The organism is Mycolicibacterium peregrinum (genome assembly GCF_001665625.1).
Taxonomy (GTDB): Bacteria; Actinomycetota; Actinomycetes; order Mycobacteriales; family Mycobacteriaceae; genus Mycobacterium; species Mycobacterium peregrinum_B.
The window spans coordinates 1-57,671 of record NZ_LZSY01000021.1 but is presented as its reverse complement, the minus strand read 5'-3'; the positions used below and the strand labels follow the sequence as shown (position 1 = coordinate 57,671).

The 57,671-nt window shown below is 66.2% G+C and carries 51 protein-coding genes and 1 tRNA gene (1 of these 52 running past the window's edge); 21 read left to right on the top strand and 31 right to left on the bottom strand.

All coding sequences use genetic code 11. The features are described from left to right. The 3 genes in view from A5779_RS03300 to A5779_RS03290 are tightly spaced (at most 57 nt apart) and all read left to right on the top strand, a layout consistent with a single transcriptional unit that may run on beyond the window. A protein-coding gene (locus A5779_RS03300) for an NADH-quinone oxidoreductase subunit M (protein ID WP_064878905.1) crosses the window boundary here: on the top strand, positions 1-1,512 show its 3' portion. It extends 78 nt beyond the left edge of the window; the window shows 1,512 of its 1,590 coding nt (coding positions 79-1,590); its start codon lies off the left edge, out of view; the stop codon is at positions 1,510-1,512. Positions 1,513-1,514: 2 nt separating this feature from the next. Next, positions 1,515-3,080 carry an NADH-quinone oxidoreductase subunit NuoN gene (gene nuoN, locus A5779_RS03295; RefSeq protein ID WP_064878903.1) on the top strand — a complete coding sequence of 522 codons (1,566 nt, stop codon included), beginning with the start codon at positions 1,515-1,517 and terminating at the stop codon, positions 3,078-3,080. 57 nt (positions 3,081-3,137) lie between these two features. Further along, positions 3,138-3,914, top strand: a complete 777-nt coding sequence (locus tag A5779_RS03290; RefSeq protein ID WP_064878901.1) for an enoyl-CoA hydratase — start codon at positions 3,138-3,140, stop codon at positions 3,912-3,914. Here the strand turns inward: A5779_RS03290 and A5779_RS03285 are convergent. The 6 genes from A5779_RS03285 to A5779_RS03260 form a co-directional block, all read right to left on the bottom strand. Continuing rightward, positions 3,911-4,957, bottom strand: coding sequence for a zinc-dependent alcohol dehydrogenase family protein (locus A5779_RS03285; RefSeq protein ID WP_064878899.1), 1,047 nt, complete (start codon positions 4,955-4,957; stop codon positions 3,911-3,913). The genes A5779_RS03290 and A5779_RS03285 overlap by 4 nt on opposite strands. A 31-nt stretch (positions 4,958-4,988) precedes the next feature. After that, positions 4,989-5,663, bottom strand: a complete 675-nt coding sequence (locus A5779_RS03280; protein WP_064878897.1) for a PIG-L deacetylase family protein — start codon at positions 5,661-5,663, stop codon at positions 4,989-4,991. A gap of 2 nt (positions 5,664-5,665) precedes the next feature. Further along, a complete protein-coding gene (locus A5779_RS03275; RefSeq protein WP_064878895.1) occupies positions 5,666-6,064 on the bottom strand; it encodes an SgcJ/EcaC family oxidoreductase in 399 nt (132 codons plus the stop codon). A gap of 41 nt (positions 6,065-6,105) precedes the next feature. Then, on the bottom strand, positions 6,106-7,470 hold the full coding sequence (locus A5779_RS03270; RefSeq protein WP_064878893.1) for an LLM class flavin-dependent oxidoreductase: 1,365 nt from the start codon (positions 7,468-7,470) through the stop codon (positions 6,106-6,108). After that, positions 7,467-8,759: an MFS transporter gene (locus A5779_RS03265; protein ID WP_413784890.1), complete on the bottom strand. Its 1,293-nt coding sequence runs from the start codon at positions 8,757-8,759 to the stop codon at positions 7,467-7,469. The genes A5779_RS03270 and A5779_RS03265 overlap by 4 nt, the downstream gene beginning before the upstream one ends. Positions 8,760-8,855: 96 nt before the next feature. After that, complete coding sequence (locus tag A5779_RS03260) at positions 8,856-9,464, bottom strand: TetR/AcrR family transcriptional regulator (protein ID WP_064878888.1); 609 nt, start codon at positions 9,462-9,464, stop codon at positions 8,856-8,858. Positions 9,465-9,509: 45 nt separating this feature from the next. Here A5779_RS03260 and A5779_RS03255 point away from each other — a divergent pair, with 45 nt between their 5' ends. Further along, the gene (locus A5779_RS03255; RefSeq protein WP_064878886.1) at positions 9,510-10,655 is read left to right on the top strand and encodes a phosphotransferase family protein; all 1,146 of its coding nucleotides are present in this window, start codon (positions 9,510-9,512) and stop codon (positions 10,653-10,655) included. Next, entirely contained in the window at positions 10,656-11,771 is a 1,116-nt protein-coding gene (locus tag A5779_RS03250; RefSeq protein ID WP_064878885.1) for an Rv3169 family protein, read from the top strand. A 183-nt stretch (positions 11,772-11,954) separates the two neighbouring features. Here the strand turns inward: A5779_RS03250 and A5779_RS03245 are convergent, their stop codons facing one another. After that, positions 11,955-12,320 carry a DUF4345 domain-containing protein gene (locus A5779_RS03245; protein WP_236734630.1) on the bottom strand — a complete coding sequence of 122 codons (366 nt, stop codon included), beginning with the start codon at positions 12,318-12,320 and terminating at the stop codon, positions 11,955-11,957. Positions 12,321-12,354: 34 nt separating this feature from the next. Between A5779_RS03245 and A5779_RS03240 the strand changes: the two genes are divergently transcribed. After that, the gene (locus A5779_RS03240) at positions 12,355-13,110 is read left to right on the top strand and encodes an AraC family transcriptional regulator (RefSeq protein ID WP_064878883.1); all 756 of its coding nucleotides are present in this window, start codon (positions 12,355-12,357) and stop codon (positions 13,108-13,110) included. Positions 13,111-13,146: 36 nt separating this feature from the next. On the opposite strand, the gene A5779_RS03235 is transcribed toward A5779_RS03240, so the two are convergent. The 4 genes from A5779_RS03235 to A5779_RS03220 form a co-directional block, all read right to left on the bottom strand. Next, positions 13,147-13,512: a DoxX family protein gene (locus tag A5779_RS03235; RefSeq protein ID WP_061264125.1), complete on the bottom strand. Its 366-nt coding sequence runs from the start codon at positions 13,510-13,512 to the stop codon at positions 13,147-13,149. Beyond that, the gene (locus tag A5779_RS03230; protein ID WP_236734629.1) at positions 13,509-14,183 is read right to left on the bottom strand and encodes a TetR/AcrR family transcriptional regulator; all 675 of its coding nucleotides are present in this window, start codon (positions 14,181-14,183) and stop codon (positions 13,509-13,511) included. Before A5779_RS03230 ends, A5779_RS03235 begins: the two co-directional genes overlap by 4 nt. 128 nt (positions 14,184-14,311) lie before the next feature. Beyond that, complete coding sequence (locus A5779_RS03225) at positions 14,312-15,805, bottom strand: flavin-containing monooxygenase (protein ID WP_064878879.1); 1,494 nt, start codon at positions 15,803-15,805, stop codon at positions 14,312-14,314. 45 nt (positions 15,806-15,850) lie between these two features. Next, positions 15,851-16,822 (bottom strand): TIGR03617 family F420-dependent LLM class oxidoreductase, encoded by a 972-nt coding sequence (locus tag A5779_RS03220; RefSeq protein WP_064879137.1) that lies wholly within the window; start codon positions 16,820-16,822, stop codon positions 15,851-15,853. A gap of 27 nt (positions 16,823-16,849) precedes the next feature. Here A5779_RS03220 and A5779_RS03215 point away from each other — a divergent pair, with 27 nt between their 5' ends. After that, entirely contained in the window at positions 16,850-18,211 is a 1,362-nt protein-coding gene (locus A5779_RS03215) for a flavin monoamine oxidase family protein (protein WP_064878877.1), read from the top strand. Here A5779_RS03215 and A5779_RS03210 read toward each other — a convergent pair. Then, positions 18,201-19,127: an alpha/beta fold hydrolase gene (locus A5779_RS03210; RefSeq protein ID WP_064878876.1), complete on the bottom strand. Its 927-nt coding sequence runs from the start codon at positions 19,125-19,127 to the stop codon at positions 18,201-18,203. The two genes, A5779_RS03215 and A5779_RS03210, sit on opposite strands and share 11 nt — an antisense overlap. A 43-nt stretch (positions 19,128-19,170) precedes the next feature. Continuing rightward, complete coding sequence (locus tag A5779_RS03205) at positions 19,171-20,268, bottom strand: NAD(P)-dependent alcohol dehydrogenase (protein ID WP_064878874.1); 1,098 nt, start codon at positions 20,266-20,268, stop codon at positions 19,171-19,173. Positions 20,269-20,337: 69 nt separating this feature from the next. On the opposite strand from A5779_RS03205, the gene A5779_RS03200 reads away from it, so the two are divergent. Both A5779_RS03200 and A5779_RS03195 read left to right on the top strand, forming a co-directional pair. Further along, complete coding sequence (locus A5779_RS03200) at positions 20,338-21,318, top strand: NADPH:quinone oxidoreductase family protein (protein ID WP_064878872.1); 981 nt, start codon at positions 20,338-20,340, stop codon at positions 21,316-21,318. Positions 21,319-21,357: 39 nt separating this feature from the next. Further along, complete coding sequence (locus A5779_RS03195; RefSeq protein WP_064878870.1) at positions 21,358-21,780, top strand: nitroreductase family deazaflavin-dependent oxidoreductase; 423 nt, start codon at positions 21,358-21,360, stop codon at positions 21,778-21,780. 3 nt (positions 21,781-21,783) lie between these two features. Here the strand turns inward: A5779_RS03195 and A5779_RS03190 are convergent, their stop codons facing one another. Further along, positions 21,784-23,853, bottom strand: a complete 2,070-nt coding sequence (locus A5779_RS03190) for an acyltransferase family protein (RefSeq protein ID WP_064878868.1) — start codon at positions 23,851-23,853, stop codon at positions 21,784-21,786. Between the two features lie 208 nt (positions 23,854-24,061). Between A5779_RS03190 and A5779_RS03185 the strand changes: the two genes are divergently transcribed. Genes A5779_RS03185 through A5779_RS03175 form a run of 3 tightly spaced genes read left to right on the top strand, consistent with a single transcriptional unit; the run spans position 24,062 to position 27,887 of the window. Then, positions 24,062-25,267: an acyl-CoA dehydrogenase family protein gene (locus A5779_RS03185; protein ID WP_064878866.1), complete on the top strand. Its 1,206-nt coding sequence runs from the start codon at positions 24,062-24,064 to the stop codon at positions 25,265-25,267. After that, a complete protein-coding gene (locus A5779_RS03180; protein WP_207549019.1) occupies positions 25,264-26,727 on the top strand; it encodes an aldehyde dehydrogenase family protein in 1,464 nt (487 codons plus the stop codon). The genes A5779_RS03185 and A5779_RS03180 overlap by 4 nt, the downstream gene beginning before the upstream one ends. After that, complete coding sequence (locus tag A5779_RS03175; RefSeq protein ID WP_413784888.1) at positions 26,724-27,887, top strand: CaiB/BaiF CoA transferase family protein; 1,164 nt, start codon at positions 26,724-26,726, stop codon at positions 27,885-27,887. Before A5779_RS03180 ends, A5779_RS03175 begins: the two co-directional genes overlap by 4 nt. Here A5779_RS03175 and A5779_RS03170 read toward each other — a convergent pair. Continuing rightward, complete coding sequence (locus A5779_RS03170) at positions 27,847-29,343, bottom strand: PucR family transcriptional regulator (RefSeq protein WP_064878860.1); 1,497 nt, start codon at positions 29,341-29,343, stop codon at positions 27,847-27,849. The genes A5779_RS03175 and A5779_RS03170 overlap by 41 nt on opposite strands. A 243-nt stretch (positions 29,344-29,586) precedes the next feature. Between A5779_RS03170 and A5779_RS33400 the strand changes: the two genes are divergently transcribed. Continuing rightward, a complete protein-coding gene (locus A5779_RS33400) occupies positions 29,587-29,736 on the top strand; it encodes a hypothetical protein (RefSeq protein WP_088304596.1) in 150 nt (49 codons plus the stop codon). 99 nt (positions 29,737-29,835) lie between these two features. Here A5779_RS33400 and A5779_RS03165 read toward each other — a convergent pair whose 3' ends face one another. Together A5779_RS03165 and A5779_RS03160 are read right to left on the bottom strand one after the other, a co-directional pair. Next, positions 29,836-30,573 carry an SDR family oxidoreductase gene (locus A5779_RS03165; protein ID WP_064878858.1) on the bottom strand — a complete coding sequence of 246 codons (738 nt, stop codon included), beginning with the start codon at positions 30,571-30,573 and terminating at the stop codon, positions 29,836-29,838. Positions 30,574-30,611: 38 nt separating this feature from the next. Further along, the gene (locus tag A5779_RS03160) at positions 30,612-32,054 is read right to left on the bottom strand and encodes a DHA2 family efflux MFS transporter permease subunit (protein ID WP_064878856.1); all 1,443 of its coding nucleotides are present in this window, start codon (positions 32,052-32,054) and stop codon (positions 30,612-30,614) included. Positions 32,055-32,420: 366 nt separating this feature from the next. Here A5779_RS03160 and A5779_RS03155 point away from each other — a divergent pair, with 366 nt between their 5' ends. Continuing rightward, the gene (locus A5779_RS03155) at positions 32,421-33,851 is read left to right on the top strand and encodes a TIGR00366 family protein (protein ID WP_064878854.1); all 1,431 of its coding nucleotides are present in this window, start codon (positions 32,421-32,423) and stop codon (positions 33,849-33,851) included. A gap of 240 nt (positions 33,852-34,091) precedes the next feature. Continuing rightward, on the top strand, positions 34,092-34,577 hold the full coding sequence (locus tag A5779_RS03150; protein ID WP_082941508.1) for a GNAT family N-acetyltransferase: 486 nt from the start codon (positions 34,092-34,094) through the stop codon (positions 34,575-34,577). Between the two features lie 48 nt (positions 34,578-34,625). Here A5779_RS03150 and A5779_RS03145 read toward each other — a convergent pair whose 3' ends face one another. The 8 genes from A5779_RS03145 to A5779_RS03110 form a co-directional block, all read right to left on the bottom strand. Further along, positions 34,626-36,212, bottom strand: a complete 1,587-nt coding sequence (locus A5779_RS03145; protein ID WP_131811561.1) for a DUF5677 domain-containing protein — start codon at positions 36,210-36,212, stop codon at positions 34,626-34,628. Between the two features lie 1,249 nt (positions 36,213-37,461). Continuing rightward, positions 37,462-37,538 (bottom strand) — tRNA-Met (locus tag A5779_RS03140). Between the two features lie 84 nt (positions 37,539-37,622). Beyond that, positions 37,623-39,017: an FAD-binding oxidoreductase gene (locus A5779_RS03135; RefSeq protein WP_064878850.1), complete on the bottom strand. Its 1,395-nt coding sequence runs from the start codon at positions 39,015-39,017 to the stop codon at positions 37,623-37,625. Positions 39,018-39,147: 130 nt separating this feature from the next. Then, positions 39,148-39,678 (bottom strand): hypothetical protein, encoded by a 531-nt coding sequence (locus A5779_RS03130; RefSeq protein WP_064878848.1) that lies wholly within the window; start codon positions 39,676-39,678, stop codon positions 39,148-39,150. After that, a complete protein-coding gene (locus tag A5779_RS03125) occupies positions 39,675-40,850 on the bottom strand; it encodes a type VII secretion target (RefSeq protein WP_064878846.1) in 1,176 nt (391 codons plus the stop codon). The genes A5779_RS03130 and A5779_RS03125 overlap by 4 nt, the downstream gene beginning before the upstream one ends. Before the next feature lie 25 nt (positions 40,851-40,875). Continuing rightward, a complete protein-coding gene (locus A5779_RS03120) occupies positions 40,876-41,397 on the bottom strand; it encodes a WXG100 family type VII secretion target (protein ID WP_064878844.1) in 522 nt (173 codons plus the stop codon). Positions 41,398-41,567: 170 nt separating this feature from the next. Beyond that, positions 41,568-44,576 carry a UPF0182 family protein gene (locus A5779_RS03115; protein WP_064878842.1) on the bottom strand — a complete coding sequence of 1,003 codons (3,009 nt, stop codon included), beginning with the start codon at positions 44,574-44,576 and terminating at the stop codon, positions 41,568-41,570. Positions 44,577-44,674: 98 nt separating this feature from the next. Further along, positions 44,675-45,703, bottom strand: coding sequence for a YlbL family protein (locus tag A5779_RS03110; RefSeq protein ID WP_064878840.1), 1,029 nt, complete (start codon positions 45,701-45,703; stop codon positions 44,675-44,677). Positions 45,704-45,794: 91 nt separating this feature from the next. Between A5779_RS03110 and A5779_RS03105 the strand changes: the two genes are divergently transcribed. The 3 genes from A5779_RS03105 (at position 45,795) to A5779_RS03095 (ending at position 49,533) form a co-directional block, all read left to right on the top strand. Then, a complete protein-coding gene (locus A5779_RS03105) occupies positions 45,795-47,243 on the top strand; it encodes a zinc-dependent metalloprotease (protein ID WP_064878838.1) in 1,449 nt (482 codons plus the stop codon). A gap of 61 nt (positions 47,244-47,304) precedes the next feature. Next, positions 47,305-48,156 carry a bacteriocin biosynthesis cyclodehydratase domain-containing protein gene (locus A5779_RS03100; RefSeq protein WP_064878837.1) on the top strand — a complete coding sequence of 284 codons (852 nt, stop codon included), beginning with the start codon at positions 47,305-47,307 and terminating at the stop codon, positions 48,154-48,156. A gap of 42 nt (positions 48,157-48,198) precedes the next feature. Next, a complete protein-coding gene (locus A5779_RS03095) occupies positions 48,199-49,533 on the top strand; it encodes a macrolide-binding ATPase MABP-1 (RefSeq protein ID WP_064878835.1) in 1,335 nt (444 codons plus the stop codon). 79 nt (positions 49,534-49,612) lie between these two features. Here the strand turns inward: A5779_RS03095 and A5779_RS03090 are convergent, their stop codons facing one another. The 3 genes from A5779_RS03090 to A5779_RS03080 all read right to left on the bottom strand — a co-directional run bounded on the left by A5779_RS03090 (position 49,613) and on the right by A5779_RS03080 (position 53,335). Then, positions 49,613-49,924, bottom strand: a complete 312-nt coding sequence (locus tag A5779_RS03090; RefSeq protein WP_082941506.1) for a WhiB family transcriptional regulator — start codon at positions 49,922-49,924, stop codon at positions 49,613-49,615. A 485-nt stretch (positions 49,925-50,409) separates the two neighbouring features. Then, a complete protein-coding gene (locus A5779_RS03085; RefSeq protein ID WP_064878833.1) occupies positions 50,410-52,554 on the bottom strand; it encodes an ATP-dependent DNA helicase UvrD2 in 2,145 nt (714 codons plus the stop codon). A 25-nt stretch (positions 52,555-52,579) separates the two neighbouring features. Then, the gene (locus A5779_RS03080; protein ID WP_064878831.1) at positions 52,580-53,335 is read right to left on the bottom strand and encodes an SDR family oxidoreductase; all 756 of its coding nucleotides are present in this window, start codon (positions 53,333-53,335) and stop codon (positions 52,580-52,582) included. A gap of 72 nt (positions 53,336-53,407) precedes the next feature. Here A5779_RS03080 and A5779_RS03075 point away from each other — a divergent pair, with 72 nt between their 5' ends. After that, a complete protein-coding gene (locus A5779_RS03075) occupies positions 53,408-53,884 on the top strand; it encodes an RrF2 family transcriptional regulator (RefSeq protein ID WP_064878828.1) in 477 nt (158 codons plus the stop codon). 25 nt (positions 53,885-53,909) lie between these two features. Here A5779_RS03075 and A5779_RS03070 read toward each other — a convergent pair whose 3' ends face one another. The 3 genes from A5779_RS03070 to A5779_RS03060 are packed head-to-tail and all read right to left on the bottom strand — an operon-like array spanning position 53,910 to position 56,086. Beyond that, a complete protein-coding gene (locus A5779_RS03070; RefSeq protein ID WP_064878826.1) occupies positions 53,910-54,350 on the bottom strand; it encodes a hypothetical protein in 441 nt (146 codons plus the stop codon). Between the two features lie 11 nt (positions 54,351-54,361). After that, the gene (locus tag A5779_RS03065) at positions 54,362-55,246 is read right to left on the bottom strand and encodes a dihydrodipicolinate synthase family protein (protein ID WP_064878824.1); all 885 of its coding nucleotides are present in this window, start codon (positions 55,244-55,246) and stop codon (positions 54,362-54,364) included. A gap of 54 nt (positions 55,247-55,300) precedes the next feature. Then, entirely contained in the window at positions 55,301-56,086 is a 786-nt protein-coding gene (locus A5779_RS03060) for an aldolase (RefSeq protein WP_064878822.1), read from the bottom strand. A 153-nt stretch (positions 56,087-56,239) separates the two neighbouring features. Here A5779_RS03060 and A5779_RS03055 point away from each other — a divergent pair, with 153 nt between their 5' ends. Beyond that, positions 56,240-57,178 carry a carbon-nitrogen hydrolase family protein gene (locus tag A5779_RS03055; protein WP_064878820.1) on the top strand — a complete coding sequence of 313 codons (939 nt, stop codon included), beginning with the start codon at positions 56,240-56,242 and terminating at the stop codon, positions 57,176-57,178. 144 nt (positions 57,179-57,322) lie between these two features. Then, a complete protein-coding gene (locus A5779_RS03050; protein WP_064878818.1) occupies positions 57,323-57,634 on the top strand; it encodes a hypothetical protein in 312 nt (103 codons plus the stop codon). The last annotated feature ends 37 nt before the right edge of the window (positions 57,635-57,671 follow it).

Sequence of the window (57,671 nt, the reverse complement as noted above, 5' to 3'; positions counted from 1 at the left end):
GCGGCGCAGCGGACACTGGCCAAATGGTTCGCGCTGGTGGTCTCGCTGGCCGCGCTGGGTCTGGCCGCCGTGCTCGCCGTCGGCTTCGCTCCCGCCGGTGAGCAGTATCAGTTCGTCGAATCACACCGCTGGATCCCGTCGTTCGGCACCGGCTACATCCTCGGGGTCGACGGAATCGCTCTGGCCCTGGTGGTCCTCACCGCGGTGCTGCTGCCGCTGCTCATCGTCGCGGGCTGGAATGACGCCACCCACCAGACCGGGCTGGGCGGCCGCGGCGTCCAGGCCTACCTGGCGCTGACGCTGGCCGTCGAGGGCATGGTGTTCATGTCCCTGGTGGCCCTGGACATCTTGCTGTTCTACGTGTTCTTCGAGGCCATGCTGATCCCGATGTACTTCTTGATCGGCGGGTTCGGCGGGGAGCACAGATCTAAAGCGGCGGTGAAGTTCCTGCTGTACAACCTGTTCGGCGGCCTGGTCATGCTGGCCGCGGTGATCGGGCTCTACGTGGTCACCGCGGGCAGCGATGCCTTCGATTCGGGCACGTTCGACTTCCGCGCGATCGTCGCCGCGGTCTCGTCCGGTGAGCTCGTGATCAACCCGATGGTGGCGAACTTCCTGTTCCTCGGTTTCATGTTCGCATTCGCCGTCAAGGCGCCGCTGTGGCCTTTCCACCGCTGGCTGCCCGATGCCGCGGTTCAGGCCACCCCCGCGAGCGCGGTGCTGATGATGGCCATCATGGACAAGGTCGGCACGTTCGGCATGCTGCGCTACTGCCTACCGTTGTTCCCCGATGCGTCAACGTATTTCCGGCCCCTGGTCATCACTCTCGCGGTGATCGGCATCGTCTACGGCGCCGTCCTGGCGATCGGCCAGACCGATGTGATGCGGTTGATCGCCTACACCTCGATCTCGCATTTCGGTTTCATCATCCTGGGCATCTTCGTGATGACCAGTCAGGGTCAGGCCGGGTCGACCCTGTACATGATCAACCACGGGATCTCCACGGCCGCACTGTTCCTGATCGCCGGATTCCTGGTCTCGCGCCATGGTTCCCGGTTGATCGATTCCTACGGCGGCGTGCAGAAGGTGGCCCCGGTCCTTGCCGGAACGTTCCTGGTGGCCGGCCTGGCCACGTTGTCCTTGCCGGGCCTGGCGCCGTTCGTCAGTGAATTCCTGGTTCTCATCGGCACATTCACGCGTTACCCGGTGGTCGCGGTGTTCGCCGCCACCGCACTGGTGCTGTCCGCCGTGTACATCCTGTGGATGTACCAACGGATGATGACCGGCCCGCTCCCCGAGGGGCTCGCCGGCGACGGACACCGGATCCGGGACCTGGTTCCTCGCGAGCTCGCCGTGGTGGTCCCCCTGATCGCGCTGCTGCTGGTGTTGGGCATCTATCCCAAACCCGCTCTGGACGTGATCAATCCGGCCGTCCAGCACACGTTGACCACCATCGGACAGAACGATCCGCCACCGCAGGTGTTGCCCAAGCTGGCAGAGGGGGTCCGCTGATCATGGTGACGCCGAGCATCGAATACGGCCTGCTGTCCCCCATGCTGATCGTGTTCGGGGTGGGAGTGGCCGGTGTACTGGTCGAGGCTTTCCTGCCCCGACCGGCCCGCTACCGCGTACAGGTCGCCCTTGCACTGGGCGGACTGCTCGCCGCCGTCGTGGCTGTCGTCCTTTTGGCCCGGGACCTTCACGGCACCCCCGGCCGACCCGCGGTCTTGGGCTCGGTGGTCCTCGATGCACCCGCATTGTTCCTGCAGGGCACCATCGCCGTCGTCGGTGCACTGGGGATCCTGTTGATCGCCGAACGGCAACCCAGAACTGCTACGCAAGACGGCATCGCCGGTCTGGACGGCTTCACGCCACAGGCCTCGGCGGTGCCGGGAAGCGTGGCCGAGAAGATGGCCACCAAGTCAGGGGTGATGCAGACCGAGGTCTTCCCGCTGACCATGTTCGCCATCGGCGGCATGCTCCTGTTCCCGGCCGCCGATGATCTGCTGACCATGTTCATCGCGCTGGAAGTCCTGTCGCTTCCGCTCTACCTGCTGTGCGGGCTGGCCCGACACCGGCGGCTGCTGTCGCAGGAAGCGTCGATGAAATACTTTCTGCTGGGCGCGTTCTCGTCGGCCTTCTTCCTCTACGGCGCGGCCATGCTGTACGGCTACGCCGGCACCCTGGATCTGGCCGGAATCGCCACCGCCGTGGACACCAAGGCACCCAACACTCCGCTGGCACTGATCGGTGTTGCCCTCTTGCTGGTCGGCGTGTTGTTCAAAGTCGGTGCCGTTCCGTTCCATTCGTGGATCCCCGACGTGTACCAGGGCGCCCCGACCGCGATCACCGCATTCATGGCCGCAGGAACCAAGATCGCCGCGTTCGGCGCCATGCTGCGCATCTTCTACGTGGCGCTGCCGCAGTTGCGTGACGACTGGCGGCCCGTGCTGTGGGCGATCGCGATCCTGACCATGGTGGTCGGCACCATCACCGCCGTCACCCAGACGGACGTCAAACGCATGCTCGCCTACTCCGCGGTGGCCCACTCGGGTTTCATCCTCACCGGCGTGATCGCCGCCAACCCGGCCGGTGTGTCCTCCACGCTGTTCTACCTGTTCGCCTACGGATTCAGCACGCTGGGCGCGTTCGCGGTTGTCGGTCTGGTTCGCAACGCCGCCGACGAGGAGGAGACGTCGATGGCGCAGTGGGCCGGTCTGGGCCGGCGATATCCCATTGTCGGCGTGGTGTTTTCGTTGTTCCTACTGGCATTCGCCGGAATTCCGCTGACCAGCGGATTCGTCAGCAAGTTCGCGGTGTTCAAGGCCGCAGGTGAGGGCGGGGCCATCCCGCTGGTCATCATCGGCGTCATCGCCAGTGCCGTGGCGGCCTATTTCTACGTGCGGGTGATCGTGCTCATGTTCTTCACCGACCCGCCCGAGCGGGCCCCCGAAGTGGTCGTTCCGAGCGGGCTCACCACCGCCGTCATCACCGTCACCGCAGCCGTCACCTTCGCGCTCGGCGCCCTGCCGCAACCGCTGCTGGACCTGGCCAACAATGCCGAGACCTTCCTGCGCTGATTTCTCACCGCGAGCAGACGCAAACTCGCACAAATATGCGGCGTAGCATGCGATTTTATGTCTGCTCGCGATGTTGTCCTTACCACTGACCACCGCGCTGTCCGGGTCCTCACCCTGCATCGTCCACAGTCGCGGAACGCGCTGGGACGCGAGCTGATCGAGGAGCTGTACAGCGCCCTGGACGAGGCCGACACCGACCCGGCCGTACGGACGATCGTGCTCACCGGGACCGACCCCGCGTTCTGCGCCGGCGTCGACCTCAAAGAGGCGCAGACCCTCGGCATGGACTACTTCGAGAAGTTCCGGTCACACAACTGCATCACCAAGACCGGCGAGTTGAGCACCCCCATCATCGGGGCGATCAACGGGGCGACATTCACCGGCGGGCTGGAGATGGCGCTTGGCTGCGACTTCCTGATCGCCTCCGAGCGGGCGGTGTTCGCCGACACCCACGCCCGGGTCGGCATCCTGCCCGGCGGCGGGATGACGGCACGGCTGCCTCACGTGGTCGGTGCGGCCATGGCGCGGCGGCTGTCGATGACCGGTGAGGTCATCGATGCCGCCCGCGCCGAACACCTCGGCCTGGTCACCGAGGTGGTGCCGCACGAGCGGCTACTGGAGCGGGCACTGGAACTGGCCGGTCAGATCGCCGAGGTACCGGGACCGACCATGGCAGGCCTCAAAGAGATCTACACCCGCGGCAGCCAGCCGATCGTCGGTCCCGCACTCGCCGCCGAGCAGGAGATCGCCGGCGCGCAGGCCCGGGATTTCGACGGTCTGGGTGACCGCTACCAGGCGGTGGCCCAACGTAACCGGGGCCAGATCGACAGCTAGCCCATCGAGGCCGGCTCGATGATCGTGATCCCCGGCCCGGTGGGCGTGTCCATGGCGGCCATCGCCGCGGCCGCCTGATCGAGCCCCACCCGCCGGGTTACCAACAACTCCGGTTGCAGTGCACCCGACGCGAGAAGACCCAGCATCGCCGGGTAGTCGACGGCAGGCATACCGTGCGACCCGAGGATCGCGAGTTCCTGGGCGATCACCCGGTCCATCGGGAGCGCGGTCTGTGCCGCATCACCCAGCAGGAGCCCCACCTGGATATGCCGACCGCGCCGCCGCAACGAGGACACGGAGGCCGCCGCGACCGCCGGATGTCCGATCGCGTCGACCCCGATGTGTGCACCGCCGCCGGTCCGTTGCACGACTTCGGCTGCGGTGTCGGGGATCTCGGTGGCATTGATCAGCTCATCGGCTCCGAGACGGTTCGCGACGTCCAGCGCCTGAGCGCTGCGGTCCACGGCAACGACCTTGGCGCCGAAGGCTTTCGCGATCATCACCGCCGACAGGCCTACCCCGCCACACCCGTGGACCGCGGCCCACTGGCCGGGCTGTACCTCACCGTGGACGACCAGGGCTCGGTACGAGGTCGCGAACCGGCACCCCAGCGAAGCCGCCGCCACGAACGAGACCGCGTCAGGCAGACGGACAAGGTTGGCCTGCGCCCGCGGGACCGCGACCCGCTGTGCGAAGGAGCCGGGCAGAGTGAAACCCGGCTGGAGCTGATCGGGGCACACCTGGGCGTTCCCGGACAAGCAGAACTCGCAGCGACCGCAACCCAGGACGAACGGCGCGGTCACCCGATCGCCCACCTGCCAACCCGACACGTCGGCACCCAACGCCACAACGGTCCCGGCGAATTCGTGACCGGGAATGATCGGCAAGGCCACCGGATCGTGGCCCCGCCACGCGTGCCAGTCGGACCGGCACACGCCGGTGGCCGCCACCTCGACGACCACCCCGTCGTCGGGACATTCGGGATCGGCCACGTCGACCACGACGGGCCGCACGCCCACCTCGGAATAGACCACTGCACGCACAGCTGCGATGGTAGGCCGATTCCTGCCCGGTTCAGCGATGCCGCTTCAGAATGAAGCCGACGGTTCGCCCGCCGAATCCCGGCAGGGCGGGCGTCGACATCTCCACCTGTTGCCGGGCCTGTTCGACGACGGGAGTCTTCGGGTCGAGCACCGACAGGTAAACCTCATGGGCGGCAAGAGATCTCACCGCCATATCGGTATAGCCGTCGACAACCTCGCAGTGCGACGGGTCCGGCCCGTTCTCGAAGAGCCAGGCCGGCGGATCGGTCAAGCTGTCGTACGCCGCCGCGACGGCGTGGGCGAATTCGATGTGGTCACGCTGATTGGGTGCGCCGGGCGCCCAGCTGGGCCCGCTGTAGAGGGTGACGACGACGTCGGGACGCACCGCCGCGATGGTCTCGGCGATCTTCGCCCGCAGTTCGGGAGTGTCGCGGATGTTGCTGTCCGGAAAGTCCCAGAAGGACACGTCATCGACCCCGACGATGGCCGCCGACCGCCGCTGCTCCCCCTCCCGCAGCGGCCCGGCCTGTTCGGGCGGCATACCGGCGATACCGACCTCGCCGCGCGAGGCCAGCGCGTACTGCACGGACTTGCCCTCGTCGGTCCACTTGGCGACGGCGGCCCCGACGCCGTACTCGGGATCATCCGGGTGCGCCACCAACACCAGCGCGGTCTGCCAATCGGCGGGAAACGGTTGTACGGCCATCGCTAACTCACTCGGGTGTTGTGGGCGGAGCGGATCAGCCAGCGTCCGTCGTTCTCGACGAGGACGTAGCTGATGATGCCGCTGCGGTCCTGCGCCTGCGCGCCCGGCTGGACGTGGTCGGGCCAGTCCCACCGGGTGTGCACCAGCGCCACCCCCGGTGCGATCTCATCGATGGACTCGACCTGCTGGGTGTAGTTGCACTTCTGCCGGACAACGGATTCCGGAACATCGCGGTGCCCTTCGACATTCGATTGACGCGATGTCCACCACAATCCGCTGTGCGCGACGAAGTCGGCATCCTCGGTGAAATACCGGCCCCAGCCATCCATGTCGTGCGCTACCCACAGGTCGGTGGTAGCGGCCATGACGGCCCTGATGTCCTGCCGCTCCTTCAGGTTCATTCCACCAGTGTCGGACCTCAACCGTGGTTCATGTCAATGCCTCAGGCCCAGTCCGGCGGCCGGTGGGTGGCACCGGGATGGTCCGGTGAGAGCAACGGTCCGGCCCCTCCCAGATGCTCACGGAGTGTCACCCGCTCACCGTGGTCGGGCACTCGGCCGCGACGACGAAGTTCGGGCACGACATGGCGGGCGAAGTCGACGAAGGTGCCCGGTGTGGTGACGTAGGCCAGGTTGAACCCGTCGACGTCGGCCTCGTCGGCCCAGCGTTCGAGTTCGTCGGCGACCTCCGTCGGTGAGCCCACCACCACCGGGCCACGCCCGCCCAGACCGACCTCGTCGGCCAGCTCCCCCGCCGTCCAGTTCCGGTCCGGCGTGGTAAACGACGCCAGCGCCGAACGATTGGCCTCGGTCTGGACGTATCTCAGCGGTTCGTCGGCCCCGAGTTCGGCCAGATCGACCCCGGTCCAGCCACCGAACAGCGCCAGCGCACCTTCGGTGCTGACGTACTGCCGGTAGTCGTCCAGCTTGGCCATGGCCGCCTCATGGGTCTCTGCGACGACCGGGGTCAGCATCGTGAAAACCTTGATGGACCGGGGATCTCGGCCGTGCTCAGCGGCAGCGGCGCGCAGCGCCTTGACCGGCTTGGCCACGATTTCGGGCGTCGGGCCGGAAACGAACACCGCCTCGGCATGCGCCGCGGCGAACCGGACCCCTCGCGGCGAGGCACCCGCCTGAAACAGCACAGGGGTGCGCTGCGGAGACGGTTCACACAGGAACGGCCCTGGGACGCTGAAGTAGCGCCCCTTGTGCTCGATGTCATGGACTTTCGCCGGGTCGGTGAACACGCCCCGCTCCCGGTCACGGACGACCGCGCCGGGTTCCCACGATGCCTCCCACAGCTTGTAGCAGACCTCGAGGTATTCCTCGGCGATCTCGTACCGCTCGTCATGTGGAATCTGGGTGTCCAGCCCCAGATTGCGTGCGGCACTGTCGAGATAGGAGGTGACGATGTTCCAGGCCACCCGACCGCCCGTCAGGTGATCCAGGGTGGAGAATCGACGCGCCAAGGCGTAGGGCTGCTCATAGGTCAACGACGCCGTGACACCGAATCCCAGGGTTTCGGTGACCGCTGCCATGGCCGAAACCGCCAGCGTCGGGTCGTTGACGGGAACCTGTGCGGCATCGGCCACCGCCGCATCCCGTGAACCGCCGTAGACGTCGTAGACGCCGAGCACGTCGGCGAGAAACAGCGCGTCGAAGCCACCGGCCTCCAGCGTGCGGGCCAGCTCCGTCCAGTACCCGAGTTCGCGGTACCGGTAGCCCTGATCTTCGGGATGACGCCACAACCCCGGGGACTGGTGCCCGACACAGGCCATGTCGAAGGCGTTGAGGTAGATCCTGGTCATCGTGCGTCCCCGATCTCGTCCAGATGTGTTTCCCGCGCGAAATAGGCGGCCGTGAAGGTGATCGCCGTCAGCACCGCGAAATACCCCACGATCAGCCAGGGGCTGCCGCCGCCGGCGACCAGCAGCGCCGCGGCGATCAGCGGTGCGAAGCCACCCGAGAGCACCGCACCGATCTGATAACCCAGCGAAGCACCGCTGTAGCGCAGCCGCGTATCAAACAGTTCGGAGAACCAGGCGGCCTGTGGCCCGTACATGGCGTCGTGGGCGACGTTGACACCGAACACGATCGACAACACGATCGCGATGTGCGATCCGGTTCCCGCGGCGACGAAGAACAGGATCAGGGCCAGCACTCCGGCCACCGCACCGAACAGATACGGGGGCCGCCTACCGATCCGGTCGGACAGCACGGCCCAGGCCGGCGTGCTGATCAGGCCGACGGCAGACGCGATCAGGACGGCTGTCAACCCGACCTGACTGCCCGCTGACGACGAATCTTGCAGGTACGTCAACGAATACGTGGTCAACAGGACAAACAGCGCGATCTGCGAGAACCGCAGTGCCGTGGTGATCAACACATTGCGCGGCTGCGTGCGCAGTACCTCCAGCACCGGCAGCCGGGCCACCTCGCCGCGATCACGGACCTGGGTGAACATCTCGGCATCGGTGAGCCTCAGCCTGATCACCAGACCGACTACGACCAGGACGGCACTGAGCAGGAAGGGGATTCGCCAACCATAGGCCAGGAAGGTGTCAGGTCCGGTGATCGTCCTGGTGAGGTAGAAGACCGCCGTCGACAACAACATGCCCGCCGGCGAACCCAATTGGGTGAAGCTGCCGAACAAGCCGCGACGGCCTGGCGGCGCGTGCTCCACCGAAAGTAGTGCCGCACCACCCCATTCGGCCCCCACCGCCAGACCCTGGAGCAACCGCAGGACCACCAGCAGCACGGGTGCGATCAGCCCGACCTGGGCGTAGGTCGGCAGGAGTCCGATCGCGAACGTGCTCACGCCCATGCCCACCAGCGCGGCCACCAGAACCGATTTGCGCCCCAGACGATCTCCGTAGTGCCCCGATATCAGTGCACCCAACGGCCTGGCCCCGAACCCCGCGGCATACGTCGCGAACGCGGCCAGTGTGCCTGCCGTGGACGAGATGTTCGGGAAGAACAGCGGTTTGAAGACCAGGGCCGCGGCCGTGGCATACAGATAGAAGTCGTACCACTCGATCGTGGTGCCGACCGCACTGCCCAGCGCGACGGTGCGCGCACTCGGCTTGGCAGTGGCCAGTGAACGTGGGGCGGTAATAGTCACGTGGCCGCAGGTTATGCGGGGTTGGAACCGCTCGGAAGATTTGTCCTCAGTCTGACGTAAAGGCGTCGGACGTCACGGCTTGACGGTGGCCCCGTGCACCAGGATCGCCGCCGTCTGCGCCACCCACTCGTCGTCGAGTTCACGTTCGGGCCACAGCAGCATCCGCAGCATCGTCGACCCGCCGATGAGCTCCACCAGGCGGTCGGGGTCGACATCCGGTTGGACCTCACCCCGCACGATGCCGTCGACGATCCGGGCGCGCACGGTGACGAAGGTCCCGGCGAACCGCTGCATCACGCGGGAGTTCAGGTCGGTGTCGGCGACGACGTCCGCGACCAGGCCGGGCAACGCCGCGCGCATCACCGGACTGGTGAACACGTCGCGGGCGGCACCGATCATCGCCCGGATGTCGGCGGCGATGTCACCGGCCGGCGCGGTCAGGCCCGACGCGGTCGCGGGGAACACCGCCTCGTGGACCAACTCGGCCTTACTCGACCACCGGCGATACAGCGCGGTTTTCGTGGTCTGCGCGCGCTCGGCGACCGCGGCCATCGTCAGGTTCGCGTAACCGATTTCGACAAGCAGGTCCACGGTGGCCTGCAATATGGCAGCGTCGATGCGCGGGTCACGGGGACGTCCCGCTCCGGCGGTCTTGCCAACCGGTGATGGCTCTGCTTTCATAACGCTACTAACAGTATCGTAATTGTGGCCGTAAGGAACAGTTGAATGGCAAACGAGGCCGTGGACGCTCCTGTGGAGAACGTCGACCACCTGCAACGCTCCAGCCGCGACGTCACCACCCTCCCCTCGGTGCTGTCGAAATGGCTATCCACCGTGATGCCGGGCGGTATCACCCCCGAGATCACCGTGGAAAGCGGTGTGGACTCAAACGGTATGTCCTCAGAAACGATCATGCTGACCGGACGCTGGGAGGAGAACGGCGAGCCGAAGGAGCAAAAGTGGGTGGCCCGCGTCGCCCCCACCCAGGACGATGTCCCGGTGTTCTCGTCGTACCGGCTTGACCACCAGTTCGAGGTGATGCGGCAGGTCGGCGAACTCACCGACGTTCCCGTCCCCAACGTGCGCTGGATGGACACCACCGGCGAGGTGCTGGGCACGCCGTTCTTCCTGATGGACCGAGTCGACGGCCAGGTGCCGCCCGATGTCATGCCCTACACCTTCGGCGGGAACTGGTTCGCCGACGCCCCGATCGAACGCCAGCGCGAACTTCAGGACAGCACCGTGGCGGTGCTCGCCAAGCTGCATGCGATCCCGGACGCCGCAGAGCGGTTCGGGTTCCTGTCGGAGATCGATCCGCCCGGCGACACCCCGCTGCGCCGGCACTTCGGCTGGCTGAAGGACTGGTACGAGTTCTCGGTCCCCGATATCGGCCGCTCACCACTCGTCGAGCGAGCGCTGAAATGGCTCGAGGACAACTTCCCCGAGGACGTGGCGGCCTCCGAAACCGTTCTGACGTGGGGCGATTCGCGTATCGGCAACGTGCTGTACGACGACTTCCGCCCTGCTGCGGTACTCGACTGGGAGATGGCCACCCTCGGCCCGCGCGAACTCGATGTTTCCTGGATCATCTTCGCGCACATGGTGTTTCAGGAGCTGTCCGGTATGGCCGGATTGCCCGGTCTGCCCGACGTGATGCGCGAGGAGGATGTCCGCGCGACCTACCGCGAGTTGACCGGCGCCGAACTCAGCGACCTGCGCTGGTTCTACATCTACTCGGGGGTCATCTGGTGCTGCGTGTTCATGCGCACCGGCGCCCGGCGCGTGCACTTCGGCGAGACCGAGAAGCCCGACGATGTCGAAACGATGTTCTACCACGCGCCGTTGCTGCGGCGCCTGATCGAGGAGTCCTAAATGCTCGGCCCGATGGACGAATACCCCGTCCACCAAGTCCCCCAGCCGATCGCCTGGCCCGGCTCGTCCGACCGGAACTTCTACGACCGTTCGTATTTCAACGCCCATGACCGCACCGGCGACATCTTCGTCATCACCGGTCTCGGCTACTACCCCAACCTCGGGGTGAAGGACGCTTATTTCCTGGTACGCCGCGGCAACGAGCAGACGGCGGTACACCTGTCCGACGCGATCGATCAAGACCGGCTCAACCAGCGCGTGCTGGGCTACCGCGTCGAGGTCACCGAACCGCTGCGCAAGATCCGCATCGTGCTCGACGAGACCGAGGGCGTCGCCGCGGATCTCACCTGGAACGGGTTGTTCGACGTGGTGCAGGAGCAGCCGCACCTGATGCGTCAGGGGAACCGGGTCACGCTCGATGCCCAACGCTTTGCCCAAACGGGTTCCTGGAGCGGCTATCTGGAGATCGACGGCCAGCGCATCGATGTCGACCCGGAGACCTGGATCGGCTCCCGCGACCGGTCCTGGGGCATCCGCCCGGTCGGTGAGGCCGAGCCTGCGGGACGTCCGGCCGACCCACCGTTCGAAGGCATGTGGTGGCTGTATGTCCCGATGGCGTTCGACGACTTCTCGATCGTCTTCATCATCCAGGAAGACCCCAGCGGGTTCCGATCCCTCAACGACTGCAGCCGGGTCTTCAAGGACGGTCGTGTCGAGCAACTCGGCTGGCCGCGGGTGAAGATCCACTACCGCTCTGGCACCCGGATCCCCACCGGAGCCACCATCGAGGCCACCACACCCGACGGCACCCCCGTCCGCTTCGACGTGGAATCCAAACTGCCCGTGCCGATTCACGTCGGCGGCGGCTACGGCGGCGACGTCGACTGGATCCACGGCGTGTGGAAGGGCGAGAAGTTCACCGAGCGCCGCACCTACGACATGACGGATCCGGCCGTCGTCGGCCGAACTGCGTTCGGTGTGATCGACCACGTCGGTCGCGCCGTCTGCACCGAAGGCGACGGTGCACCGGTCGAGGGCTGGGGCCTGTTCGAGCACGGCGCACTCGGCCGTCACGATCCGTCCGGCTTCGCCGACTGGCTGACTGTCGCCCCGTAGCCCCCAGTTTGTCACTCTCTATCTGGCAGTTCGTCACGCCAGAGTGGCTGTCGCCGCCGGCAGCCACTCTGGCGTGACATGGCAATGGGAGCCCGAGCCACGGCGTCACGCTGGCGTGACGCTCGGGCTTGAGCGCCACTCTGGCGTGACAATGCGGCGGAAAAGCGCGGCAGAGCGGCTGACTCAGGCCACCCAGAACAGCGCGCCCGCGCCGATCGCTTCGACCACGCAGTAGAACCAGTTGGGATAGAAGGACGTACGTTCATCGAACACCGCCGATACACCGCGGCCGACGGCCATCCCGACCAGCGCGGCGCCGACGGTGATCAGGATCCCGGTCCGGACCTCCCCCGGCGTCACGGCCGCGTAGGTCAGCACCGCGGCGATCGCGATACCGAAACCGCCATACACGCCACGGACTTCCGCGCGGGCGGCGGCGGTTCTGAGGTCGTAGTCGAACGGACGCAGAATCGCCTGCGGAGCTGCCAGTGCGTAGACACCCATGCCGAGGAAGAACACCCCGGCCACGACGATTACTGCGATGGCCACGGTAGCCTCCTGATCAATTGATGAGGAGGCCAGCATGCCGCCTGAACCCGGGCCCGCGCTTCCACAAACCTGCTGCCCGACGGTGTGGCTGTGGCCGGGGCAGGCCCTCTACGCCGGGCCGGGGCTCGGCCTTGAGCCGCATTCCGGATCGGTGTGGTGCCTGGCCGTCGGCGTCGACGGACCGCTGACCGTGACACTCCACGGCAGCGCAACCGTCGCACGCAGCGTGTTGATCCCGCCCCGGCTCACCCATCACCTTTCGATGCAGGGTGGGTTGGTGTCGAGCTACCTCGACCCCAGCTCGCAACGCAGTGCGTCGTGCCGGCAGCAGTTCACCGAGTTCCGGGACGGCATCGGGGTAGGCCATGCCGCAGAGACCAGACTGACGGCCATGCCGGAAGACGACGAGGCGGCGCGGCGCTGGCTGGACCTCGCCGCCCCGGATACCCCCCACCGGATCGACCCCCGGATCGAATTGGTGGCCAAGCAGATTCGCGAGAACCCCGCCGCAGCGGTATCCGCACGTGAACTGGCAGCCGCCGCGGGTGTCTCCGAATCCCGGTTCCTGCACCTGTTCCGCCGCGAGGCAGGGACCAGTCTGCGGCGCTACCGGATCTGGAGCCGGCTCGTTGCGGCCGGGACTGCCGTGGCGGCCGGCGAGAATCTGACCACCGCAGCTGCCGATGCCGGGTTCGCCAGCCCGTCACACCTGGCCGACAGCTTCAAGACCACCTTTGGACTGTCGGCGACGCAGTTGCTCTCGACGGGTCTTCGTATCCGTACGCCGTGACATGGCCGGCATGCCCAACGTGTCGGGCCGAAAGCCTCATGCCACGTATGAGACCACCAGTACGAAGGCTGAGAACAGGAGCATGCCCAGGCAATTGATCCAGAATTCCTGTTTCAGAAATCGGGCGCGGTAATGCGCATAGCAGGCGCACAGAAAATAGACGACAATTCCCACATTGGCCGAGAACGCCACGCCTGGATATTTGAGGCCGGCAATCAACCCGACGCCGGCAAGTAGTTTGACCACGATCAGCACCCACCACCAGTCACGAGGGAGTCCGACACCATCGAGGCATCCTTGGATAAATCGCGGCGGCTTGAGCGAGATCAGCGCGTCCCCGAGGATCACGATCGCCAGAATTGCGGTGAGCCACCACCAGTGCGGCGTGTCGATCACAATCATTCTCCTTGTCGGGTTGGTGCGATGACGCACTCGATGACGTCGCGTAGTTGGTCGGGCACCGACCGGTGTCCCAATGCCTGGTTGTTGCCGCTGAGCACAATGCCCAGGTATGCGAAATAGATGGTGCGAGCGTTGCGCGCGGCATCAGACTCGCCGACACCGACGTGCAGCAGAGCCGATTCGATTTCGCCCACCAGGATTTCTGCCAGATCACCAAAGATGCTCGAAGTGTGAACTCCGCGAACAATGATCGACGCATACCGGCGTGAGAGGGCTGGATCTTCGGCGAAGTAGGTCAGGAACGGTTCGAACAGTTTGGCAATCGCCTTCGGTGCATTCGCGTGAGATGGCCTTCGGGTGAGACCTTTTCGGTTGGCGTGCACCGCTGCGATCCGGTCGTCGAACACTGCCACCAACAAGCCGTCTTTGTCTCCGACGCTCATCACGGTCCCGCTGCTTACTCCGGCATCGGTTGCGATCTGCCGAACAGTCGTCGATTCGAAGCCTTGCTCGCGGAACAGCTTTTCAGCGGTCGCCAAAACCTTGCGCTGGGTGGCATCTCGCTGTTCGGCCCTTGACTGAACATGTTCAGTGAACATGTTCAGGAGGTTGCCACCTCGTCTGGGCTGTGTCAAGGACGAGTTTGTCCGAACAGTGGAAAGGCGGCGCACCAGGCATACTGCTGGCGCGGTGCGGGCTGCGGCTGGAACCGTTTGTCCTGCGCATTCACGTGACGATCGTGCGCAAACCGCTGACGAAATAGGGCGTGTCTGGCAGCAGACACGCCCGCTCGCGGTGCTTAGGAGGCCACCGACTCGGCGGCGGGGGCGCGGCCGAAGACCATCGACTCGTCGATGCGGTCGAAGCGGTGGTCGATGGCATCCAGCACGTAGTTGTGCCGCACGTGCCACGGCCGCTTGGTACCCGAACGCGGCAGTGCATGCTCGGAACGCTGGATGTAGCCGGCCTCCAGATCCCAGGTCCGCTTCTCCGGCATCGGCGCCGCACCCTTGTGCGGATAGGCGTGGGTGTAGCCGTGAGCGCCCATGTAGGCCAACAGGTTTGCGAACGCCCGCGCGGTCATGTCGGCCCGCAGCGTCCACGACGCGTTCGTGTAGCCGATGCACCAAGCCAGGTTCGGGACATCCTCGAGCAGGAACTCCTTGTAGACATACCGCTCGGTCGGCTTGACCTCGTGACCGTCCAGCGACAGTTGAATGCCGCCGAGGGCCTGCAGTTGCAGGCCGGTCGCCGTGACGATCACGTCGGCGTCCACCCGCCCGCCCGACTTCAACACGATGCCCGCGGCGTCGATGTGGTCGATGTGATCGGTGACGACATCGACCCGTCCGTCGCTGATGTGCTCGAACAGGTCCCCGTCGAGCACGAGGCACAACCGTTGATCCCACGGCTTGTATCGCGGCTTGAAATGCACGTCGACGGGATACCCCTCGGGCAGCAGGGCCACCGTCCGGCTGCGCAGGAACCGCCGACCGAGGTCGGGTGCCTTACGGAAGAAGAAGTAGCTCAGCACGTGGATCATCGCGTTGCGGAACCGCACGATCTGATGAGATAGCTTGCGCGGCAGAAACTTACGGATCGCCTGCACCGAGGGAACGATGCGGTCCGCCGACACCATGTAGGTCGGTGAGCGCTGGAGCATCGTCACGTGCGAGGCCTGCTGCGCCAGCGCGGGCACCAGACTGACCGCGGTGGCCCCGCTGCCGATCACCACGACGCGCTTGCCCGAGTAATCCAGTGACTCGGGCCAGAACTGCGGGTGCACGACGTCGCCACCGAACGTCTCGATTCCGGGGAACTCCGGGGTGTAGGGCTCGTCGTAGTTGTAGTAGCCGGTGCCGCAGAACAGGTACCGGCACCGGAAGGTCGCGGCCTGGCCGTCCTGCTCGGCGTGCACCGTCCAGGTGTCGGTGTCCGAATCCCAATCCGCCGACAGCACACGGGTGTTGAACCGGATATGGCGGTCGATTCCATGTTCCCGGGCGGTCTCGGTCAGGTAGTCGCGAATATCGCTGCCATCGGCGACGTTCTCGGGCCGGGTCCAGGGTTGATACGGAAAGCTCAGCGTGAAGATGTCGCTGTCCGAGCGGATCCCCGGATACCGGAACAGGTCCCAGGTGCCGCCGATCCGCGCTCGGCGTTCCAGCACGGTGTAGGTCAGCCCGGGACTCTTCTCGTGGACACGATAGGCCGCGCCCAACCCCGAGATCCCGGCCCCGATGATGAGCACATCCGAATAGTCCGGATCCGCCGCATGGCGATCACCGCCCATGGCGAACCTCCTTTGGTCCCGACGAGTACCACCCACCCTAGGCGTTCAGTCGCGCAGCGCGTCGACGATCTGGGCAAGCGATTCCACCGCGATCGGGCCGGGTTGGTACAGGCAGATCCGGTCGGACACCCCGGCCACGCGGTCGCGGATGTGAGCGGCGACATCGGCGGGGCTACCGCATGCCGCGATGGTGTGCAGCACCTCGTCGTCGATCAGCGAACCCATCTCCTGCCAGCGGCCCTGCTTGGACAGCGCGTTGAGTTCCGGCTGCAGGTCACCCCAGCCGTGAACGTCCAGCACCGGGCGATAGGCCGGGGTCGAACCGTAGAAGGCCAGCAGCCGTCGCGTCGCGTCGTGATCGTCCCCTACAGACACGATGATCTCCGGGACGATCGCCAGCTCCCCCGCGTCACGTCCGGCGGCGGCGAGCCCGTCACGCACCGCGGGCAACGTCGCCTCGTGCAGGAACCGCTTCGACCCGAACGGCATGACCAGCAGGCCGTCGGCGAACTGCGCGGTGGCCCGGGTGAGCCGCGGGCCCAGCGCGCCGACATAGATGGGCGGCGGACCGTACGGGTTGTCCCGCGGGGTGAACGTGGGTGTCATCAACGTGTGCCGGTAGTAGTCGCCTCGAAAGTCGAGCCGCTCCCCGGTGTCCCAGGCAGCGAAGATCGCCCGCAACGCCGCGACGAACTCTGACATCCGGGCCACCGGCCGGTCGAAGTCCGCGCCGAACCGCTTCTCGATCTGCGTCCGGATCTGCGTACCGAGCCCGAGCGTGAACCTTCCACCGGACAGGATCTGGTGGTCGATGGCCTGGTGTGCCAGGTGAATCGGGTTACGGGGAAACGCAATTGCCACATTCGTCATCAGGTCGAGATCCCCGACCGTGGAGGCGAGCGTCAACGGGGTGAATACATCGTGGGGTCCCTCGAAGGTGAACACCCCACTGGCACCGGCCTCGCGCAGGGCCGCAGCCCGACCCATTGCGTCGCGCGGCCCGAACAACGCTGTCATGACCTTCACGCGTGAGAGCCTAGACAGGTGAGCATCCCAACGAGCACCGACGTCGTCGTCGTGGGTGCCGGCTTCGCCGGCCTGTCCGCTGCCCGCGCCCTGACCAGGCTCGGACACGAGGTGGTGGTGCTCGAGGGGCGCGACCGGGTGGGCGGACGATCGTCGACCACCACGATCGCCGGGGTGCCGGTCGACCTGGGCGGCACGTTCGTCGGCCCCACCCAGGACGCGGTGCTGGCGCTGGCCGACGATCTCGGGTGCCGCACCGTGCCCACCTACGACCGCGGCAAGAACCTGATTCTCTGGCATGGCCGGGTCCGGGCCTACCGCAGCACGATCCCGCGGCTGTCGATGTTGGAACTGTTCGACGTATCCCGCATCCAGTGGCGCTTCGAACGGCTCTGCCGGCTCATCCGGGTCAATGAGCCGTGGAAGAGTTCGAACGCCGAGAAGCTTGACGAGCTCACACTGGAGCAGTGGCTGCGCTCGGCCGGGGCCAACGCCTCGACGCGCAACCTCATGGCCATCATGTCCCGAGTCACGTGGGGCGCCGAGCCCGATGAGGTATCGATGCTGCACGCCGCCCGCTACGTCAAGGCCGCCGGCGGGCTCGACCGCATGCTCGACGTCCGTGGCGGCGCCCAACAGGACCGGTTTCCCGGCGGCACCCAGCAGATCGCGTCGAAGATGGCCGAGGAACTCGGAGATCGGGTGGTGCTCGATGCCCCGGTGGACCGCATCGAACGCCACGGGGACGGCACCGTCGCGGTGACCTGTCCCTCCGGCGCGGTGCAGGCACGTGCGGTGATCGTGGCGATCCCGCCGCAGCACCGGACCGGGATCGAGTTCAGCCCGGCGCTGCCCAAGCCGTATACCGACCTGGCCGCGAACTGGCCGCAGGGCAACCTCAGCAAGGCATATGCCGCCTATGAACAACCGTTCTGGCGCACCAACGGGTGCTCAGGCGAGGCATTGTCCGACGAGGGCCCCGTTTTCATCACCTTCGATGTGAGCCCGGCCGACGGCAGTTCCGGCGGCCCCGGAATCCTGCTCGGTTTCACCGACGCCCGCACCTTCGACCGGTTGTCACCCCCAGAGCGGCGCGAGCAGGCCCTGTCCGGGTTCGCCACCCTGTTCGGCGACGCGGCCCGACAACCGATCGATTACGTAGACCACTGTTGGAGCGCAGAACAATTCGCACCGGGTGGGCCCACCGCGGCGGTGCCGCCGGGATCGTGGACCCAGTACGGCAGGTGGCTGCGAGAACCGGTGGACGCGATCCACTGGGCCGGCACCGAAACCGCGAATGAGTGGACCGGATTTCTCGACGGAGCGGTCCGGTCCGGTCAGCGTGCGGCCGCCGAAGTCGCGGGCCGCCTTACTGATTGACCGCCTGCTGCGACACTGCCGATTCGGCCAGTGCCCGCAACTGGGCGTTCACCTGCGACGGGCATTCCAGGATGGCGCAGTGCCCACCAGGCATCTCGACGAAGGCATGCAGGTTGGGGGCGTCGTCGGCGATCCGGCGGGCGGCGTTGATGGGCAGCAAGCGGTCCTTGGAGCTGCCGATCACCAGCGTGGGCACCGACAGGTTCTGCAGCGAGATATGTTGTGGGCCCAGCCCGTTCACCAGCGTGCGGGCCCAGCCACCGCGTCCGGCGGCCGGAGTCTCGGCGAACAGTTGATAGATGAACTCAGCGACCGACGGGTCGGCGTCACGGCCCACCGCCAGACGGGCGACGAAACGTTTGTTGGGACGCTCGATGATCCGCGGCATCCGCGTACCGCCGAAGGTCCGGATCGCCGTACCTGCCGCCCGAACCCGCGTCGACGCCAGCGGGGCCGGAACCCTCAACAGCTTCACATCGCGCACCAGGTCTCCGGTGGTGGTGTTGATCAGCGCGACGGCGTCGGCACGGGCGGGCACCCGGGCCGGATAGCGTTGCGACCATGAAGTGATCGCGATACCGCCCATCGAATGCCCGGCGACAACGGCACGTTCACCGGGCCTCAGCGTGGCGTCCAGCACCGCGTCGAGATCGGCGGCGAGGTGGTTGAGGCTGTAGCGGTGATGCCCGCGCGGGGTCTCGCTGTGGCCGTGTCCGCGATGGTCGTAGGCGATGACGCGGAAGTCCGCGGCCAGATCGGCGATCTGGTGCGCCCAGACGCCGATGGCACACGTGATGCCGTGAGCCAGCACGATCGGGTAGCCGTCCTCGGGTCCGAACACCTCGGCGTGCAGCCGCACGCCGTCGACGGCGCGCACCTCGACAGTGCGTCCCGGTGGTAGCTGGGGAAGGGTCATGATGCTCCGATCGTTGGCGTCGTTGCCGGGTGAAACAGAGGGATTACGAGCCTACCGCTTGGGTGATCAGGACGGGTTTTACCACGTCAGCGGACTTTGCGGCAGCCCACGCGCGGCCGAAGTCGTCGAAGGGGTAGCGGCTGACGAACTTGTCGAGCGGTAGTTCGCCACGGCGGTACAGATCGACCAGGCGCGGGATGAAGGTCTGCGGTTCGCTGTCACCCTCGACCACGCCGCGTACGCTCAGCCCCTTGCCCATGATCGCGGCGACCGGCAGTTCGGCCGTCAACGCGCCGAGGCCCAGTAGCGCCAGGGTGCCGCGCTCACGCAACACCGTGATTGCTGTCATGAGGACATCTGGGCGCGCGGTGGTGTCGACTGCCGCGGCCGCTCCCCCGGTCAGCTCGAGCACAGCTGCGGCCACGTCGCCGCCGGCGGTCGGATCGATCGTGGCGGTGGCACCCAACTCGGTTGCCAGCGAACGTCGTTCGGCGATCGGGTCGACAGCGACGACGGCCCGGCAGCCCGCGATGCGGGCGCCCATGACCGCGGAGAGCCCCACCGCTCCGGCCCCGAACACCACAAGTGCATCCGTGGGTTGCGGCGCAAGCACATTGAGCACGGCACCCACCCCGGTCTGCACGCTGCAGCCCAGGGGGGCCGCCAGCGCGGGGTCGATCGGCTCGGGCAGCACCACAGCGTTTCGGCTGCCGGCGATCGCATACGTGCAGAAACTGGACTGACCGAAGAAGCCGCCCCCGATGGGGACCCCGTCGGCGTGCAGCGCACTGGACTCTCCGCGGGTGCCGCGCATGTTCAGGTCGGTGGAACGCTCGCAGTAGGCCGGGGTGTCCGCCTGACAGTTGGAGCAGGCACCGCAGCTGGCGAAGGTGAGGACGACCTGGTCCCCCACGCCGGGTACGGCATTCGGTCCGACCTCGATGACCGTGCCTGCACCTTCGTGACCGAACACCATCGGCAGTTTGCGAAACCGTGCCGCGACACTCACATCGGTGTGGCAGATGCCCACCGCGTCGATGCGAACCAGCACTTCGTCGCCGCGGGGTGGACGAATCTGCACGTCGGTGAGCTGGGGATCGGCTCCGGCGTCGAGCACCACCGCAGCGCGGGCGTTGAGCATCCGGTGATGCTAAGCCACGCACTTGACACCTGTCACAATTGGCTGGCGACCCACCAGAAGGAGACAACGATGCGTGCAGCACAGATCACCCGACTCGACGGTCCGGACGCAGTGCGGGTGGCCGAGGTGGAGGAGCCCTCCAGCGCCGAGGGCGCCGAGCAGGTCGTGATCGACGTCCACGCCGCGGGCGTTGCCTTCCCCGACGCCCTGCTCACCCGTGGTCTCTACCAGTACAAGCCTGAGCTTCCGTTCACCCCGGGTGCCGAGATCGCCGGTGTGGTGCGCAGCGCCCCGGCCGATGCCCATGTCGCTGCCGGCGACCGCGTGCTCGGCCTGACCATGCTGTCGGGCGGCATGGCCGAAGTCGTCGCCTTGCCCGCCGAGCGCGTGTTCCCGCTGCCGGACGCCGTGTCGTTCGAGGCCGGCGCCGGCATCCTGTTCAACGACCTGACCGTCCAGTTCGCCCTGCGCACCCGCGGCCGGCTGGCCGAGGGTGAGACCGTCCTGGTGCACGGTGCGGCCGGTGGCATCGGCACCTCGGCGCTGCGACTGGCCCCGGCACTCGGAGCCGCACGCACCATCGCGGTGGTGTCCACCGAGGAGAAGGCCGAGATCGCCAGGGCCGCAGGCGCTTCCGACGTGGTGCTCGCCGACGGGTTCCGCGACGCGGTGAAGGAAATCACCGGCGGGCGGGGCGTGGATGTCGTGGTCGACCCGGTCGGCGGGGATCGCTTCACCGACTCGCTGCGATCACTGGCCGTGGGCGGACGGCTCCTCGTCATCGGGTTCACCGGCGGTGAGATCCCCACGGTCAAGGTCAATCGCCTGTTGCTCAACAACGTCGACGTGGTCGGCGCGGGCTGGGGCGCCTGGACCTTCTCCCATCCCGGCTACCTGCAGGAGCAGTGGGCCGAACTGCAGCCGCTGCTGGCCTCCGGCGTGGTGCCTGCACCACAGCCCGAGGTGTTTCCACTGGAGCAGGCCGCGCAGGCCATCGCGTCGCTGGAAAACCGCAACGCCAAGGGCAAGGTGGTGCTGAAGCTGCGGTGACCCGGGAATAACAACGCCGGTGTCGGTGTTGCGGGGGGCGTGAGTGAACATGCCGAACTGAGCCCGACCGACTGGGTACGCGACCAGACCCAACGCATCCTGGAACAAGGCACCACCGAGGGCGTCGAGGTGCTCGACCGCCCCATCGTGCTGTTCACGACGACGGGCGCCAAGTCCGGCAAGAAGCGGTACGTACCGCTGATGCGCGTGGAAGAGAACGGCCGCTACGCGATGGTGGCCTCCAAGGGTGGCGCGCCGGAGCATCCGTCGTGGTACTTCAACGTCAAGGCCCACCCCGCCGTGACGGTGCAGGACGGCGACAAGACGGTCTCGCTGACCGCCCGCGAGATCTCCGGTGACGAGCGTGAACACTGGTGGAAGCTCGCCGTCGAGGCCTACCCGCCCTACGCCGAATACCAGACCAAGACCGACCGACAGATTCCGGTCTTCATCGTCGAATGACGACTACCACCATCCGAGGGCGTCGGACATCTGCCGGGCCAACTCGGTGGTGAGTGTGCGCACGTAAGTCGCCGACAGGTGGTGGGCATCGTGGTACACCAACACGTTGCCCTCCACGGCGCGGCAGATCGTCGGCCGGCACACCGCATCGGTGAGGTCGAGAACCTTCATCAGCGGATAGTCGGCCAGGTAATCGAGGGTCGGATTGCGTTGCGCCAGGGCTTCGTTGCGCGGCACCCCGCAAGACTCGAAGTCACCCCCCTTGGACAGACAGTCCACCGGCGAGAAGAACCAGCCGTCACGGAGCATCCACGGCGTGTCACGCATGCCGAGCATCGGAATTCCATTGGCGGACAACTCATCCCATATGCCCAGATAGTAATCGGGCACATAGTCGCCCGGGCCGTTGAGGATCGGGCGCGTCGAGGTGAAGAACACGTAGTCCGGCCGGTCGGCGATGATCTGCGCCAAGGCGTTGTCCGACCACGTCCGACAGGACGGATATTTCTCGAACGACCCCGCGATGATCGGCACGGGTTTGGTGGTCAGCGGGCAGCCGAACTTCAGGTAGGTGGTCACCTTGACGCCGTGTTGGCGTCCGATCTGATGTAGCGCCGTCAGCCAGTGCTCGGAATGCGACCCGCCCGCCAACGCGATGGTGTGGGCGCCGTCGGGATCTCCGTACACGCAGCTGACGACCTCACCACCGGTGAATCCCGTGACGCAATGGTCGATCGACGACGGCGGGATGTCGTCGTCGGCCTCCAGCGCGCTCGGGCGCATCGGCAGTTTGGCGACCCGGTGATTCTCGGTGAGCGCGAGCGCGCCCGGGTAGTCCCGGATCGACAGCATGCCCAGTTCCGCGCCGCTGGCCCGGGCGAGGGCGACATGTCCGCGCCACATCAGCGACGACGCCACGAGCATCACCGTCACCAGCAGAACCGCGGCACCCGGCACGGCCCAGGTGCGGGCTAGCCGATACCACCGGGCTTGCCATTGCGCCCTGGTCGACCACGCGGTGAGCCAGGCGATCAGCACCGCGGCCAGAGCGACAGCGGCGCCATCGACCATGCCGACCGCATCGTCATTGATGAAGGCCAGCCAAAAGATCAACAACGGCCAGTGCCACAGGTACAGCGGGTAGGCCATCGATCCGAGCGCGACCAACGGGCCGCTGCGCAGGATTTCGTTCGCCCTCGGCGGCATCGCCTGAGCTGCGCTCACTATCACCAGCACGGTCGCCGCCACCGGAATCAACGCCCAGGCTCCCGGGGACTGCACCGTCCGGTCAGTGAGCACACCGCACACCAGGATCGCCGCCAGACCGGCTGCGGCCACACCGGCGCGCAGCCAACCCGGCCACCGGAGGCGACCCACCGGCACGGCCACGAGGGCGGCCGCGAGAACCCCGGCCAACACCTCCCAGGCCCGGGCGAAGGTGCTGTAGTAGGCGAGCATCGGGCTGTCCGACTGCGTCGTAACCGCGTAGTACAGCGAGGCCACCAGTGCGACAGCGGACACCCCGACCAGGATTGTGGGTCGTGCGGTGCGTCCGCGGCGCGCCGTCACCGCCATGACCACCCCGGCGAGCACAACGAACGCCAGCGTGAACTGGCCCAGCATCGAGAGCGCCCACAGATGGTGCAGCGGGGTCACCGTCTCGCCCGCCTGCACATAGTCGTCCGCCGAGCCAAGCAACTGCCAATTCTGGTAGAAGCCCAGGCTGGCCAGGGTCTGATCCGCGAAGGCCTCCCACCTGGTCTCCGGCTGGACGAGCACCGTCAGCACCGCACACACGGCCAGCACGAGAACCAACGGCGGCACCACCCTGCGCGCCACCCGGCCCATCTCTGCGGCCAGCGTCCCGGGGCTCGTCAGGCTGCGCAGGACGCGACCACCGATGAAGAAGCCGGTCAGAACCAGCAGGACATCCAGCCCGCCGCAGGCCCGCCCGAACCAGAAATGGCAGATGACGACCATCACGATGGCCACACCACTCAACCCGATCAGGTCATCACGAACCCGCCGCGGAACGGAGGGAACGAGAACCGGATCGCCAACAATCACCTGCACGCTGAACTTTCCCTGGGCTGTCTTCGCCGGTCACTGACGACGGAACACCCTGGGGCCACGCCGTTCGCCGCACCGAGCATAGGCCACCCAACCGGGTGGTCAGGCCCGGCGACCGGGCATCCGAATGCTCCCCATCGGACAGGTAGCACGCCCCTGTTGTACGAATCGGCCATAGGCATGTGTGCGTGGGCAAATCTAGCCTTGAGTCATGACCGCCACCGCCACACCGGCCGCCAAGAAGTCCACCTACCGGCCGCTGGAGCTGTTCGACACCGACCGGTTGCTCGACGACGACGAACGCGAGATCGCCGCGACCGTGCGCAAGTTTGTCGATACTCGCCTACGGCCCAACGTGGGCGAATGGTTCGAATCGGCCACCCTGCCCCGGGAGCTGGCCAAGGAGTTCGGCAAGCTCGGCGTTCTCGGCATGCACCTGCAGGGCTACGGCTGCGCGGGCACCAACGCCGTCAGCTACGGATTGGCCTGTATGGAGCTCGAGGCCGGCGACAGCGGGTTCCGCAGCTTCGTCTCCGTCCAGGGCTCGCTGTCGATGTTCTCCATCTACCGCTACGGCTCGGAGGAACAGAAGAACGAATGGCTGCCCCGGCTGGCCGCCGGTGATGCGATCGGCTGCTTCGGCCTGACCGAACCCGACTTCGGTTCCAACCCCGCCGGCATGCGCACCCGCGCCCGCCGCGACGGAAGCGACTGGGTGCTCAACGGCACCAAGATGTGGATCACCAACGGCAACCTCGCCGATGTGGCCACCGTGTGGGCCAGAACGGGGAACGGCGACAGAGATATCAGTGGCTTCCTGGTGCCCACCGACACCCCGGGCTTCACCGCCAACGAGATTCACCGCAAGCTCTCCCTGCGTGCCTCGGTCACCTCCGAGCTCGTGCTGGACAACGTCCGGCTGCCGGGCTCGGCGCAGCTGCCGCTGGCCGAAGGACTGTCGGCCCCGCTGTCGTGCCTGAACGAGGCCCGGTTCGGCATCGTGTTCGGCTCGCTCGGTGCGGCCCGCGACAGCCTGGAGACCGCGATCGACTATGCCGGCTCGCGCGAGGTGTTCGACAAGCCACTGACCAGCTACCAGCTCACCCAGGAAAAGCTGGCGAACATGACCGTCGAACTCGGCAAGGGGATGCTGCTGGCAATCCACCTGGGCCGCATCAAGGATGCCGAAGAGGTGCGGCCAGAGCAGATCAGCCTGGGCAAGCTCAACAACGTCCGCGAAGCACTGGCCATCGCCCGTGAATGCCGGACCCTGTTGGGCGGCAGCGGCATCACCCTCGAATACTCACCGCTGCGCCACGCCAACAATCTCGAGTCCGTCCTCACCTACGAGGGCACCTCCGAGATGCACCTGCTGTCGATCGGCAAGGCCCTGACCGGGCAGGCGGCCTTCCGCTGATGACCGCTGCCATCGAGCACCTGATCGGCGGACAGTGGCTACCCGGCACCGGCGACACGCTGCTCAGTGTGAACCCGGCACAACCGAGTCTGGTTGTGGCCCAGGGCAGTAATGCCCGCACATCCGACGTCGACGCCGCGGTGCGTGCCGCTGGCGAGGCTGCCGCGTCCTGGGCCGCCACCCCGATGCATCAGCGCGGTACGGTGCTGCTGAGCACGGCGGACATCGTCGACCGCAACGCCGAGGCGTGGGGCATGGAGCTGGCCCGCGAGGAAGGCAAGACGAAAGCCGAAGGCATCGGCGAGGTTCGGCGGGCCGCGCAGATCCTGCGCTACTACGGCAACGAGGGCGACCGGCAGGCGGGCGAGATCTACGCCTCGCCCCGGACCGGTGAACAGATCCTCATCACCCGCAAACCGCTCGGCGTGGTCGGGGTGATCACCCCGTTCAACTTCCCCATCGCCATTCCGGCCTGGAAGATCGCGCCCGCATTGATCTACGGCAACACCGTCGTGTGGAAACCCGCGAGCACCGTTCCGCTGCTGGCGATCCGGCTCGCGCAGGCGCTGACCGAGGCCGGCCTACCCTCCGGCGTGCTCAACCTGCTGATCGGCGGATCCGACATCGGCAACGCCATCGTCGACCACCCAGGCATCGACGGCATCACGTTCACCGGTTCCACCGGGGTCGGGCGGCGAATCGCCGCGGCCGCGGCGGCGCGCGGAGTCCCCGCGCAAGCCGAAATGGGCGGTAAAAACGCCGCCGTCGTGCTCGACGACGCCGATGTCGAACTGGCCCTTGAGCAGGTGATGCTCGGGGCGTTCCGCTCTACCGGGCAGAAATGCACGGCCACGTCCCGCCTGATCGTCACCGACGGGATCGCCGACGAGTTCCTGGCCGCACTGGCCGAGCGCGCGGCGGCCCTGGCCGTCGGGGACCCCACCGACGACGCGACCCAGATGGGACCTGTCGTCAATGACGCTGCACACCGGTCCATTTCGGCGGGGATTCAGGCCGCTGCCGCGCAGGGCGCCACGGTGTTGACCGGCGGTACCCCCTACTCGGAAGGACCACTGACCGAGGGCTACTTCATCCCGCCAACCGTCGTCGACCTCAACGGTCAAGCCGCCGACGTATGGACCGACGAATTGTTCGGACCGGTCCTCGCCGTCAAGCGGGCCGCCGATGCCGACGCCGCGTTCAGCCTTGCCAATGACAGCGAGTTCGGGCTCTCGGCAGCGGTTTTCACCCAGGATCTGACCCGCGCACTGCAGGCTGTCGAGCAGATCGACGTCGGCGTGCTGCACGTCAACTCCGAGTCGGCCGGCGCCGATCCGCACGTACCGTTCGGCGGGGCCAAGAAGAGCGGGCTCGGCCCCAAGGAGCAGGGCGGCGCCGCACGGGAATTCTTCACCCACACCACGACGGTGTACCTGCGGGGCGGGCGGCCGGGAGCATGAGCGTGAGGATGGGCGCCCTCGACGGAATCGTCGTCGTCGATTTCAGCCGCGTGCTGGCCGGGCCGTACGCGACCATGATGCTCGGCGACTTCGGCGCCGACGTGATCAAGATCGAACGCCCGGGCACCGGCGACGACACCCGGGCGTGGGGCCCGCCCTACGATTCATCTGGCATGGCAACGTATTTCAACGCCGTCAACCGCAACAAGCGTTCAGTGGCACTCGACCTGTCCGACCCGGACGGCCGGGAGCACGCCCGCTCCCTGGTGGCCCGGGCCGACATCGTGGTGGAGAACTTCCGGCCGGGGACCATGGAGAAACTCGGTCTGGGCTACGAGGATCTGCGGGTGGTCCGTCCCGACCTGATCTATTGCTCGATCACCGGATTCGGCCGCGACGGCGGCGCCGCGCTGCCGGGCTACGACCTGCTGGTGCAGGCGGTCGGCGGGTTGATGAGCGTCACCGGAACCGAACCGGGCGATCCGACCAAGGCCGGCGTGGCCCTGGTCGATGTGCTGGCCGGCCTGCACGCGCTGAGCGGAATCCTGGCGGCGCTGGCGCACCGCGACCGCTCCGGGGTCGGACAGCGCGTCGACACCAACCTGTTCTCGGTGTTGTTGTCCTCCATGGTCAATCAGGCCTCCGGATACCTGGGGGCCGGCGCAGTGCCGCAGATCATGGGCAATCGCCATCCGAGTATCGCGCCGTACCAGACGTTCGACACCGCCGACCGGCCCATCGCGGTCGCCGTCGGCAACGACAAACAGTTCCGGTCCTTCGCCGCCGCCATCGGCGAACCACAGCTGGCCAAGGACCCCCGGTTCGCTACCAATCCGGACCGGGTCGCCCACCGGGATGCGTTGTGCGCCATCATCGAAACCGAGTTGAAGAGACACGGCGCCGATCACTGGTACGCGGTGCTGACCGCCGCGAGCGTGCCGGCCGGCCCGATCAGCGATCTGTCGGAGGCATTCGCGTTCGCCCGCCGACTCGGCTTGGAAGCAACCGTGCCGGTACCAGGGACACCGACACCTCAAGTGGCCAACCCGATCACCTTGTCGGCCACCCCGGTCACCTACCGAAGTGGACCACCAAGCCTGGGCTCCGACGACGACACGCTCAGCCCGGCCGGCGAGACGCCAGCAGCTGCCAGGCCTTGAGCCCCAGCCACAACTGTGCCCGGGTATCGGCCGATTCAAGGTCGTCACCCAGCAATTGGGAGATTCGCCGCATCCGGTTGCGCATGGTGTGGCGATGCACCGCAAGCTCAGCGGCCGCCGCCTCCATCTGACCGTTGCGACCGAGGAAGGCCGCCAGGGTGGGGATCAGATCCTCCCCACCCGCCAGCGCATCCAATGGTGCTGCCAACACCCGCAATTCGGCCGTGCTCCGGCCCTCGAGCAGCACACCCATCGGGCTGAGTTCACCGAATTCGGTGAACCGCTCCCTGCCCGAATTCGCCGCGATGCGGGCCTGCTCCAAGGCCGTGGACAGATCGGTCGGCCCGACAGGCCGGCTCATCCCGCCACCGACCGTGATACCCGTCTGTTGCTCGAGTTCCTCGATCACCGAGCGGATGCGGCGTCGGCTCCCGGTCGCCGGAACGATGATCACGATCTCGTCACCCATCGGGGCCATCAGAAACGATGTCAGCACCCGTCCCAGCACGTGCTGCGCGGCCAGCAGCGGGCCCGCACCGGTGAACGACGCCACCACGATGTCATCGTCGGGCTCAAAACCGAAGTAGCGCAACACCGCACCGTCGACAGCTCCCGTGCCGGAAATCATCTCGCGGGCCACCGCGGTCCGCAGCAGCTGTTCGGCGTCGACCACCCGGGCCGGTTTCTCGATCGCGATCGAGATCAGCGACACGGCATGGGCGACCAGGAGCCGGTCGGCGTTGGACATCGGATCGGACGTGCGTATCGCAAGCCGGCCGCGAACGGGCTGGGCGGCCCGCAGATTCTGGATGGTGACATAGGCATCCCCGTCAGCGGTGACATGGGTGCCGCCGTGCCGATGCGCGGGCTGAACCTGCTCTCCGAGCACGACGATCAGCCGCTCCTGGTCGTCACCCCCGGCCGCCAGCACGGTGCCGTCGTTGTCCACCACGACAACGGTCGCGGACAGACGATCCGCCAAAGCGTCGACCACCCCGGGAATGCCGCCCCGCAGTGTCGCCCGGGCCAGTACCTCCTGATCGTCGACCACGCGCTGCACCGAGCGCAGTTCATCGGCCTTGAGCGCGTCGATCACCGCCCTGGCGATCGCGATGAACGGCGTCGAGGCGGGCACTTCGAGCACGGGAATCCCCAACTGATCTCCGGCGGCACGTACCGCCGGCGGGATGTCGGCAATCATGGTGCCGGTGTCGACGGCGAGTGCCGCGGTCCCGGCCGCGGCCAGGCGTGCCACGTAGGCGAATTGCGCGTCGGCGTCGGCTCCGATGTTGATGCCGGTCGTCATGACCAACTCGCCCCCGGCCAGATACGGAGCCGGGTCGGGCAACTCGATGGCATGCGCCCACGCGATCTCGCGGTCAGCGCCGCGCGCTCCGGCCACCAGGACCAGACCGAGACTGTCGACCTCGGTCAGATCTCGCACGGTGAGTGCCACAGGAGAAGTCTTACTCCTTTTCCGCAGTCGGCGGCATCACCTGGACGCCTGACTGTGACTGCGCCCACTCCGCTGCGACGAAACTGTTTGAGCTGTAGCGAAACTCACACTCTAAGAATTGCTTTTAGACAGCCGCTGCGAGGAGCATGGGAGATGTCCAGTTCGCTCGGGCGATCCCCGAGGTGTGGACGTCAACAAACAACGAGTACCCGTGATCCGGGGCACTTTCGAGGAGTGAGAAGTATGTCCTTCGCACAGTTTCGCGCAAACCAGAAGCGCGCCAACATGCGGCGCCGCCTCTATGCGCGGATCAACGAACTGCCGAATTCGTCGGTTCGCGAAGAGTTGATCGCAGTAGTTCAGCGGCACGAGCTTCAGGATGCAGATCACTGAGATGACGATTCCGCTGTACAGAGCCGGTGGCCCGAAGGCCTCCGGCTCTGTTGTTTTTCGGCGGTTGGCGATCGCCGGTTGATCTCGGGGTCTGTTCCCTCAGCCGCGGCCGAAGTACGGCATGGACCGCGCCATGACCGTCAGCGTCGGCACCGACACCTCCAGGGGCAGATCGATCAGGTGCGCCACGGCGCGGGCCACATGCCCGACGTCGAAAGTCGGTTCAGCTGCGAGACTTCCGTCGGCCTGCAGGGTCTGGTGACTGAATCCCGCAGTCATGTCGGTCGCGGCATTGCCGATGTCGATCTGGGTGACGCAGATGTCGATATCGCGAAGGTCCAACAACATTGATGCGGTCAGCCCACTCATCGCGTGTTTCGTGACGGTGTAGGCCAGGCTTTTGGGGCGGGGCCGGTGTGCCGAGATCGATCCGTTGTTGATGATGCGCCCGCCGCGGGGCAGCTGGGCGGCCATGACTCGAGCGGCTTCCCGTGCACAGAACACCGCGCCGTCGACGTTGGTGCGCCAAGTGTCGTGCCACTGCTGGTCGGCGAGGTCGGCGATCGACGCCGACGGCCCGAACACCCCTGCGTTGTTGAACAACACATCCACGCGCCCGAATGTCGACACCGCGTCGGCGAACAACGCCTGCACCGAGGCTGAATCCGTGACGTCGGTCGGCACGATGCGGGCGTTGGGATTCCCGCCTCCCACCTCGGCCAGCGGCTCGGCGCGGCGGCCGGCCAGCGCCACCTGATGTCCGGCGTCCAGCAGAACCCGGGCCGTCGCGCGGCCGATACCACTACCCGCGCCCGTGATGACCACGACTTTGCCCATGCGCCCGATTGTGCCCGACCTCGACCGAGCGCCCGGGCTCAATGTGTCGGCGTGCCACCCGCGGGGCTCGGACGCGGAGCGGTGAAGAAGGACCCGATCACGGCGAACACGCTGATCACCGCGGCGGCTGTGAAGGCCGCATGCACGCCGGGCAGATCCGGGGCCCCACCCGAGTGGGACGCCTTGGTCATCACCGTCACGAACAACGCGGTTCCCGCGGCACCGCCAACCTGCTGCAGCGTCGTCAGGATGGCACTGCCATGCGAATAGAGCCGGTCTGGCAGGACTGCGAGCGCGTCAGTCATCAACGGGGTGAACATCATCGACAGGCCCAACATCATGACCGACTGCAAGACCACCAGTTCCCAGACCGGTGACGCCGCCGACAGCAGCGTGAAACCCCACAGCGACACACACAGCATCAACGACCCGGGCACGACCAGCAGACGGGCGCCGTGACGGTCATAGGCTCGGCCGACCAGCGGCCCGGCCAACCCCATCAACAGCCCGCCGGGCAGCGTCGCCAACCCGGCCACCAGTGCGCTCTGCTTCAGTACGTCCTGCACGTACAGCGGCACCATGATGATGGCGCCGAACAACCCCATGAAGCCGAGGACCACCAGGCTCAGCGACACCGAGAACCGCCGATAGGTGAAGGGCCGCAGATCCAGGAACGCACGGTCGCGTCGTTGCAGCAGTATCTGCCGCGCACCGAAGGCCACCATCGCCGCCGCACCGATCACCATCGGCACCCACGCAGGCACCGACTGCGGGCTGTGAGCGGATTCGCCCATGAGCGACAGCCCGAACACCAAGCCCGCGAACGCGATCGCCGACAGCGGGACCGAGACAGGATCGATCGGGGTGGGATCCTCCCGTTCGTCGTCGACGCGCAGCCACGCCAGACCGGCGCTCAGCGCGAGCAGGGCGATCGGCAGCACGATCCAGAACATCCATCGCCAGTCCAGTGAGCCGAGGATGAACCCCGACAGCGTGGGCCCGATCGCCGGCGCGACGGCGATGACGATCGAGATGGTGCCCATCATCTGGCCGCGCCGGTCCGCAGGAATCAGCGTCATGACCGTCGTCATCAGCAGCGGCATCATGACCGCGGTACCGCAGGCCTGCACGATGCGCCCGACCAGCAGAACCGTGAACCCCGGCGCGAGCGCGGCCACCAATGTGCCGGTACAGAACAGGGTCATCGACGCCAGGTAGATACTGCGCACCGGGAACCGCTGCAGCAGCGAACCCGACATCGGGATGACCACCGCCATGGTCAACAGGAAGCCACTGGTGAGCCATTGCGCGGTGCTCGCCGAGATGTCCAGATCGACGATCAGGGCGGGTAACGCCACGCTCATGATCGTCTCGTTGAGGATCATCACGAACGCCGAGCTGACCAACAGCGCGATGATGACATTGGCGCTCGACTGGGCACGCGGTTGCGCCGCGATCTCCCCCGTGCTCGGGCCCGTCATTGTTTCCCACTCTCCTAGCTCCCCCGAGCTATGCCTGCGCAGCCACCCAGGGTAGGTCGGACACCCGACATCAGGGAAACCGATTTTTTGCTGTGGTTGACCGGCGCCGGCAGTGCTCGCCCATCGAGCCGCCTCGAAACACGGCAGCAGACGAGCGCAGCCACGCCGCACGAAGCGCTGGGCCAGTGCGATATTCGCACCGACTGGGCACCATCCACCCGGCAGTTCGTCGGCGAGTGGACTCTGTCGATCCGTCCCGGCCAACCGCCCACTGCGGAGTGCTCCAAAGACTAGAGTCCGTGCCGAACCGCGGCGGCTGCTGCCGACGGCGGCAGCGATTGGGCACCAAAACGGCGAGGTAGATCAATGACCACGAGCGAAGAACCGCGGACCAAGCGCCGCGGAATCATGCAGTCCCTCACCGGGCTGTGTGTCCGCTATGTCGAGCGTCTGATGCCCGACCCATATCTGTTCGCGGTCATCCTGACCCTCATCGTTGCCGGCCTGGTCGCCTTCTTGGTGCACGGTGCAACCCCCGACGGCATGCTCAAGGCGTGGTACGGCGGTGTGTGGGGATCGCAGAACATCTTCACGTTCGCCTTCCAGATGGTTCTGATCCTGGTGACGGGTTACACGCTCGCCGAGGCGCCGATTCTGAAACGGGCCATCGTCGCCATCGCCGCCAAACCGAACAACCAGGTTCAGGGCGCCTTCCTCTGTTTCGGCGTGAGCGCTGTTCTCTCCCTGCTGAACTGGGGGCTCGGGCTGGTGGCCGGCGCGCTGGTCGCCCGCCAGGTTGCGAAGCGATTCACCGACGCGCATTTCGGCTACCTCATCGCGGCGGCGTTCATGGGCTTCATCGTGTGGACGCAGGGGCTCTCGTCGTCGATCGCCCTGGCGAACACGGACAGCAGCAGCCCGATCAACGTGATCCACAAGATCACCGGCGTCACCGTGCCGCTGAGCCAGACGATCTTCCAGCCCTACAGCTGGCTGTCGGTGATCGTCGTGCTGGCGCTGCTCGCGCTCGCCATCTGGCGGATGGAACCGACACAGAGCCTCGCACCCGATCCCGCGGTGTTCGAGGACGAGGATGCGCCCGAGGACGTGGGCGGATCGGCCGCTTCGCCGGCGGAAGGCAAGAAGACGTTCGCCGAATGGCTGGAAAACCTGTGGATCCTCAACGTCCTGGTATTCGCCGCGGGCATCGCCTATTTCATCCTCAGCGGCTTCGCACTGAACATCTCGTCGATGATCATGCTGTTCACCATCACCAGTGCGTTGCTGCACCGGACACCGATCCGGTTCATCCGGGCCTTCACCGGTGCCGCCAAGGTGTCCGGCCCACTGCTCCTGCAGTACCCGCTGTACGGCGGTCTGGTCGGCTTGCTGGGCTATCAGGCGGTGGAGGGTGCCAAACCGCTGCAAACCCTGCTGGCCGAGGCGTTCGTGAACGGCGCGTCCCAGTACACGCTGCCGTTCCTGACCTTCATCGGCTCATTGATCATCAGCCTGTTCGTGCCGTCGGGCGGTGGGCACTGGGCGGTACAGGGCCCGATCGCCGTCGATTCGGCGCTGGCGATCGGTCAGGACTCACCGGCGTACCTGGGTTTGATCTCCATGGCGGTGGCCGTGGGCGAGGGCGTCGCGAACATGATCCAGCCGTTCTGGCTACTGCCCCTGCTGGCGATTGCGAAACTCAATGTCCGTCAGGTGATGGGCTTTACGGTCGTCGCGTTCCTGATCGGAGTGGTGGTCCTGGGCGCCACCACGCTCATTGCGCCGTACGTGATCTGACACCCGTCTCCGTCGCGCCCGGGACGCTGGAGCGGACGACGTAGTGGCCGACCGCTCCGCACGTGATCAGGTCCGAGTTTGAGGCACGCATCCTGGCTGGCTGCGGATCATCATGGTCGAACGCCAGCACAGTACGAAATGGCCATCGGCGCTCCCCCAGCTGCCCGACTCTGGCCGACCCGCGAATGGCGACCTTAGCGGCACGCTCGGCCGTTAGGGCAGACTTCGAATGTGCCAGGAATGACGATCCGACCGGCAATGGTCGAAGAACTTAGGAATGCGTTGGACGACCGGCAGGCCCTCGAGGCTGTCATAGGCCCTGTCCCCGACGGCTGGCCCGAGACGAGCGATATGTTCACCTACGTGATCGAGCGCTTGGCGGAGCATCCCGAGGAGGTTGACTGGCGGGTCTACTTCTTCTTCGATGGGGATGGAGTTCTTGTCGGCTCAGGCGGCTTTCAAGGGCCGCCCGATAAAGACCGAGCGGTCGAGATCGGCTACGAAATCGCCCCATCATTTCAACAGCGTGGCCTTGGTACCGCTGCTGTATCGGCTCTTGTCGAGCAGGTCAGGCGCAGCGGCGCTGTCGGTACGGTAATTGCGCGTACGGCGACGGAACTCAATCCATCCGTACGAATTCTCAAGCACCTGGGGTTCTCCAACACTGGACTGGCGAAGGCGCCGGATTCTGATGATGATGTCTGGCAGTGGCAGCTCGACGTGTAAGACGCTTGCAGGACCGAAATAGAATCTCCGGCCGCCGGTCGGGTTGGATCAGATGCCGCTCTCGGAATCTGAGGTTGAAGGACTCCACGCATCCTCGGGCATGTCGACTTCCTCGAGCCAACCGAACGCCGTTTGCACTGTGGAATCTGCAACACCGAGTACGTCCAGGCTCGCTCTAATGAGCCCGTAGAGGGCAATGAGCCAAGACCGTGCGATGTCATCGCTGCCCCCAGAGGGTAGGGACATGCTCGGAATTAAATGACCACGGTGCAGGACATTGAGACATGGCTCCATACAGTGGATTTCAATCGACCACCATTCGGAGTGCGAGATGCCGCTCTGCATTTGGTAGGCGTGCCGGTATAGGTCAGCTAACCCGCATTCGTCGGCCATCTGTCTCAAGGATTTGCCGGCGAAGTTCGCGCTGATGTCGACTGCCCGGTGGTCGAGGACATCGTCGTTGTGACTTGCCTTCTCAATGACAGACACCGCCTCTTCGACGCCATTGACCAGCCAGTCGCTCGGCACACCCTTTGCGAGCAACGCGTATAACTTGGCTTTGCCCGCGCCATAGTCCTTGTATCGCCGATAGATTTTCTCTTGGTTCTGGGTAGCCATCCATACCAGCAGGATCCGATTCTCCACGAGGGTTCGGCCGACGCCCGAACCATGCTCCGAGCACCAGAGATCGGGCGATCCAAGCATCGCTATTACCTCGCGCGCTGCGCGCACAACCAGGCCCGTGTGGACCTCTTCACGTGATGGGTCGTACAGTCTGGACGGACTTTTCTCCACCGCCTCGATGTAGCTCGATGTCAAGTCCATGGCTCGCTGCTGGAAATCCTCGCGGAGGAGATCCGAGGACTCGGATTGCGTACGTGGGGGTTCATCGGAGGGAGCCGCGCCGGCATCATCGACTTGTTCGTCGGGCTTCGTATCTCGCGCGCGCAAACAGCGTGTCGTCATCGAATTCACACCCCAGAAGATCTTGGAAAAGCGAATGCCGTCGACAAAGCAATCGGGATCACGGGAGATTATTGCGCCCCGCAGAGCGCCCCACATCGCCCGCACGACGCAGTCCGCTTCCGAAACTGTGGCGGAGTCGTTTGGGTAGTACTTGAGAAGGTCGACAGTGTGTTGACTGGTCGTAAGCGTCCCCGCCTGGACACGGCTCCATATGGCGATGCACTTGATGATCGCCTCGCGGTGCCCATCAGTCATAGCCTCAAACACCGCCTTGGCGAGTCGATTGGCCTCGGCTTCGCCTGGAGGTTCCATCTCCACGCCAGTCAACCACTCCGCAGGCCTGTCTGGGTACGACGACAGCGTTCGACGGACGCCGTCTGACAGCAATCCCAGCCTCGACGCATGCAAGGTCACGGCTTCGATCGCGCCGGGATTCCTTACCGACAGTCGCTGCAGGCCTGAGAGACGTCCGTCGAGGCATTCCGCGAGGAACGCCCGCTCGACGCTACCCTCCAGCTCGTCCATCACACGCCTCTGCCAGCGCACAAACCTCACCGCCTGGTCGGTGCCCCGTTCAGAAAGGACTAGGACTGGCCAGAGAAGATCAGGTAGGTCATCCCTCACCCAGTCCCCGACATTGAGTAACCCGGTCGCCGCGAGCGGCGACATGAAGACCCTCCCGCGTTTCACGTGGCCAGCCAAGGGCCCCGAATGTTGGTTCGGACGCGGCACGTTCACGGCGTGACCTTAACTCGCGGGGCCGACAACTCAGGGTGGCGCGCAGGCCGTGCGCCGTAAATGACGAGGGCATCGATTTGAGCTCCTTCTACTTGGCTCCAGCGAGTCGGACCTGTCCATCGGTTCGATCCGCTGAAGGACGGCGGCAGTTAATGGAACGGAATCCGACGTTGCTGGGTCCGCTCTGCCGTCCGATGGTGGTTCTCACGCTGAAAATCGAGCCGCCAGCCACGCGCCCTGTAATCGTCCAGGCGCTTATCGGCAGCCAGGTCATTCGGCTTCCTCGCCCCTGAGCGACGCGCATCCAAACGACAAGCCCCGAGGCAACAGATCCAGCTCCACACCGAGTACGCGGGGTCAATCCACAGACCATGCTTTTGACTAAGCCCTCCTGCCGAAGGGCGGCAGTTTCGCGCCTCCGAGGGCGACGAACGCTCTGCGTCCACGGAGTTTCGCGCGCGGCAGCTTCTCATACCTCTTATCGGCGAAGACTGGTCACACATCTCGAAGCAGCACCAAGTCCAAGGGGGTGACGTCGATGTCGGAAGCCGTCAACTTCAATGACGACGACTTGGTATATCGCTGGCAATCTCCGACCACGGAAGCCGAGCCTGGCGAGACAGAGTGATCGACACTTGAGCCGGCTCAAGATGTCTTCGTCGTGGGATCTCCGTATGCGCTGTCAACTGATCCGCTATTCCCATTGTGGATCCGCGGCGACGCTGCTTCGGACACGCACTCGATGTGGTGCTTGACGGCTAGCAGCTGCCTCTGATCCTCGATGCACGGCCGCGAACGAGTCTGACCGGCTCGGTTGTCAACCGGCGCACCCCCGAAGGGGCAGTGTTCCCAACCCGTCGGAAACGGTCTCGCGATCACGCTGCGACCGCAATCGGAGATCGGGGCGTCTACTCGGGCAGAACAAGCGATGAGTCAGACCTCGGTTACGTGTGGCCGATCACCGAAGTCGAAGACATCTGGTCGCAACGGTTCTCCAGGAACCATTTAGCACCGCCCCGAGCAAGCACCCCGTGCGGGCCGCAGACCGCCAGTTCAACGGCTGTTGATCGCCCTTTGGCCAGCTCCTGAATCTATGGTTAGGCAGCCTTTTGTTCTCAAACACGTTCCCGAATGGCATGAAAATGGCCCCCGGAGATAATCTCCGAGGGCCATTTCCTCTTGGTAGCGGGGACAGGATTCGAACCTGCGACCTCTGGGTTATGAGCCCAGCGAGCTACCGAGCTGCTCCACCCCGCGTTGCGAATACAAGGTTACCGGGGTCTTACGCGGAGCTCCAAATCGAGTGCTCAGAGAGGTTTCCGGCCCGAAAACGACCGGAAATCAGCCCACAAAACGCACCACCTGACCGCACCGGAACACCCCGGCCGGGTCGTGCCGGTCGGCCAGTGCGGCCAACCAGTGCCGGGTGTCCTCGTCATAGACCCGGGCGGCCCGCCCGGCGTCCTCGGACGGTGCGAAATTGGCGAGCTGGCCGCCGCTGGACCATGGCGACAGAGCCACGATGAGCGCGCCGGCCTGCGGCACCACGGCATCGGCGATCGGGGGTACCAGGACCCCGATGGTGCTCACCGCGAAGGCGGCGTCCCGATGGCAGAACGCGCTGCGGTGCCGTCCCTCACGGGCCAGCGCCCCGCCCAGCATCCGGACTTCCACGATCGTCTGCACCGAGCCCGAATCCGGCCCGGCCGCGGCCAGCAGCACCTCGACCGTCTCCGCGGTCAGTTCCCGCAACAGCGTGTGGTGCTCGAATATCGGCATCGGATCCACCGGATCGGCGTGCACGGCGCCGATGGCGGCATAGGGCATCACCGCGACGGTATCGAGCACCGGGGTCGCGACTGCGCGCATCGGCGCCAGCAACCGCTCGGCCTCGGCGAAATCGCCGACGGCCACGTACCGCACCGCCACGGTCAAGCGGCCGGCCAACGGCTCCGGAACTCCGGGCATCGGCGGGAGCTGTTGCAGTGCAATGGATGTCGATATCGATTCGGGCAGGCCGGCACACCAGCTCGCCCACTCGCGCAGCACAACGCCGGCGTCTGCACCGTCGAAATACACGGCGCCACCGTAGAACTCGGCGATCGGCAGCAGATCGATCTCGACCGAGGTGACGATACCCAGCGTGGACTTTCCGCCGCGCAGCCCCCAGAACAACTCCGCGTTCTCCTCCGGCGTGGCACGCAGCAGCTCCCCCGCCCCGGTGACCAACTCGAACGACCGCACGTAGTCCGACGACAGCCCGAACGTGCGGACCAAGGGCCCGATGCCTGCGCCGGTGAGAAATCCCACGACGCCCACGCTGGGGGCCGAACCGCCCAGACCGGCCAGACCGTGCGGGGCGGCCGCGTCGAGCACCTGCTGCCACGTGGCCCCGGCCGCCACCCGCGCGGTACGCGCCACCGGATCGACGCTGACACTGGTCATCTCAGAGGTCAGCACCAGGATCGTGTCGGGGGCCACCACCATGGCGCCGTGGCCGGTGGCCTGGACGGCGACCCGGTAACCCCTGGCCGCCGCGAAGCCCACGGTGTTGGCGATGTCGTAGGCGGTGGCCGCCAGCACCACCGCGGCAGGCTCGACAGCGGCCGCCGCATTCCACGGGGTGGCCCGTTCATAGCCGGCTTCCCCAGGTAGCGCCACGGGGGCGGCGACGTGGGCTCGCAGGCCCTTCAACGCGTCGTCCAGGCCGTCGTGGGCGACATCGGTCAGGGTCATCGGGGTCCTCTCAAGATGAGCGCAGAAAGTCCGTGCAAGATACTCGCCACACAGCATCGCCTAGACGACTTGGCGTTGACTTGGCGGCCAGTTCACAGAGGCAGTGGCGCGGCAGTAGACCTGAGCCGCATCACTTCTTTTGCGGCGTGCACACTCCGGCGAACTCCTTGCCTTCTTTCTCCGCCACACCCGCGGCGTCGAGCCAACCGACGCCTTCGAAGTAGAAGGTGTCGGCCGGGTGACTGTCAGATCCGGCGACGATCTCGGCCGTCCGAGCGGTCGCGGGATACCCCCCGGGTGTGGACTGCACATTGAGGAACAAATATTCTTCTGTGCGCCAATCGAAGTCAGGCGGCGGCGCTTCCGTCACGGTCAGACCCGGATAGGGTCCGCCGACGGTGAACCGGTCGAGAGTCGCCGTACCGGAGGGATCGGTCAACACGAGCTTCGGGCCGAATCCGAACCCGACCTCCACCGACCGCACCCCGACGCAGCTCGGCGGCATCCAGATCTCCAGCTTGCTGTCGGTGACCCGGGCACCGAACGCCGGTCGCATCGGGGCGGCGGACGGGGCATCCGACCACGGGCGGTCCCCGGTCCGGCAAGCGGTGAGCCCCGCCGCCACCAGCAGCGTCAACAGCACGGCCAGCCAGGACCTCACGAATAACCCCCGTCGGACAAGCCGGCATCGCGTTCCAGCGGGTTGATGCCGGTCTTCTGTTCGATGATCGCACCCAGCCCGTAATCCCGTGCCATCCAGGCGAATCCCTTCTGGGCCCACTGTTCGGAATGGCGCTCCTCGTGGTGCAACAGGCGGTCGAGGTCGAGGGTGCTCTGGAACGGCACACCGCTGCCATCTTGTCCCCAGTTGGACCCCGATTGGATGATCTGGCTCAGCTGAGCAGCCGGATCCTTGGATCCGTCGATGTTCATCACGAACACGTCGCCGTAGGTTGTACCGCCGTGGACGCCGATCTTGTCCATCACCGGCCCGCCCAACCCCATCAGCATGCCGTTGGGTGTCGTGGCCAACGATCCCCCGCCGCCCTTGTCGAAAATCTGGTCATAGCTCCAGGAGTTCGCGTTCTGTCGGTCGATGATGCGCTGCACCTCGGAAGCCGAGTAGGGCGTTTCCTCGAAATCGTTGTGAACGTCGTCGGCGGTGCCCACTTTCCCGTCCGCACCGGCCTCGGCGGCGTCGTAGTCGGTGCCGGCGTTGAGGATGTAGGTCATCACCACGGCCTTCTTCGCGTCCTCCTTGCTGGTACCGGGCGGCAGGATGAAGAACGACTTGCCGTCCTTGTCCTTGACCTCCTGCAGTCCGTTGAGCACGTCGAACGACTGCGGGGTGATGTTCTGTGCCCGGGCGATGTCGACCATGGTCTGCGGGTCGACCCCGTGCTTGGACGCATTCTCCAGCCACTGAGCGTATTTGGATCCTGGCACCACCGGGCCGGTGAGAAGCCCGGCATCACGCAACGCCTTCTCGTAATCAGTGACCGGCGGATGCTCACCGGCGTCGGGCAGCTCGGCCGTCCCGGTGAAGTCGATGCGTTCGGCCGCCTCGTCATCCCCGCGCTCGTAACGGTCGGCGGCCACCCGGAGCTTCTGCGCGTACACCGTCACATCGCCGCCCAGCATCTTGGCCTGCTCGGTGAGTGCGGATCCCACCGTCCCGCATGCCGCCCCGACCGCCAGCGAGGGCATCGCCCCGGCGGCACCGGAGATGACCGGACCGGCGCGATTGCCGCTGACGCCATGGCCCGCGGTGTCGAAGGTGGACGCCGTCTCCCGCATCGTCTGTTCATCGACGTAGAGCGTGGCGTCACTCATGTCACGCAGCCGACGGCCCGAGGCTTCATTTCACGAGCCCCTTGTTGATCCGGTCCATCTTGCTGGCCGTCGACTTGTCCGCCGCGTCGAATTCGGCCAACGCGGTCTGAATGGACGTCTGCAACGCCAGCCGACGCATCCCCCACTTCAGGGCCAGTACCGGATACACCGCCACCAGGGCCTTCAGCCGCCATCCCAGCGAGACCCGGCCCTCGTCGGAGATGTCGAACAGGTCCGCCTCCGGACTCGACACCAGATCCGACACCCGGGTGCGGATGCTGCCGAGCTCCGCACCACCGGAGGACATCGCGGTGTGCAGCAACTTGAGCCTGTCGCGGTAGAGCTCCTGATCGCCGAACATCTCGGTGGCGTGGCCCTGCGCGGTGTCGGACGCGGTGCCGCGCCAGTCCGACGCCAACCGGGTCAACTGCAGGCGCTCGCGGGCGATCTGATTGTCGATGTCACCCGCTGCTGAGGCCACATCACCGGCGGCCGACACCAGTTGCTCGGGATGGCTGCCCAGCACTTGCGAAATCGTCACCGCCACCAGCGACTCCCCACCGCCCGACGCCCACCTAGTACTGGTCCATTGTCACCCACCGGAGCGGCCCGGTGATGCACCAATATTCGGCGCGGCAACTACCACGAGAAGACGCGTAGGTACCCGAAATCCCGAGATCTGCGCGGTACCTACGCGTCTTTTCGCGTGTGTGAGGGCTACTTGGCGGTGTTGAACTTGTTCATCGCATCGTTCAAGCGCTGCAACGCCTGCCCGTACTTACCGAAGTCGCCACTGCGCTGTGCATCCTGTGCCTCCGACAGCGCCGACTCGACGTCCTTGAGCGCCGCGGACTTGGCCGGCGACAGCTGCACCGGCTCACCTGGCGGCACTGCGGCGGCCGGCGGTGGGACGGCCTGGGGCGCCTGGCCGTCGGCATTGGCCGGTGGCGGCGCCGCCGGTGCCGCTTCCGGCGTCGCGGCAGACTGCGGCTTGCCGTCGGTGGGGGCCACATTGGTGGCGGTGGCGCCGGCACCCGGCCCGAACAGCTCGGTCAGCGCGGCACCGACGGTCGGGCCGTAACCCACCTTGTCGCCGTAGAGCATGGCCACCCGGATCAACCGCGGATACGTCGAGGCTGCGTCACTGGTTCCCGGTGACGCGTAAACCGGTGCCACATAAAGCAATCCACCGTCGGCCACCGGCAGGGTCAACAGGTTGCCCCACCGGATCCGGTTCAGGTTGTCGCGTCCGATCACACCGAGGTCCTGCGTCACCGCGGTATCGGTACTGATCGCGTTGAACGCCTGCTTGGGCCCCTTGACCTCGCCCGGGATCGTCAGCACGGTGATCTTGCCGTAGGTCGCCGGGTCCGAGCTGGCGCTGACATAGGCCGCCAAGAACTCGCGCTGCAGCCAGTTCAATGCACTGGTCAACTGGAACGACGGCGAACCATTGTTGTTCACCAGGTCTTTGGCGACGATGTAGAACGGCGGCTGATAGCTGCTTGCCGTCGGGTTGGGATCCAGCGGCACATTCCAGAAGTCGGCGTTGGTGAAGAACTTCACCGGGTCGTCGACGTGGTACTTGGTCAGCAGCGACCGCTGAACCTTGAACAGATCCTCGGGATAACGCAGGTGCGCCTGCAGTTCCGGAGAGATGTCCGCCTTCGGCTTGACCGTGCCGGGGAACACGCTCATCCAGGCCTTGAGCACCGGATCCTGCTCGTCCTGGGCGTACAGCGTGACCGTGCCGTCGTAGGCATCGACGGTGGCCTTGACCGAGTTGCGGATGTACGACACCTGCTTGTCCGGTGCCAGCCGGTTGACCGCCACCTCGTTCGAATCGGCCGTCGCGCTCGACAACGTCGTCAACTCCGAATACGGATAGTTGTCCAGCGTGGTGTAGCCGTCGACGATCCAGACCATTCGCTTGTTGACGATCGCCGGGTACACGGATGTGTCGGTGGTCAGCCACGGCGCCACCGCCTCCACCCGCTCGGCCGGATCCCGGTTGAACAGGATCTTGCTGTTCTCACCGATCACGTTGGACAGCAGGAAGTTTCGCTCGGCGAACTTGGCGGCGAACACCGACCGGGCCAGCCAGTTACCGATCGGCACACCGCCGGTGCCCGAGTACGTGTAGTTCTTGGTGTCGGTGTTGGTCTCGTAGTCGTATTCGCGGTCGACGTCACCGTTCTTGCCGACGATGGCATAGTCGGCCGCGGTATCGGCGATCACCGGCCCGAAGTACACCCGGGGCTGGTCCAGCGGTGCCGGCCCGGGCGAGACCACCTTGCCGTTGGCACCGACGACGCTGGCGAGGAACTCCGGGTAACCACCGTTCTGGTTGGGGTCGTTGGCAATACCGCGCACCGTGTTGGCCGGCGAGGCGATGAAGCCGTTGCCGTGGGTGTAGACGGTGTGCCGGTTGATCCAGTCGCGCTGGTTCTCGATCAGCCGGTCCGGATTGAGTTCGCGTGCGGCGACGACGAAGTCACGAAGACCGCCGTCGGGGCCGGCGTAGCGGTCGATGGCCAGCTGATCCGGGAAGAAGTAGAAGTTCTTACCCTGCTGGAACTGGGTGAACGCGGGGCTGACGATCGTCGGATCGAGCAACCGGATGTTCGATGTGGTCGCCCGGTCCGCGGCGACCTGCGCGGCGGTGGTCTGACCGTTGCTCTCGTAATTGCGGTACGTCACCGTATCGTCGGTGAGCCCGTAGGCCTGCCGGGTCGCGGTGATACTGCGGCTGATGTACTCGCTTTCCTTCTGCGCGGCGTTGGGCTTGACGCTGAACTGCTCGACGATCAGCGGCCACCCTGCGCCGACCACCATCGAGCTCAGCAGCAACAGCACCACACCGATGGCCGGAATCCGCAAATCACGCAGCACGATCGCCGAGAACACCGCCACCGCGCAGATCAGGGCGATCGCCAGCAGGATGAGCTTGGCAGGCAGCACGGCGTTGATATCGGTGTAGCCCGCACCGGTGAACGGCTTGCCGGCGCGGGTATTGCTCAGCAACTCGTAGCGGTCCAACCAGTACGCGAATGCCTTGAGCAGGATCAGGAAGCCGACCAGGCTGATCAGCTGGATGCGCGCAGCGCGGCTCAGCGCTCCGCTGCGACCGGCGAGACGGATTCCGCCGAACACATAGTGCCCCAGCAGATTCGCGACGAACGCCAGGAAGGTCGCGACGAACAGATACGTCAGGACCAGCCGATAGAACGGCAGGTCGAACGCGTAGAAGCCCAGATCCCGACCGAACTGCGGATCGGTGATCCCGAAGTCACTGCCGTGCAGGAACAACTGCACGCGCACCCAGTAGCTCTGCGCGATGACACCGGCCAGCAGGCCGATGAAGACCGGCACCCCGATCCCGAACAAGCGCAGCCGGGCCAACACGGTGGTCCGGTAACGCGCCACCGGATCGTTCGGGCCCGCCGCCGGGACGAACACCGGACGGGTGCGATAGGCCAGGGCCAGGCCGGCGAACACCACCAGACCGATGAGCAGCCCGACCACGAGGAACACGATGAGCCGGGTGGCCAGCACCGTGGTGAACACCGAGCGGTACCCCAGCTCGCCGAACCACAACCAGTCGACATAGCCGTCGACGACCCGAGGTCCGATCAACAGCGCCAGCACTACCACCAGTGCCAGGCCGATCAGTACCCGGCTTCGTCGCGTCAACTTCGGCATCCTCGCCGCGGGCCGCATCCCCACTCGTGAACTCCCGTTTCAGCCTCGGTGGACTCGTGGCATGCCCGACGGGGCCGCCCGATTTTCTACAACTCTAGCCATCCACAGGCCGCGCGCGGGTTTCAGCAACGAGGCGGTTCGCCACCGGCAGAAATCGTGTGCAATGCATCGACGGCGTGGGTCAAGGTGTCCACCTTCACCAACTCCATGCCGTCCTGAGGTGCAGAACGCGCCTCGGTGCAGTTGTCGGCCGGCACCAGAAACACCGTGGCGCCCGCTTCCTTGGCCGCCAGCATCTTGTGCGTGATGCCCCCGATGGACCCGACCTTGCCCTCACCGGTGATGGTTCCGGTGCCCGCGATGAACTTGCCGTCGTTGAGATCACCGGTGCTCAGCTTGTCGACGACGGCCAAGCTGAACATCAGCCCGGCAGACGGGCCGCCGATGTTGGCCAGGTTGAAGTCGATGGCGAACGGGGCCCACGGCGCATCGAGCACGCCCACGCCCAGGAACCCGTAGTCCCGATCCGGGTTGTCCCCGAGCGTGATCGTCGCGACCCCTGGCGGAGCGTTCTTGCGACGGAAGTCGATCACCAGCTGCTCGCCCGGTTTGGTCTTCTTCAAGATGGCCTGGAACTCGTCGAGGTTGGCCACCGGTACCCCGTTCACACCGTCGATCGCGTCACCGTCGCGCAGCTTGCCCGCCGAGGGACCCGGATCGGTGACGCTCTGCACGGTCACCGCCACGGGGTACTTCAGGAACGACAGCGCCGCGTACTCGGCGCTGTCCTCGGACCTCTTGAAATCCGAGTTGTTGGCCTCGTCGATCTCGTTCTTGGATTTGTCCGGCGGGTACACGAGATCGCGCGGCACCAGTTGCTCACGGCCCGACATCCACAACGCCATCGCTTGGCCCAGGGTCAGGCCGTCACGCTGGGACACCGTGGTCATGTTCAGGTGCCCCGCCGTGGGGTGGACGTGTGCATCGGGGCCTTGGATGTCGACGACCTGCTTGCCCTCGACCTCGCCCAGGGTGTTGAACGTCGGACCCGGCCCCAACGAGACGAAGGGCACCGTCACCACCGACAGCAGGACGCCGAACGCCACAATCGGCACCAGCGCAACCAGCAGCGTCAAAATCCGCCTGTTCACGCCGCCCACAGTAAAGCCTGAACCATCGTGTTCACCCACAGCGTGACCCACAGGCACACCCGGGCACCCCGTCATGAGTACCGTTGTGGGTATGGCTGACCTGCCCTTCGGCTTCTCCGCCGGGAATGACCCCGACCGAGACAAAGACAAGAAGGACCCCGATTCGGGATCCGGTTCCGGCAACTCCGGGCCAGGTCCGGGGTCGGATCCGTTCGGTTTCGGCATGGGCGGAGCCAACTTCGACATGGGCGATCTCGGGCAGATCTTCACCAAGCTCGGGGAGATGTTCAGCGGCGCAGGCGGCGCCATGGGCGGCAAACAATCCGGTCCGGTGAACTACGACCTGGCCCGGCAGTTGGCGTCCAACTCGATCGGATTCGTCGCCCCGGTGCCGGAGAAGACCGTCGGCGCGGTCGCCGACGCGGTACGCCTGGCCGAGACCTGGCTCGACGGGGTCACCCCGCTGCCCGCGGGCACCACCAGGTCGGTGGCGTGGACCCCGAGCGACTGGCTGGACAACACGCTGGACACCTGGAAGCGACTGTGTGACCCGGTGGCCGAGCAGATCTCCTCGGTGTGGGCGTCGGCGCTGCCCGAAGAGGCCAAGAGCATGGCCGGCCCGCTGCTGGCGATGATGTCGCAGATGGGCGGCATGGCGTTCGGCTCCCAACTGGGCCAGGCGCTGGGGAAGCTGTCCCGCGAGGTGCTGACCTCCACCGACGTCGGCCTGCCGCTGGGCCCCAAGGGAGTCGCGGCCCTCATGCCCGAGGCCATCGAACCTCTGGCCGAGGGGCTGGAGCGTCCGCGCAGCGAGATCCTGACCTTCCTGGCCGCCCGCGAGGCCGCCCACCACCGGCTGTTCAGCCATGTGCCGTGGCTGTCGAGCCAGCTGCTCGGCGCCGTCGAGGCCTTCGCCAAGGGCATGAAGGTCGACATGTCGGGCATCGAGGACTTCGCCCGCGGGTTCAACCCGGCCTCCCTCGGCGACCCGTCGGAGATGGAACAGCTGCTCAATCAAGGCATCTTCGAGCCCAAGGCCACACCCGAACAGGAAGCCGCGCTGGAACGGCTCGAAACCCTGCTGGCGCTCATCGAGGGCTGGGTGCAGACCGTCGTCACCGCAGCACTGGGCGATCGCATTCCCGGCACCTCCGCGCTGGCCGAAATGCTTCGCCGGCGGCGCGCCACCGGTGGACCCGCCGAACAGACCTTCGCCACGCTCGTCGGCCTGGAATTGCGCCCCCGCAAGATGCGCGAAGCCGCGGTGTTGTGGGAACGGCTCACCGAGGCCGTCGGCACCGATGTCCGCGACAGCGTGTGGCAGCACCCCGACCTGCTGCCGAGCGCCGCCGATCTCGACGAGCCGGCCGGCTTCATCGACCGGATGGTCGGCGGCGACACCAGCGGCATCGACAGCGCCTTCGAACAGGCTCTGGCTGATCTTGAAAAAGAAGCCGACCTGGAGAAAGAGCAGCGCGAGGGTGGCGACGGCGGCGCCAAGGATGACGACACCAAGGGCGACGGCGACAGCCAGGCCTGACCCCCGCACGGCCTGTGGATAACTGAAACGGCGGTGTCCGCCGCCGTGGCAGAGTCATCGCATGACGCGCTACGTGCTCGCCGCAGGCCGTCCGATCCTGCTGCGCCCCGACGACTCGGTTCAGTTGGGCTGGGATCCGCGGCGCGCCGTATTGGTGCGGCCGCCGGCCGGAATGAGCCAGGCGCAATTGGCCGATCTGTTGCGGGCACTGCAGGCCGGCGCCACTCACGACGAATTGCTCACGGCTGCAGGAATATTCGACGATGATGCCGACGGGATCGACGAGCTCATCGACGCCTTGACCGAAGCGGGGATGCTCACGACGCTGACGGCCGCGCCGCCACGGCCCACCCGGTCGGCCTCCATCCGCGTGCACGGCCGCGGACCGCTGTCGGAACTCCTGACCAACGGCCTGCGCTGCTCAGGCGCTCGGGTCAGGCACAGCACGCACCCCCACACCAGAAACGTCGCGGCCTCCACCGACCTCGTGGTGCTGGCCGATTACCAGATGTCCGACCCGCGGCTGCTGCAAGAACTGCATCGCGGCGGGATCGCCCACCTGCCGGTGCGGGTCCGCGACGGCGCCGGTCTGGTGGGGCCGCTGGTGGTCCCCGGCCTGACCAGCTGCCTGCACTGCGCCGATCTGCACCGTGCCGATCGCGACGCGGCGTGGCCGGCCGTGGCCACCCAGCTCAGAGGTGCCGTCGGCAGCGCCAGCCGCGCGACCATCCTGGCCACCGCCGCCCTGGCAATGCGTCAGGTCGATCTGGTGATCCGTGCCGTCAGCCATTCCGGGGATACCCAGCCTGCGCCCGAGGCGCCGCCGACACTCAACACCACACTCGAACTCGACGCCGACGGGTACGCGATCGCCGCCAGGCATTGGTCCCGTCACCCCGACTGCCCGTGTTGAAAACGAATGTTGCCAGTTAGTTGCGGCGCATTCAGGAGCATCGTGGATGATGGTCTGGTGACCGACATCAAACGGGGAAGCGTCGCACGGAATGCGAAGCTGGCCGGTCTGGCCGGCGGCATGGCCGGACGGGCAGCACTGGGCTTCGGCAAGCGTCTGACCGGCAAGTCCAAGGACGAAGTCACTGCCGAACTGATGGACAAGGCCGCTCAACAATTGTTCGCCGTGCTCGGTGAACTCAAGGGCGGAGCGATGAAGGTGGGCCAGGCACTGTCGGTGCTGGAGGCAGCCATCCCCGAGCAGTACGGCAAGCCGTATCGCGAAGCACTGACCAAATTGCAGCGCGAGGCTCCCCCGCTGCCGGCCGCCAAGGTGCACCGCGTGCTCGATGCACAGTTGGGCACCAAATGGCGGGAGCGGTTCACCTCCTTCGACGACACCCCGGTGGCCTCGGCGAGCATCGGCCAGGTGCACAAGGCGGTCTGGTCCGACGGCCGCGAGGTGGCCGTCAAGATCCAATACCCCGGTGCCGACGAGGCACTGCGCGCGGACCTCAAGACGATCCAGCGCCTGGTCGGCGTGTTCAAGCAGCTGGCCCCCGGCGTCGATATCCAGGGCATTGTCGACGAGCTGATCGAACGCACCGACATGGAGCTGGACTACCGGCTCGAGGCAGAGAATCAGCGTGCGTTCGCCAAGGCGTACCGCGACGATCCGCACTTCCGCATTCCGGCCATCGTCGCCAGCGCACCGAAGGTCGTCATCGCCGAATGGATGGACGGTATCCCGATGTCGGTGATCATCCGCGACGGCACACCCGAACAGCGCGACCTGATGGGCACCCGACTGTCCGAACTCACCTTCGACGCGCCCAAGCGCTTGCAGATGATGCACGGCGATGCCCATCCGGGGAACTTCATGCTTCTGCCCGACGGGCGGATGGGCGTCATCGACTTCGGTGCTGTCGCGCCACTGCCCGACGGCTTCCCGACGGCGCTGGGTGAGTGCATCCGGCTGGCCCGGGACAAGAACTACGACGACCTGCTGCCCACCATGGAGGAAGCCGGTTTCATCCAGAAGGGCCAACAGGTTTCGATCGAAGAAGTCGACGACATGTTGCGCCAGTACGTCGAACCGATCGAGGTCGACGTGTTCCACTACAACCGCCGCTGGATTCAGCGGATGGCGGCCGGTCAGATGGACAACTGGGTGGCCCAGATCAGGACAGCCCGCCAGCTCGATCTGCCGCCGAACCTGGCCATCCCGCTGCGGGTGATCGCCTCGACGATCGCCATGTGCTGTCAGCTGGACGCGCATGTGCCGATGAAAGCCATTGCCACCGAACTGGTTCCGGGCTTCGCGGACGAAGCAGCCTAGAACCGTCGAGCCTGCGCTCAGGGCGCGTTCTTCTCGAACTTTCGCACCCTGAGCGCAGAATCGATGTCGGCGGCCGGCCTCACGCGGCGGCCGGGTTACCTGCGGCGTTCTTCCGCGGACGGCCACGCGGCCGCTTGCGGGCCACAATGGTTCCGCGGTCGAGGATCTCGCCGCCCCAGACGCCCCACGGCTCCTGCCGTTCCAGCGCGGCGGCCAGGCACTCGTTACGGATCGGGCAATCCGCGCACAGTGCCTTGGCCTGCTCCAGATCGACTGGGCTCTCGGCGAACCACAGATCGGGATTCCCGATGTGGCATGGCACCGCCGGCAGCCGCTCTTCGCATGTCATCGGCGCGACGCTCATCTCCGGAGCGGTCATCGCAATGGACATGTGTTTGTCCCCCTGCTTCCTGGTCGTTGTTGTCGGCGATCTGTCTCTTCGAGGGATCTGCGACCAGGTTTCGAGGGTTGGAACAACTCCCAAAAACATTGGCCACGGATCCGGTTGACTGCGGGTCCGTGGCCATTTGGCTGTGATGGGAGCTCTACCTAGTAGGGGCTCCGATCCACGGACGCGCCAGTCGCGGCGGCGGGGCGGCGCTTGTGCTGCGGTGCAATAGCAGCAGCGGCGGCCAGCCATCCAGCGGCGGCGGGGGCAGCGGGTGCGGCATGCCGACGTGCCTCCGGGGCAACCGGGGAAACGACGACAGCGAGCACGGACGACGGCATGCCTGCAACCGCTACACCGCTGAATTCGATGTTGTTATCCATTGCGGGCACCCTCCTTCCGTCTCGTCACCAGAGCTGTGTTACGAGGCTAAAGCCTAACAGCCAGATCGCACAACCTATTTTCTACCTGCGGTTTTGGCACGATCTTTACGAATCTTGGCGGCCGCGTACCAACTCGAGAACGTCGGGGCCGTACTGCTCGAGCTTGCGCGCACCGATCCCGGGAAGCGCCACCAGTGCGGCTTCGTCGGTCGGCAGGGACTCGGCGATCGCGATCAGGGTGTTGTCGGTGAACACCACATACGCCGGCACTTTCATCTCCTTGGAGACGCGTAGCCGCCATTCCTTGAGCTCGGTGAGCAGCTCCTCGTCCAAGTCCGACGGGCACGTTTCGCAGCGACGCAACATGATCGCGGGTGGAGTTGTCAGCGCGGCATTGCAGACCCGGCAGCGCGGCGCAGGCCCTCGCTGACGACGCGACCGGTCCGGGCTTGAGCCGGCCCCGTTCTGCAGCTGCGGCGCGATGCCGTTGAGGAACCGCGACGGCCGGCGGCCCTGCCGCCCGCCCGGGGTCCGGGCCAGCGCCCAGCTCAGCCCCAGGTGTACCCGGGCGCGGGTGACTCCGACATAGAGCAGCCGACGCTCCTCCTCCACCGGTTCACTGTCGGGTCCGTGCGCGAGCGCATGGGAGATCGGCAAAGTGTTGTCGGCCAGGCCGACCAGGTACACCGCATCCCACTCCAGCCCCTTGGCGGCGTGCAGCGACGCCAGCGTCACGCCCTGCACCACCGGTGGGTGGCGCGAGTCGGCCCGCTGGCGCAATTCGGCGACCAATGCCCGCAGATCCAGTTCCGGGCGCACCGCAACTTCTTCGTCGACCAGTTCGGCCAACGCCGTCAACGCTTCCCAGCGTTCCCGCGCCTTGGTGCCGGCCGGCGGCTCGGCCGTCAGCCCCAGCGGTTCCAAAAGCTCACGCACGAGGGCGGGCAGGTTGTCCTCGGGAATGTCACGTTCGGCGAAGCGTTGCATCGCCACCAGTGACTGGCGGATCTCCTGGCGGCTGAAGAAGCCCTCGCCGCCGCGCACCTGGAATGCGACCCCCGCCTCGGTGAGCGCCTCCTCGTAGACCTCGGACTGCGCATTGATCCGGTAGAGCACCGCGATTTCGGCCGGCTCCGTTCCGTTTTCGATCAGCTTCTTGATGGAGCGGGCGACGGCATTGGCCTCGGCGACCTCGTCGGGATATTCGGAGAACGTCGGCTCGGGGCCAGGATCGCGCTGCCCCACCAGATGCAGCTTGCTGCCGGCCATCCGGCCGCGTGCAGCGGCGATCACCCGGTTGGCCAACGACACCACCTGCGGCGTCGAGCGGTAGTCGCGCTCCAGCCGCACCACCGCGGCGTCGGGGAAACGTCGCGAGAAATCCAGCAGGAACCGCGGGGTGGCCCCGGTGAACGAGTAGATCGTCTGGTTGGCATCACCGACCACGGTGAGGTCGTCGCGTTCCCCCAGCCACGCGTCGAGCACCCGTTGCTGCAGGGGCGTGACGTCCTGGTACTCGTCGACGACGAAGCAGCGGTAGCGGTCGCGGAATTCCTGCGCGACCGCGGCGTCGTTTTCGATGGCCGCGGCGGTGTGCAGCAGCAGGTCATCAAAGTCCAGCAGTGCTGAGCCGTCGCGCCGAGCCTTGAGCGCCTCGTAGCCCGAATAGACCGCCGCCACCTTCGAGGCGTCGAACGGGATGTCTCGCCCCGTCTTCGCGACCGCCGTGCTGTAGGCCTCGGGGGTGATCAAAGATGCCTTGGCCCATTCGATTTCGCCGGCCAGGTCACGGACATCGTCGGTGCTGGTCTGCATCCCGGCACGGTTGGCGGCCTGTGCGACGACGGAGAACTTGCTGTCGAGCAACTCCCATCCCGTGTCGCCGACCAGCCGGGGCCAGAAGTACTGCAGCTGCCTGCGCGCCGCGGCGTGAAACGTCACCGCCTGCACGGCCGAGGTGTTCACCCCCGACTCCTGGCCCAGCACGCGCAACCGGCTGCGCATCTCCCCGGCCGCGCGCGCGGTGAACGTCACCGCCAGCACCTGGCTGGGGGCGACATGGCCGCCGGCCACCAGGTGCGCGATCCGGCGGGTGATGGTGCGGGTCTTGCCGGTACCTGCGCCGGCGAGCACGCACACCGGACCGCGGGCGGCCAGAACTGCCTCCCGCTGCTCATCGTCCAGATCGCCCAGGGCGGGTGAGGGAGCCTCCAACGGCATGCCGTCCATGATGGCAGGAACCTGTGACATCACCGGGCCCGGCGTGCCCCCTGACCTACCGCTGCCGGCTCAGCCACTGGTCGAAGGTGGTGGGCGCGATGCGGGCGTTCTCACCGGGCAGCAAGGCATTGCCCGACATCGACAGCCCGAAGATCGACGACCACGTCGGCACCAGCATCACCTCACGGCCGCGCACCGCCAGGGTCCGGCGGGCCAGGTCCACCAGATCCTGGGTCTGCGGACCCGCCACGTCGACGTGGCGGCCCTGCGGGTCGCCCACCACCACCTCCGCGAGGACGGCGGCCACGTCGTCGGGATCGATGGGCTGAACCAGCAGCGGGGCGATTTCGGCGCTGGCACCTTCGGGGCCGGACTGCTCGGTCCAACTCACCACCATCTCGGCGAAATCGTGGAACTGGGTGGCCGGCACGATCGTCCACGGCACGGCCCCGGCCTCGATCAGCCTCTCCTGCTCGCGTTTTCCGGCGTAGTGCGGATTGCCCTCGATGTCGTGAATCCCCACGATGGACAGCAGCACATGATGCGCCACGCCCGCACGCGCTTCGGCCGCCAGCAGGTTGCGGGTGGCGGTGCCCAGATAGTCCACGGTACTGTCGCGGTCGGCGGGCGGGGCACTGATCGCGTCGACGACAGCCTGCACCCCGGCCAGCGCCGCATCGAGGCCCTCTCCGGTGGACAGATCCACCCCGTTCGAGCGGCTGATAGCCACCACGTCGTGTCCGGCGCCCTGCAGCGCCGCGACCACGCGCGCCCCGATGTTCCCCGTAGCCCCGGCAACTGCGATCCGCATGACGACTCCTGTCCTGGCCGATAGATATCTCGGACTATATAGGTCCTTAATATCTGTAATAAACTACGGGCCGTGAAACTTCCCGTGGCCACCGAGTGGGCGCTGCACTGCGCGACGTCGCTGGCGCAGCTCGAGTCCGGGACCACCGCATCGGCCGCCGATCTCGCCGAATACTTCGACCTTCCCGCGGCCTACCTCGCCAAGCAGCTGCAGGCGCTCACCCGGGCGGGCGTGCTGACCGCGACGACCGGCCCGCGCGGCGGGTTCCGGCTCGGGCGGACACCGGCCGACATCACACTGCTGCAGATCGTCGAAGCCGTCGACGTCGCGGCCGCTCCCTACGAATGCCGCGAGATCCGCAGGCAGGGCCGCGGTGCCCTACCTGCGGCCTGGTGCCGTCATGAGTGCATCCTGGCGGTGAAAATGGCTGATGCCCACCAAGCTTGGCGGGCCAGCCTCGACGGCGTCACGCTTGCCGACATCCTCGCCGACATCCCGGCCGCGGCGCCGGCACGCACCCGAAAGTTGTTGGGCAGGAGGGACACCTAGCCGGATCGCGCCCCGCCCGGGCAACTCAGCCCCATTGTCCGACCACGAATCCGACGAGCAGAACCGCGAATCCGCCGATCTCACCGACGATCAGCAGCGCCATCGAGACGTGCAGCCCGGCACCCGGGTGTTCGAACTGATTCGTCGTGTCACGCCGGGCGCCGTGCACGATGTAGCTGATGATCGCGGCGAGGAAGAAGAACACCAGCACCATCGCCGAAGTCAGGTTGACCCAGTCCGGCCACGCACTGAGTTCGACGAACACCGCGGTCAGCAGCGTCGCGAACGCGTACAGCAGCGATGCACGATGGGCGATGTCGACATACGGATGTGCGACGTGCTGCGCGGAACTGGCCATCTGCCGGTACTTCCACACTCCGAGTGCCAATGCCAGCAGGAAGATCAGCCCGGCTGCGAGCAACGTCGTCGCGGTGGCATTGCCCAACGCCGGGGTGGCGCAATCCATGCCGCCGCCCCTCACGACACGGCGAGGAGCCGGCTCAGTTCCTCGCGCCCCTCGCCGTCGAGCGGGAGCAACGGCAACCGCGGCACGCCGACGCCCTGGCCCACCAGTTCCAGGCCGCCCTTGATCGTCGTGGGCAGACCACCGGCGACGATGAACTCCAGGAAGGGCTTGAGTTCGGTGTAGATGGCCTCGGCCTTCGTCCAGTCTCCGACCTGTGCCGCTGCGTAGAGATCCAGGCACGGCTGCGGCAGCAGGTTCGGCGCCGCGGTACACCAGCCCCTCGCTCCCGCCTTGAAGGCCTTGAGAATCATGGGATTACTGCCGTTGTAGAACGGCAACCTGCCGTCGGTGAGCTCGGACAGGCGCTCCATGCGGGTGATGTCACCGGTCGATTCCTTGACCATGGTGACGTTGTCGATGTCGTTGAACATCTGCACCAACAGCTCCGGTCGCATGTCGATGCCACTGGTCGCCGGGTTGTTGTAGACCATGATCGGAATGCCGATCGCAGCGCCGATGGACGCATAGTGCTGGACGATCTCCCGTTCGGACAACTTCCAATACGAGATCGGCAGCACCATGACCGCATCGGCACCGGCCCGCTCGGCATATTGCGCCCGGCGGATGGTGTTGGCGGTGGTCAGATCTGAGGCGCCGATGATGACGGGCACCCGCCGGTTGACCACCCCGATCGTGGTGTCGATGACGGCATCGAACTCGGCTTCGGTGAGGTACGCCGACTCACCGGTGCTGCCCAGCGGGACGATACCGTGCGCTCCCCCGGCCACCAGGCGTTCGACCAGGGCAGCCAGCTTGCCCGTGTCGATCTGATGGTCGTCGGTGAACGGGGTCACCGGATAGGCGAGAATTCCGTGGATCTCAGTGTTGGCGGTCATTCTGGTTGTCCTTTGCGGTTCGAATCCGAATCGGGCTGGGGCGTGCTGGGATGCTCAACTGGTGAGCGCGTCGGGGTGGTTGCGCAGCGCGCGCCGGGCGTAGTAGGCGAAGTTGGCCTGGCTGCGTTTGGGCCGCAGCGTCCAGTCGTGGGCCTCGCGCGCCAGCCGCGGCGGCAATTCGGCGATCGTGCCCGCCGCCATCGCAGCCAGTTGCAGTTTGGCGCCGCGCTCGATCAGCATCGCCAGCGAGCATGATTCCTCGATGCTCGCTCCGGCGATCACATGACCATGGTGGGCCAACAGGATCGCCTTCTTGTCCCCCAGTGCGGCGCTGATGATCTCGCCCTCTTCGTTGCCGACCGGAACACCGGGCCAGTCGGCCAGGAAGGCGCAATCGTCGTACAGGGGCGCGATGTCCATTTGCGATACCTGCAGCGGGACTTCCAGCATCGACAGCGCCGCGACATGGAACGGGTGCGTGTGCACGATGCACTGGACGTCGGGCCGGGCACGGTAGATCCAGGTATGGAATCGATTGGCGGGGTTGGCCATTCCCTCACCCTCGAGAACGTTGAGATCTTCGTCGACCAGCAGCAGATTGTCTTCGGAGATCTCGTCGAAGCCCAGCCCCAGTCGTTGGGTGTAGTAGGTTCCGGGCTTGCCGGCCCGCGCGGTGATCTGACCGGCCAGGCCGGAGTCGTGGCCCGCATCGAAAAGTGCCCGACACGTCAACGCCAGTTTTTGCCGCGTTGTCAGGGTGGACTCCTCGATATGGGTCGACAAGCCATCGAGGGCACGCTGCATCAGAACTTGTTTCGACTCACCAAGCGTGGTCGTCATCTCGGTCTGCCTTTCTCTTGAGGGACCAGCGACACAAGAATGACCGTAGGACACATTGTGTCCTCCTGTCAACGAGACCTGGCGCCAGCTACGCTTGCCAGCAGGTGACACCACGTGTCCAGTGCGCAATCACAATCCGAGGAGTGTTCGATCATGGTTCTGGCAGCGGCAGTCCAACTCGACGCGGCACTCGCCGATGTTCCGGCCAACCTGGCCGCCTGCGAACGACTCGGCGATGAAGCCGGACATGCGGGGGCACGGATCATCGCGTTACCGGAGTTCTTCTCCACGGGAATCGGTTTCGCAGCCTCGCTGGCCGACGCGGCGTTGCCGCCCAACGGCCCGGCGACACAGCTTCTCACCACGCTCGCCCGTCGGCACTCGGCCCTGGTCGGCGGTTCTTTCCTGTGCCGCGACCCCGACGGACACGTCCGTAACGCGTATTTTCTCGCCGATCCGACCGGCGTCATCGGGCGCCACGACAAGGATCTCCCCACCATGTGGGAAAACGCGTTCTATGTGGGCGGCAATGACGACGGCATCATCGACGCCGGCGGGTATCAGGTAGGCGCCGCCGTGTGCTGGGAGCTGATGCGCACGGGGACGGTCCGACGCCTGCGGGGTCGCGTGGACCTCCTCATGACCGGCTCGGGCTGGTGGTCGATCCCGCGGTGGCGACCACATGCCGTGTTCGACCATCTTGAGCACGCCAACCGACTCACCGCCCGCACAGCGGCGGCCTCGTTTTCCCGATACATCGGTGCACCCTGCGTGCACGCGGCCCACGCAGGCAACCTCGAATGCTCAATGCCATGGCTACCGGCGACATACCGCGGCCACTTCGAGGGCTCGACCATGATCACCACGGCATCAGGCGAGATCGTCGCCGAGCGACGGGCCGAGGAAGGCGAGGGCGTGGTTCTCGGCGAGATCACCGTCGGCCGCCAAGATCCCAGCCTGTCCACGCCCAGCGGCTATTGGCTACACAAGCGCGGCCTCCTACCGAGCACAGTCTGGCACTACCAGCGTTGGCACGGCCGCCCCTGGTACCGACGCAATGTGGCCGGCACTCCGTCGGGAGCGTCGGCCTAGGCACAGCTCCGCCGGGCGAAACCCGCTCAAAACGTGCGCCTTTCACGCCGACAGCGGCTGACCAACAATACGTTTCCTTCATGACACATTGTGTCCTATGATTGGAGGCGTACTGCTCAGACCATCGAGAAGGAGCGGAAAGCCATGAAGCACATCGCAACCATCACGGCGCTTTCTATGGGCGCAGTCGCCGGCGGCCTCACTGTCGGCGCCGCGGTCGCCGCAGCGGCTCCGACCGGACCGTCGGCCGCCGAAACCATCGCGCGACTGCAGGCCGAAGGCAACCGGGTGATCATCAACCGGGTCGGCAGCGGCCCGCTCAGTCAGTGCACGGTGACCGATGTGCGCTCAGTGGTCCTACGGCCGCAGGCGAAGACCGTCACAATTCACGGCCTGCCAGATCTGGAGCCCATCCCCACCGTGCACGTGAACCTCAAGTGCTCGCGCGGGTCCTGAACGTAAGTCAGCGATTACGGCCGTACTCGGTGTGGGT

Bases quoted from the DNA above. Each gene is read 5' to 3' on its own strand.
- A5779_RS03060 (WP_064878822.1), bottom strand. From the start codon at position 56,086: ATGACGACCACGCTTGGTGAGTCGAAACAAGTTCTGATGCAGCGTGCC.
- A5779_RS03155 (WP_064878854.1), top strand. From the start codon at position 32,421: ATGACCACGAGCGAAGAACCGCGGACCAAGCGCCGCGGAATCATGCAG.
- A5779_RS03125 (WP_064878846.1), bottom strand. From the start codon at position 40,850: ATGAGTGACGCCACGCTCTACGTCGATGAACAGACGATGCGGGAGACG.
- A5779_RS03165 (WP_064878858.1), bottom strand. From the start codon at position 30,573: ATGGGCAAAGTCGTGGTCATCACGGGCGCGGGTAGTGGTATCGGCCGC.
- A5779_RS03070 (WP_064878826.1), bottom strand. From the start codon at position 54,350: ATGGATTGCGCCACCCCGGCGTTGGGCAATGCCACCGCGACGACGTTG.
- A5779_RS03220 (WP_064879137.1), bottom strand. From the start codon at position 16,822: ATGACAGCGTTGTTCGGGCCGCGCGACGCAATGGGTCGGGCTGCGGCC.
- A5779_RS03225 (WP_064878879.1), bottom strand. From the start codon at position 15,805: ATGGGCGGTGATCGCCATGCGGCGGATCCGGACTATTCGGATGTGCTC.
- A5779_RS03150 (WP_082941508.1), top strand. From the start codon at position 34,092: ATGACGATCCGACCGGCAATGGTCGAAGAACTTAGGAATGCGTTGGAC.
- A5779_RS03085 (WP_064878833.1), bottom strand. From the start codon at position 52,554: ATGTCACAGGTTCCTGCCATCATGGACGGCATGCCGTTGGAGGCTCCC.
- A5779_RS03065 (WP_064878824.1), bottom strand. From the start codon at position 55,246: ATGACCGCCAACACTGAGATCCACGGAATTCTCGCCTATCCGGTGACC.
- A5779_RS03185 (WP_064878866.1), top strand. From the start codon at position 24,062: ATGACCGCCACCGCCACACCGGCCGCCAAGAAGTCCACCTACCGGCCG.
- A5779_RS03250 (WP_064878885.1), top strand. From the start codon at position 10,656: ATGCTCGGCCCGATGGACGAATACCCCGTCCACCAAGTCCCCCAGCCG.
- A5779_RS03160 (WP_064878856.1), bottom strand. From the start codon at position 32,054: ATGACGGGCCCGAGCACGGGGGAGATCGCGGCGCAACCGCGTGCCCAG.
- A5779_RS03275 (WP_064878895.1), bottom strand. From the start codon at position 6,064: ATGAACCTGAAGGAGCGGCAGGACATCAGGGCCGTCATGGCCGCTACC.
- A5779_RS03135 (WP_064878850.1), bottom strand. From the start codon at position 39,017: ATGACCCTGACCGATGTCGCCCACGACGGCCTGGACGACGCGTTGAAG.
- A5779_RS03145 (WP_131811561.1), bottom strand. From the start codon at position 36,212: ATGTCGCCGCTCGCGGCGACCGGGTTACTCAATGTCGGGGACTGGGTG.
- A5779_RS03175 (WP_413784888.1), top strand. From the start codon at position 26,724: ATGAGCGTGAGGATGGGCGCCCTCGACGGAATCGTCGTCGTCGATTTC.
- A5779_RS03100 (WP_064878837.1), top strand. From the start codon at position 47,305: ATGACGCGCTACGTGCTCGCCGCAGGCCGTCCGATCCTGCTGCGCCCC.
- A5779_RS03050 (WP_064878818.1), top strand. From the start codon at position 57,323: ATGAAGCACATCGCAACCATCACGGCGCTTTCTATGGGCGCAGTCGCC.
- A5779_RS03055 (WP_064878820.1), top strand. From the start codon at position 56,240: ATGGTTCTGGCAGCGGCAGTCCAACTCGACGCGGCACTCGCCGATGTT.
- A5779_RS03270 (WP_064878893.1), bottom strand. From the start codon at position 7,470: ATGACCAGGATCTACCTCAACGCCTTCGACATGGCCTGTGTCGGGCAC.
- A5779_RS03260 (WP_064878888.1), bottom strand. From the start codon at position 9,464: ATGAAAGCAGAGCCATCACCGGTTGGCAAGACCGCCGGAGCGGGACGT.
- A5779_RS03105 (WP_064878838.1), top strand. From the start codon at position 45,795: ATGGCTGACCTGCCCTTCGGCTTCTCCGCCGGGAATGACCCCGACCGA.
- A5779_RS03280 (WP_064878897.1), bottom strand. From the start codon at position 5,663: ATGGCCGTACAACCGTTTCCCGCCGATTGGCAGACCGCGCTGGTGTTG.
- nuoN (WP_064878903.1), top strand. From the start codon at position 1,515: ATGGTGACGCCGAGCATCGAATACGGCCTGCTGTCCCCCATGCTGATC.
- A5779_RS03210 (WP_064878876.1), bottom strand. From the start codon at position 19,127: ATGACCCTTCCCCAGCTACCACCGGGACGCACTGTCGAGGTGCGCGCC.
- A5779_RS03080 (WP_064878831.1), bottom strand. From the start codon at position 53,335: ATGCGGATCGCAGTTGCCGGGGCTACGGGGAACATCGGGGCGCGCGTG.
- A5779_RS03205 (WP_064878874.1), bottom strand. From the start codon at position 20,268: ATGCTCAACGCCCGCGCTGCGGTGGTGCTCGACGCCGGAGCCGATCCC.
- A5779_RS03200 (WP_064878872.1), top strand. From the start codon at position 20,338: ATGCGTGCAGCACAGATCACCCGACTCGACGGTCCGGACGCAGTGCGG.
- A5779_RS03255 (WP_064878886.1), top strand. From the start codon at position 9,510: ATGGCAAACGAGGCCGTGGACGCTCCTGTGGAGAACGTCGACCACCTG.
- A5779_RS03290 (WP_064878901.1), top strand. From the start codon at position 3,138: ATGTCTGCTCGCGATGTTGTCCTTACCACTGACCACCGCGCTGTCCGG.
- A5779_RS33400 (WP_088304596.1), top strand. From the start codon at position 29,587: ATGTCCTTCGCACAGTTTCGCGCAAACCAGAAGCGCGCCAACATGCGG.
- A5779_RS03240 (WP_064878883.1), top strand. From the start codon at position 12,355: ATGCCGCCTGAACCCGGGCCCGCGCTTCCACAAACCTGCTGCCCGACG.
- A5779_RS03090 (WP_082941506.1), bottom strand. From the start codon at position 49,924: ATGTCCATTGCGATGACCGCTCCGGAGATGAGCGTCGCGCCGATGACA.
- A5779_RS03235 (WP_061264125.1), bottom strand. From the start codon at position 13,512: ATGATTGTGATCGACACGCCGCACTGGTGGTGGCTCACCGCAATTCTG.